At 59.6% G+C, this 57671-nt stretch carries 52 protein-coding genes and 3 riboswitches (1 of these 55 running past the window's edge); of the genes, 38 read left to right on the top strand and 14 right to left on the bottom strand.

Going from position 1 to position 57671, the window contains the following annotated elements:
• On the top strand, nt 1–507 hold the final stretch of the coding sequence (locus PTZ19_RS16700) for a glycoside hydrolase family 31 protein (protein WP_276356215.1). It extends 1017 nt beyond the left edge of the window; only the last 507 of its 1524 coding nucleotides appear in the window; its start codon lies beyond the left edge, outside the window; the stop codon is at nt 505–507.
• Nucleotides 508–591: 84 nt separating this feature from the next.
• Here PTZ19_RS16700 and PTZ19_RS16695 read toward each other — a convergent pair whose 3' ends face one another.
• On the bottom strand, nt 592–1467 hold the full coding sequence (locus PTZ19_RS16695) for an AraC family transcriptional regulator (RefSeq protein ID WP_276356214.1): 876 nt from the start codon (nt 1465–1467) through the stop codon (nt 592–594).
• 195 nt (nt 1468–1662) lie between these two features.
• On the opposite strand from PTZ19_RS16695, the gene PTZ19_RS16690 reads away from it, so the two are divergent.
• Together PTZ19_RS16690 and PTZ19_RS16685 are read left to right on the top strand one after the other, a co-directional pair.
• Nucleotides 1663–2814 (top strand): Gfo/Idh/MocA family protein, encoded by a 1152-nt coding sequence (locus PTZ19_RS16690; RefSeq protein ID WP_276356213.1) that lies wholly within the window; start codon nt 1663–1665, stop codon nt 2812–2814.
• A gap of 16 nt (nt 2815–2830) precedes the next feature.
• Nucleotides 2831–3913, top strand: a complete 1083-nt coding sequence (locus PTZ19_RS16685; RefSeq protein WP_276356212.1) for a Gfo/Idh/MocA family protein — start codon at nt 2831–2833, stop codon at nt 3911–3913.
• Here the strand turns inward: PTZ19_RS16685 and PTZ19_RS16680 are convergent.
• Both PTZ19_RS16680 and PTZ19_RS16675 read right to left on the bottom strand, forming a co-directional pair.
• Nucleotides 3863–4111, bottom strand: coding sequence for a helix-turn-helix domain-containing protein (locus PTZ19_RS16680; RefSeq protein WP_276356211.1), 249 nt, complete (start codon nt 4109–4111; stop codon nt 3863–3865). The genes PTZ19_RS16685 and PTZ19_RS16680 overlap by 51 nt on opposite strands.
• Before the next feature lie 386 nt (nt 4112–4497).
• The gene (locus PTZ19_RS16675; protein WP_276356210.1) at nt 4498–5523 is read right to left on the bottom strand and encodes a DUF3231 family protein; all 1026 of its coding nucleotides are present in this window, start codon (nt 5521–5523) and stop codon (nt 4498–4500) included.
• A 116-nt stretch (nt 5524–5639) separates the two neighbouring features.
• Here PTZ19_RS16675 and PTZ19_RS16670 point away from each other — a divergent pair, with 116 nt between their 5' ends.
• Entirely contained in the window at nt 5640–5822 is a 183-nt protein-coding gene (locus tag PTZ19_RS16670) for a response regulator (protein ID WP_276356209.1), read from the top strand.
• Here the strand turns inward: PTZ19_RS16670 and PTZ19_RS16665 are convergent.
• A complete protein-coding gene (locus tag PTZ19_RS16665; RefSeq protein WP_276356208.1) occupies nt 5819–8464 on the bottom strand; it encodes an SLC13 family permease in 2646 nt (881 codons plus the stop codon). The genes PTZ19_RS16670 and PTZ19_RS16665 overlap by 4 nt on opposite strands.
• Before the next feature lie 34 nt (nt 8465–8498).
• The gene (locus tag PTZ19_RS16660; RefSeq protein ID WP_276356207.1) at nt 8499–12827 is read right to left on the bottom strand and encodes a LamG-like jellyroll fold domain-containing protein; all 4329 of its coding nucleotides are present in this window, start codon (nt 12825–12827) and stop codon (nt 8499–8501) included.
• Between the two features lie 161 nt (nt 12828–12988).
• Between PTZ19_RS16660 and PTZ19_RS16655 the strand changes: the two genes are divergently transcribed.
• The gene (locus tag PTZ19_RS16655; protein WP_276356206.1) at nt 12989–15586 is read left to right on the top strand and encodes a winged helix-turn-helix domain-containing protein; all 2598 of its coding nucleotides are present in this window, start codon (nt 12989–12991) and stop codon (nt 15584–15586) included.
• Between the two features lie 136 nt (nt 15587–15722).
• On the opposite strand, the gene PTZ19_RS16650 is transcribed toward PTZ19_RS16655, so the two are convergent.
• The gene (locus PTZ19_RS16650; RefSeq protein ID WP_276356205.1) at nt 15723–16988 is read right to left on the bottom strand and encodes a hypothetical protein; all 1266 of its coding nucleotides are present in this window, start codon (nt 16986–16988) and stop codon (nt 15723–15725) included.
• A gap of 194 nt (nt 16989–17182) precedes the next feature.
• Nucleotides 17183–18037 carry an aldo/keto reductase gene (locus PTZ19_RS16645; protein ID WP_276356204.1) on the bottom strand — a complete coding sequence of 285 codons (855 nt, stop codon included), beginning with the start codon at nt 18035–18037 and terminating at the stop codon, nt 17183–17185.
• Between the two features lie 240 nt (nt 18038–18277).
• On the opposite strand from PTZ19_RS16645, the gene PTZ19_RS16640 reads away from it, so the two are divergent.
• From PTZ19_RS16640 to PTZ19_RS16605, 8 genes are all read left to right on the top strand, one after another.
• Nucleotides 18278–19405, top strand: a complete 1128-nt coding sequence (locus PTZ19_RS16640; protein ID WP_276356203.1) for a Gfo/Idh/MocA family protein — start codon at nt 18278–18280, stop codon at nt 19403–19405.
• Nucleotides 19402–20481, top strand: coding sequence for a Gfo/Idh/MocA family protein (locus PTZ19_RS16635; RefSeq protein WP_276356202.1), 1080 nt, complete (start codon nt 19402–19404; stop codon nt 20479–20481). Before PTZ19_RS16640 ends, PTZ19_RS16635 begins: the two co-directional genes overlap by 4 nt.
• Nucleotides 20482–20496: 15 nt before the next feature.
• The gene (locus PTZ19_RS16630; protein ID WP_276356288.1) at nt 20497–21348 is read left to right on the top strand and encodes a sugar phosphate isomerase/epimerase family protein; all 852 of its coding nucleotides are present in this window, start codon (nt 20497–20499) and stop codon (nt 21346–21348) included.
• A gap of 35 nt (nt 21349–21383) precedes the next feature.
• Nucleotides 21384–22229, top strand: a complete 846-nt coding sequence (locus PTZ19_RS16625; RefSeq protein WP_276356201.1) for a helix-turn-helix transcriptional regulator — start codon at nt 21384–21386, stop codon at nt 22227–22229.
• Between the two features lie 169 nt (nt 22230–22398).
• Nucleotides 22399–22487: riboswitch (cyclic di-GMP riboswitch) on the top strand.
• A 150-nt stretch (nt 22488–22637) separates the two neighbouring features.
• Entirely contained in the window at nt 22638–23072 is a 435-nt protein-coding gene (locus PTZ19_RS16620; protein ID WP_276356200.1) for a class I SAM-dependent methyltransferase, read from the top strand.
• Between the two features lie 117 nt (nt 23073–23189).
• On the top strand, nt 23190–23618 hold the full coding sequence (locus PTZ19_RS16615) for a MarR family winged helix-turn-helix transcriptional regulator (protein WP_276356199.1): 429 nt from the start codon (nt 23190–23192) through the stop codon (nt 23616–23618).
• Nucleotides 23619–23673: 55 nt separating this feature from the next.
• Entirely contained in the window at nt 23674–24942 is a 1269-nt protein-coding gene (locus tag PTZ19_RS16610; protein WP_276356198.1) for an MFS transporter, read from the top strand.
• A gap of 678 nt (nt 24943–25620) precedes the next feature.
• Complete coding sequence (locus PTZ19_RS16605; RefSeq protein ID WP_276356197.1) at nt 25621–27192, top strand: methyl-accepting chemotaxis protein; 1572 nt, start codon at nt 25621–25623, stop codon at nt 27190–27192.
• Nucleotides 27193–27215: 23 nt separating this feature from the next.
• Here the strand turns inward: PTZ19_RS16605 and PTZ19_RS16600 are convergent, their stop codons facing one another.
• Complete coding sequence (locus tag PTZ19_RS16600; protein ID WP_276356196.1) at nt 27216–28118, bottom strand: aldo/keto reductase; 903 nt, start codon at nt 28116–28118, stop codon at nt 27216–27218.
• 183 nt (nt 28119–28301) lie between these two features.
• Here PTZ19_RS16600 and PTZ19_RS16595 point away from each other — a divergent pair, with 183 nt between their 5' ends.
• The 19 genes from PTZ19_RS16595 (at nt 28302) to PTZ19_RS16505 (ending at nt 45405) form a co-directional block, all read left to right on the top strand.
• Nucleotides 28302–29228, top strand: coding sequence for a carbohydrate ABC transporter permease (locus tag PTZ19_RS16595; RefSeq protein WP_276356195.1), 927 nt, complete (start codon nt 28302–28304; stop codon nt 29226–29228).
• A 19-nt stretch (nt 29229–29247) separates the two neighbouring features.
• Complete coding sequence (locus PTZ19_RS16590; RefSeq protein ID WP_276356194.1) at nt 29248–30078, top strand: carbohydrate ABC transporter permease; 831 nt, start codon at nt 29248–29250, stop codon at nt 30076–30078.
• A gap of 117 nt (nt 30079–30195) precedes the next feature.
• Complete coding sequence (locus PTZ19_RS16585; protein ID WP_276356193.1) at nt 30196–31221, top strand: ABC transporter substrate-binding protein; 1026 nt, start codon at nt 30196–30198, stop codon at nt 31219–31221.
• A gap of 53 nt (nt 31222–31274) precedes the next feature.
• On the top strand, nt 31275–31553 hold the full coding sequence (locus PTZ19_RS16580) for a hypothetical protein (RefSeq protein WP_276356192.1): 279 nt from the start codon (nt 31275–31277) through the stop codon (nt 31551–31553).
• Between the two features lie 74 nt (nt 31554–31627).
• Nucleotides 31628–33301: a sensor histidine kinase gene (locus PTZ19_RS16575; RefSeq protein ID WP_276356191.1), complete on the top strand. Its 1674-nt coding sequence runs from the start codon at nt 31628–31630 to the stop codon at nt 33299–33301.
• A complete protein-coding gene (locus PTZ19_RS16570; protein ID WP_276356190.1) occupies nt 33298–34839 on the top strand; it encodes a response regulator in 1542 nt (513 codons plus the stop codon). Before PTZ19_RS16575 ends, PTZ19_RS16570 begins: the two co-directional genes overlap by 4 nt.
• 86 nt (nt 34840–34925) lie before the next feature.
• A complete protein-coding gene (locus tag PTZ19_RS16565; RefSeq protein WP_276356189.1) occupies nt 34926–35468 on the top strand; it encodes a hypothetical protein in 543 nt (180 codons plus the stop codon).
• Nucleotides 35469–35738: 270 nt separating this feature from the next.
• Nucleotides 35739–36722: an aldo/keto reductase gene (locus tag PTZ19_RS16560; protein WP_276356188.1), complete on the top strand. Its 984-nt coding sequence runs from the start codon at nt 35739–35741 to the stop codon at nt 36720–36722.
• A 228-nt stretch (nt 36723–36950) separates the two neighbouring features.
• Complete coding sequence (locus PTZ19_RS16555; RefSeq protein WP_276356187.1) at nt 36951–37286, top strand: DUF1801 domain-containing protein; 336 nt, start codon at nt 36951–36953, stop codon at nt 37284–37286.
• 22 nt (nt 37287–37308) lie between these two features.
• On the top strand, nt 37309–37656 hold the full coding sequence (locus tag PTZ19_RS16550) for an ArsR/SmtB family transcription factor (protein WP_276356186.1): 348 nt from the start codon (nt 37309–37311) through the stop codon (nt 37654–37656).
• Entirely contained in the window at nt 37653–38153 is a 501-nt protein-coding gene (locus tag PTZ19_RS16545) for an SRPBCC family protein (protein WP_339329337.1), read from the top strand. The genes PTZ19_RS16550 and PTZ19_RS16545 overlap by 4 nt, the downstream gene beginning before the upstream one ends.
• Nucleotides 38154–38266: 113 nt before the next feature.
• Complete coding sequence (locus PTZ19_RS16540; protein WP_276356185.1) at nt 38267–39709, top strand: nicotinate phosphoribosyltransferase; 1443 nt, start codon at nt 38267–38269, stop codon at nt 39707–39709.
• Nucleotides 39710–39736: 27 nt separating this feature from the next.
• A complete protein-coding gene (locus PTZ19_RS16535) occupies nt 39737–40006 on the top strand; it encodes a globin domain-containing protein (RefSeq protein ID WP_339329338.1) in 270 nt (89 codons plus the stop codon).
• Nucleotides 40007–40188: 182 nt separating this feature from the next.
• Nucleotides 40189–40512, top strand: a complete 324-nt coding sequence (locus PTZ19_RS16530) for a cupin domain-containing protein (protein ID WP_276356184.1) — start codon at nt 40189–40191, stop codon at nt 40510–40512.
• Between the two features lie 16 nt (nt 40513–40528).
• On the top strand, nt 40529–40903 hold the full coding sequence (locus tag PTZ19_RS16525; RefSeq protein ID WP_276356183.1) for a DUF488 domain-containing protein: 375 nt from the start codon (nt 40529–40531) through the stop codon (nt 40901–40903).
• Nucleotides 40904–41001: 98 nt separating this feature from the next.
• Nucleotides 41002–42399 (top strand): MDR family MFS transporter, encoded by a 1398-nt coding sequence (locus PTZ19_RS16520; protein ID WP_276356182.1) that lies wholly within the window; start codon nt 41002–41004, stop codon nt 42397–42399.
• 171 nt (nt 42400–42570) lie between these two features.
• Nucleotides 42571–43614 carry a LacI family DNA-binding transcriptional regulator gene (locus PTZ19_RS16515; RefSeq protein ID WP_276356181.1) on the top strand — a complete coding sequence of 348 codons (1044 nt, stop codon included), beginning with the start codon at nt 42571–42573 and terminating at the stop codon, nt 43612–43614.
• Nucleotides 43611–44273, top strand: a complete 663-nt coding sequence (locus tag PTZ19_RS16510; RefSeq protein WP_276356180.1) for a ThuA domain-containing protein — start codon at nt 43611–43613, stop codon at nt 44271–44273. The genes PTZ19_RS16515 and PTZ19_RS16510 overlap by 4 nt, the downstream gene beginning before the upstream one ends.
• Nucleotides 44274–44304: 31 nt before the next feature.
• Entirely contained in the window at nt 44305–45405 is a 1101-nt protein-coding gene (locus PTZ19_RS16505) for a Gfo/Idh/MocA family protein (RefSeq protein ID WP_276356179.1), read from the top strand.
• A gap of 66 nt (nt 45406–45471) precedes the next feature.
• Here the strand turns inward: PTZ19_RS16505 and PTZ19_RS16500 are convergent, their stop codons facing one another.
• The 3 genes from PTZ19_RS16500 to PTZ19_RS16490 all read right to left on the bottom strand — a co-directional run bounded on the left by PTZ19_RS16500 (nt 45472) and on the right by PTZ19_RS16490 (nt 48257).
• Complete coding sequence (locus PTZ19_RS16500; RefSeq protein WP_276356178.1) at nt 45472–46419, bottom strand: hypothetical protein; 948 nt, start codon at nt 46417–46419, stop codon at nt 45472–45474.
• A 21-nt stretch (nt 46420–46440) separates the two neighbouring features.
• Nucleotides 46441–47100: a hypothetical protein gene (locus PTZ19_RS16495; RefSeq protein ID WP_276356177.1), complete on the bottom strand. Its 660-nt coding sequence runs from the start codon at nt 47098–47100 to the stop codon at nt 46441–46443.
• Nucleotides 47101–47198: 98 nt separating this feature from the next.
• Nucleotides 47199–48257, bottom strand: coding sequence for an HD-GYP domain-containing protein (locus PTZ19_RS16490; RefSeq protein ID WP_276356176.1), 1059 nt, complete (start codon nt 48255–48257; stop codon nt 47199–47201).
• A gap of 159 nt (nt 48258–48416) precedes the next feature.
• A riboswitch (cyclic di-GMP riboswitch) is annotated at nt 48417–48520 on the bottom strand.
• Between the two features lie 169 nt (nt 48521–48689).
• Nucleotides 48690–48728: riboswitch (PreQ1 riboswitch) on the top strand.
• A gap of 148 nt (nt 48729–48876) precedes the next feature.
• Between PTZ19_RS16490 and queF the strand changes: the two genes are divergently transcribed.
• The 5 genes from queF (at nt 48877) to PTZ19_RS16465 (ending at nt 52043) form a co-directional block, all read left to right on the top strand.
• The gene (gene queF, locus PTZ19_RS16485; protein WP_276356175.1) at nt 48877–49380 is read left to right on the top strand and encodes a preQ(1) synthase; all 504 of its coding nucleotides are present in this window, start codon (nt 48877–48879) and stop codon (nt 49378–49380) included.
• Between the two features lie 25 nt (nt 49381–49405).
• Nucleotides 49406–49939 (top strand): VUT family protein, encoded by a 534-nt coding sequence (locus PTZ19_RS16480; protein WP_276356285.1) that lies wholly within the window; start codon nt 49406–49408, stop codon nt 49937–49939.
• Between the two features lie 141 nt (nt 49940–50080).
• Nucleotides 50081–50452, top strand: a complete 372-nt coding sequence (locus tag PTZ19_RS16475) for a GntR family transcriptional regulator (protein ID WP_276356174.1) — start codon at nt 50081–50083, stop codon at nt 50450–50452.
• Nucleotides 50449–51351: an ABC transporter ATP-binding protein gene (locus PTZ19_RS16470; protein ID WP_276356173.1), complete on the top strand. Its 903-nt coding sequence runs from the start codon at nt 50449–50451 to the stop codon at nt 51349–51351. The genes PTZ19_RS16475 and PTZ19_RS16470 overlap by 4 nt, the downstream gene beginning before the upstream one ends.
• Nucleotides 51348–52043, top strand: coding sequence for a hypothetical protein (locus tag PTZ19_RS16465; RefSeq protein ID WP_276356172.1), 696 nt, complete (start codon nt 51348–51350; stop codon nt 52041–52043). Before PTZ19_RS16470 ends, PTZ19_RS16465 begins: the two co-directional genes overlap by 4 nt.
• Before the next feature lie 111 nt (nt 52044–52154).
• On the opposite strand, the gene PTZ19_RS16460 is transcribed toward PTZ19_RS16465, so the two are convergent.
• Complete coding sequence (locus PTZ19_RS16460; protein ID WP_276356171.1) at nt 52155–53471, bottom strand: WD40/YVTN/BNR-like repeat-containing protein; 1317 nt, start codon at nt 53469–53471, stop codon at nt 52155–52157.
• A gap of 196 nt (nt 53472–53667) precedes the next feature.
• On the opposite strand from PTZ19_RS16460, the gene PTZ19_RS16455 reads away from it, so the two are divergent.
• A complete protein-coding gene (locus tag PTZ19_RS16455) occupies nt 53668–54915 on the top strand; it encodes an MFS transporter (protein ID WP_276356170.1) in 1248 nt (415 codons plus the stop codon).
• A gap of 447 nt (nt 54916–55362) precedes the next feature.
• Here the strand turns inward: PTZ19_RS16455 and PTZ19_RS16450 are convergent, their stop codons facing one another.
• Both PTZ19_RS16450 and PTZ19_RS16445 read right to left on the bottom strand, forming a co-directional pair.
• Nucleotides 55363–55713: an ArsR/SmtB family transcription factor gene (locus PTZ19_RS16450; RefSeq protein WP_276356169.1), complete on the bottom strand. Its 351-nt coding sequence runs from the start codon at nt 55711–55713 to the stop codon at nt 55363–55365.
• A gap of 570 nt (nt 55714–56283) precedes the next feature.
• Nucleotides 56284–57447 carry an ROK family transcriptional regulator gene (locus PTZ19_RS16445; RefSeq protein ID WP_276356168.1) on the bottom strand — a complete coding sequence of 388 codons (1164 nt, stop codon included), beginning with the start codon at nt 57445–57447 and terminating at the stop codon, nt 56284–56286.
• Nucleotides 57448–57671 lie beyond the last annotated feature (224 nt).

Below are 57671 nucleotides of genomic sequence, written 5' to 3'. Positions count from 1 at the left end.
CAAGGCTTGCTCGGCTATGCGTATACGTGCCCCGACATGATCGGCGGAGGAGAATATTCGAGCTTCATGGCGGAGAGATTGGACCCGGAATTGTTCGTCCGATCCGCCCAATGCTCGGCTTTGTTCCCCATGATGCAATTCTCCGCCGCTCCATGGCGCATTCTGGATGAAGAGCATCTTCGCTATTGCGTGGAGGCGGCCAAGCTTCATAGGCGATTCGGCGCCGAAATTCTGGAACTGGCCAAACATGCCGCCGTTACCGGAGAGCCGATCCTTCGCCATATGGCCTACGAGTTTCCCGATGAAGGCATGGAGACCGTCAAGGATCAATTCATGCTGGGCAGTACGCTGCTTGTAGCCCCTGTCGTTGTGAAGGGTGCGCGAGCCCGAAAGGTGGCTTTCCCGGCCGGCACTTGGGTGGGGGACGACGGCAGCGTCGTGGCAGGACCCGCGAGCGTGGCAATCGAAGTTCCGCTCAGCAGGCTGCCATACTATAGGAAACAATAACGAAAGGCGAGGAGGAACGTAACCCAAGCCAAGGCGCGGGGGCGTCCTTTTTAGGACTACGGGGGCGGACTGTGGACCCGCGTCTTACGGCCCCGCCCATTTTTTGCGATATTGATGCGGCGCGATGCCCATATGGGATTTGAACAGCTTGCAGAAATACGAGGCATTCGTCAGGCCGACGGCTTCGGCGATCCAGGAGACGGGCTTGTCGGTCGTCGTCAGCAGCCGGACCGCTTGGTGGATTCGGCGGGCGGCCATGTACTCCGTGATGCTGACCCCGGTCGCTTCCTTGAACAGGTGGGACAGATGGTAAGGGGAGAGATGAAGAGACCGGGCCATCTCCTCCAAACGGAAAGGCGACGCGTAATGGGCTTCGATCCAGCTTAAAATAGGCTCGACCTGGCGGCTTTTTCGGCGGGTATGATACGCCTTCGCGTCCGGGCCGAGACGCTCCCACGCCGCCTTCAGGAAGCGAATGAGGCCGACGAGAAACAAGGATATTTCCTCCAGCATGTCCGCGCCCGTTAAAGTCGGCAACTGCTCGTTCATGCCGCGAAACAGGCTGTCCAATTGGGGGTGCCCGTCGATGTCGTAGAGACAGGGATAAGGGAGTTGACCGAAAGACAAGAACCGGTAAAACGAATGCAGAGACGGCCAAGGCTCGAAATAGGACTCGAACATGGTCGGTTCGAAGATGGCCAGACTGCGTTCGAAACTTTGGCCGTCCTCGTACTCCAGTTTCAGATGATGCAGTTGATAGGGTTGAAACATGCAAAACATCCCCGGCCGGATTTCGTAGCGGGTATTGTTCACGATCATGGTGCCTTTGCCTTGGTGAATCCAGAGCAGTTCGATGCCCAAGTGGGAGTGGAACGTTTCCCGATGCTCGTAGTTGACGCTCTTGCGCTGATAAGCGAATTCCAAAGGGTTCTCGCCGTGATTCCTTCTGACGAACGGCATGCGACCGTCCTCCCTCGCGCCTATCCTCCGACGACGCATTCGAAGATACCCTCACTATAACGAATCGATCTTCCTCGTACAAGCTAAAAACCGCAATACAGCGTTATTTTCTCCCCCATACCGAGTCACTTTCGCCAAGCCGATTCCTCTAAAATTCGGGTAGATTCCGAATCTCGCAAATGGAGGGACCGACGTATGCTGAAAGTCGCCGTTATCGGCTCGGGCGCGATCTCGCGCGCCCATATCGAAAGCTATTTGCGGTTCAGGGACCGCTGCACGATCGCGGCAATTTGCGACATTTATCCGGAGAAGGCGGAAGAGCTGAGAAAGCAGTACGGACTGGACGCCCGAATCCTGAAGGATTACGCCGAGCTTCTGCGGGAGGACATCGACCTCGTGTCGGTCTGCACGCCGCCGTATACCCATGCCGACATTACCGTCGACGCGCTGAACGCCGGCAAGCATGTCGTCGTCGAGAAGCCGATGGCCTCTTCCCTGGAAGAGTGCGACCGGATGAACGCGGCGGCAGCAGCCTCGGGCAAAATCCTCTCGGTCGTCAGCCAAAATCGGTTCGGCGACGGCATTCAGAAGCTGAAGCGGGCGCTGGACTCCGGACTGGCCGGACGCATCGTGCATGCCCAGGTCGATTCGTACTGGTGGCGCGGGTACGTCTACTACGACCTGTGGTGGCGGGGAACGTGGGAGAAGGAGGGCGGAGGCTGCACGCTGAATCACGCCGTCCATCATATCGACATGCTCCAATGGCTGATGGGGATGCCCGAGCAGGTGACGGCGGTGATGAGCAACACGGCTCACGACAATGCCGAGGTCGAGGATTTATCCATCGCGATCCTGAAATATCCCCGGGCGCTGGCGCAAATCACGAGCTCGGTCGTGAATCACGGCCAGGAGCAGCAGCTGATCTTCCAGGGCGAGAAGGCTCGCGTCTCGATGCCGTGGAAGGCGGTGGCTTCCGTGTCCAAGGAGAACGGCTTCCCGGAAGAGAACGCGGCTCTGGAGCAAGAGTTGACGGAGCTGGCGGACAAGGTTCCGCCGTTGCGGTACACCGGGCATGCCGGCCAGCTCGACGACGTGCTGACGGCGATCGAGAACGGCACCGGCAAGGTGTTGGTCACGGGGCAGGAAGGCCGGCGAACGCTGGAGTTGATCACGGCGATTTACCAGGCGGCCAGCACCGGTATGACGGTGAGCCTGCCGCTGCAATCGGACAGCCCATTCTATACGCGCGAAGGCATTTTGAAAAACGCCCCGCGGTTTTATGAAAAGAAAAACGCGCTGATCGGTTTCGCGTCCAACGAAATCACCGTCAGCGGCGAGCCATCGTAAGGGGAGGACGAACGGGATGAACCGAAACGGCGGCATGAATTACGCGCCGAAAGGCAAGCCCCGACCGGTGGTCGGCCCGGGGGACTTCACGATTGCGGCGGTCGCGCTCGATCACGGCCACATTTACGGCATGGTGAACGGCTTGCTGGAAGCGGGCGCCACGTTAAAATGGGTGTATGACCGCGATCCGGCCAAGGCGGAGGCTTTCGCCCGCACCTACCCTCAGGTCCGAATCGCCTCCTCGGAGGAGGAAATTCTGCAAGACCCGCAGGTCCGGCTCATCGCGGGAGCCGCCGTTACGTCCCAGCGCTGCGCGTTGGGGCTGCGCGCGATGGCGGCGGGGAAAGATTATTTCACCGATAAAGCGCCCTTTACCACGTTTGAGCAGCTGGAGGCGGCCCGAGCGATGGTACGGGAGACCGGCCGAAAGTACATGGTCTACTACAGCGAACGGATCCATGTGGAAGCGGCGGTTTACGCCGGACAGCTCATCGGGCAGGGCGCGATCGGACGCGTGCTCCAGGTGACGGGCTTCGGTCCGCACCGGCTGAACGCCAAGTCCCGGCCGGCATGGTTCTTCCAGCGGGAGCATTACGGAGGCATCCTGTGCGATATCGGCAGCCACCAGATCGAGCAGTTTCTTTATTATGCCGGCTGCAAGAAGGCGGAGGTGCTGCACAGCAAAGTCGCGAACTACAACAACCCGGAGTATCCGGAGCTGGAAGACTTCGGCGATGCGACCTTGCTGGGCGATAACGGGGCCACGCACTATTTCCGCGTCGATTGGTTCACGCCGGACGGGCTGGGGACTTGGGGGGACGGACGGAACCTCATTTTAGGGACGGAAGGCTACATCGAACTGAGGAAGTATATCGACGTCGCCCGCGAACGGACCGGCAACCACGTATACCTGGTCAACCGGGAAGGAGAATACCACTTCCAGGTGGACGGGCAGGTCGGGTATCCGTTCTTCGGGGAGTTGATCCTGGACTGTCTCAATCGGACCGAGAACGCGATGACGCAGGAGCATGCGTTCATGGCGGCCGAGTTATGCTTGAAGGCGCAGCAAATGGCGGTCCGAATCGAAGCGGAGCGGTAAATGGACCTGCACCATGAGGGAATCCCTCATGGTGCGTTTCTTTTCTCGGGACAATCTCCGATAGTCGTTCGGGCTTGTCCCCATCAGCTTGCGGAACATCCTGCGAACATGCGTCAAGTCGCGATACCCCGTGCTTTTCGCGGCGTTTTGGATTTTGTCGTCCGTATCTACCTGGATCGACGCCGTCCAGAACAGCAAATTCGCGATCTCCTGAATTATAGGTCCCGATAAAAACCGAACCGCAATCGGCGATCCCGAAGAATCGTCAATTGCGGTTTCTTTTCTACGACCGACCCATTCGCATACCAGGTCGAAAAACACGGACACCATCAGGCTAAGGGACACAGAGGACGTTATCGGGGGCATTCCTCAACCTATCGTATTCTAACGGACGCGATTGCACTAATTCAGCAAAAATACCGCTGATTAGCCGCGAAGTGATGCGCTTAAGGTCCGTGTTGTCCGTTACGATTTGAAAAACGTTGAAATTGCTCCAATAACGGCTGTGGTGTCCGTAACGATCGGCATAAGGGCAAATCTTCTGTATGTCAATTAGTCAACCGTAGTTTTTTTAAAAGTCCGTTTCAGGACTTCATCAATTGCTTCCGGTCGGTCGTCAACGGCGGTTGTTCCAACCATCTTCGTTCCACCACGGCATCGAACGTGTCTTTTCCGTACGCCATGATTTGAGCGATCAGCCTGGAGTAATTGGCGGCGAGATCCGCCCGCATGGCGAGGGAGAGCGCGTGGGCGATCAAGACGATGTCCACCGAATTCAAAGTATGGATCATGGCCAAGATCAGCTTTTCCGAGAATGGGGAAGCGGTGGAATCCGTTACGACCATGTTGACGCTCATGACGCCGAGTAAGTCCTCCTCCTGCAGCAAGGTGTTGAAGAGGTCGATCTGATGCTCGCTTATTTTTTTGCCCTGAAGCGCCAAATCCCGCAAATTTTTGTCTTCCAGGACTTGCGCGAAGCCCAACATCAGGGTGACGGAAAAGTAGTTCCGCTCGATGTTGAAGAAGATTTCGGTCAGCTCGACCGCGCTGAGTCGGCGCTTCCGTCCCCAAATCCCGTCCAGGAACGATTCTTTCTGCACGTATTCGACTTGCTCTGGATAATTCATGAACGGCGGTCGGTCGTAAAGTCCTTTTTCCAGCAGCATCCGAACGGCTTTGCCGAACATTTCGGTGCATTCGCGCAGGCACTCGTTGAAAAAATCGAGTACGTCCAGTCTGACGGTACTGGAAGCGATAAACGAATAACTGATCATCGACAGCCGGTTCATCATGTAGACGAAGCTTAAGCTGAACGAATCGAGGAAAAGCGGCGGAGCGGCTAAATTCACGTCATTTTCCGAAAATCCCGCCGGGACCGGGAAATTTTCCGCTTGGAAAAAGGCCTTCATTTTGTCGACCCGCTTACGCGATAGATCCAAGGCCTCTTGCGCGAGCGGAACGATCTCCGCGTCTTGGAGATGATGCACGAAATAGGTCAGGAAACAGACCGCCATCGTTTCTTGGAGATAGGCGCTCCAAAGTCCTCCGATTTCCGCGCAGGTCCAATCGATGTTGACGGCTTTCGTTTCCGGTTTCGGGCCAACGGACAAGGCAATCACCTTCTTACGCGGATTCTTACGCGGTTTCTTCCGCTGTATAGGATGCCCTTTCGTTCTTCGGATATCCAAGCATCGCTCCTGACACGCTTTTAACGGGCACCCCTTCCATGATTCGGGGGGAGCTGTCCTGCCGGGTCGCGCACGAATGCTCGAACGGGCGGGACGCGCTGGCGCGGCTGGAGAGCCATTCGGCCGATCTCGTGCTCAGCGACGTCAAAGTTTGCGCTGCCGCTCAAGGTCCCCGTTTCCATCGATCGGCGGGTTCAAGACGACGGGCCGGCAGCGCTTAACGAATCAAACCGAGCCAGCTCCAGAACGGCACGCTGACGAGCACGGCGGCGAAAACCGCCGCGGCGTAGAAGACCGCCGTCCATTGGCCTTGCCGATGGGTGAACGATTTTTCTTCGGCGCTGTAGTACGCGGTTAAATACGTCGGCGATTGGTAGGAGAAGAAGAACGGATCCGTCGCGAGCAGGATGACGAACACGAGCACCCAGGGATGGATGCCTGCCTTTCCGGCCAGCGGAAGGAACGAAATGACCAGCAGGATGACGGCGGCGTCGTCCCGGACCAGCAGCGTCACCAGGAACGAGACGGCCATCGCGGCGACGAGAAACAGAGCCGGAGACGACAGGAAGGGCGCCATCTTGCTTCCCAGGAACGTGGACAGGGCATCGATGACGCCGAGCTGGCCGGCAACGGCCGCGAAGCTGAACGCGACCCCGATGAACAGCAGGAACGTCCAGTCGATGCCCGTTTTGAGCGTTTTGGCGTCCAGCACGCCGCTCACGACCAGCGCCGCGAAACCGAGCAGCATCACCCAGGCGTTGTCGATTCCGTGCAGCGGCTGCAGGATCAGCAGGACGATGGAGCCCGCGGTCGCAGCCAGCGTAAGCTTTTCCTCGCGCGTCCATTTGCCCAAAATCCGCAGCTGTTCCTCCAACGTTTTTTCCGAGACCGTTTTGCCGGATTCGGACGGTTTGAAGAACAGGAAGATCAGCAGCAGCATCGTCGCGCCGAACACGAGGAAGGCGGGCAGAGCGTACCAGAACCACCGGAACCAGGACATAGGTTCGGCGATACCGGCCAGCCCATAGGCCATCACGTTCGTGTACGAGCCGGTAAGGACGAACGGAGCCGTAAATCCGTAGAACACCATCGCGGTCAAGCCGAATCCGGCGGCTCCCCGGCCGCGTTCCGGAAACCCCATCGATTCCGCCAGCATCCGGGCGACCGGAACGCCGAGGGAGACTTTGGCGGAGGAGGACGGGATGAGCGGGTTCAGCAGCGCGCCTCCGGCGGCGATACCCAGCAGCTGGCCCCGGTAATGCCGGGGAACGCGTTGCAGCGTTCGGAGCGCGAGGCGGTACAGCAGGCCGGATTTGGCCACGGCCGCGCCGACCGCGAGGATGAACAGCATGTAGAGCCAAGTCGGCGATGCGAACCCGGACAGGGCGGTTTCCGGCGGCACGAGGCCCCGGACGACCCAGTACGCCGCCATCCCCAGCGCGACCACGAAATCGGGGATAATGCCCGAGATCCACAGGACGACGGCGGCCAGCCCCGTCCCGACGAATTCCATGGCCGGCCGGGACAGCCCGCCGAACGGAGCGGCGAAATGGAAATACGCCAGGAAGAGCAAGGAGAGGACGATGGCCGCTGCTCCTGCGTACCGTTCGCGACCTCTCCATCTGCCGACTCTTTCGGCTCTTCTCCGATTCCGTCTTTCCGCGGCCTGCCGTTTCGCCAATCGGTAGGACCGCTCATCGCGGAATTCCGTTTCGAATGGGGAGACCGCGTCGGCTCCGGACAAAGCTTCGGCGATCTGCAAATAGTCGAGGGCTTTTTTCTCCATCCGAAGGGCATGACACCAGTCCGCCGCCCATTCGTACAAGGAAACGAGCCGTTCGCGGGCGAACCGTTCACGGCCGGCATCCAGCGCGGTCTCCAGCTTACGCAAGCCGTTCTTCCGCGCTTGGGCGATCCCGTGCCGAACGTAACGATCGAACACCGGAGAGCGCTCCAGGAGAAGCTCGTCCGGGCAACGGTCCAGTTCGGGGAAGACGGCGTCTTCCATGCGCTTGTCCATGGTGCCGAGGAGAATCGCCCGTTCCACGGCGTCCAAGGCGGCATCCCATCGGCCGGTTTCCGCATGCAGCAGGACCGCGAGATCGGCTTTCCCGGCGTCCCGGTAATGATCGGAAGCGCGGCGAAGCCATTCCTGTTTGCGTTCGTATCCGAACTTTGCCGTGAACCGTTCGGCTAACGTGCCTCTCCATTCCGCCTTGACCGCGACTCGATCGCGGCTAACCGTTTTTTCCTCGAAGAAGTCCGCCATCAGCGGGAACTCGCGGAGTGCCCGTTCCAGCGAACCGATGCCCTGGGCGGATTCCAGCCAGCCGGCATCCGCGGCCGGAAGCAGCGAAGCATGCAGGACGCAGTCGGCGAGCGGTTCGGGCAGCTTCTCCAAGCGGTCGGCGGCGAGACGGCTCTTGGAGGCTTTGTTTTCCTGCAGGCTGCGGTTCGTCCGGACGAGTCTGCCGGACAATAGCCGAATGAAGTAGGAGGAGGCGGCGGGATTCTCGGCGATGAGCGATTGGAAAGCCTCCCGGTTCAACTCGTAGAGCGCGGTATCGGCCGCGGCGACCGCCGTGGCGGAGCGGGGTTCCCCCGTGAGCAGCGCCATCTCCCCGAAGGAATCGCCGGCTTTCAGCGCCGCCAGCAATTGTCCGTTTCCCTCGCCGGCCCCTTCGCCGCCCCCCGAGAACAGTTCGACCTCGCCGTCCTGGACGACGTACATGGATTCTCCGAGGTCTCCCTGGCGAAACAGCACGGCGCCCGCGGGTAGTCGCACCGTTTCCCATTTGCCCAACGCCCGGGCGATGTCCAGGTTGGACCAGCCTTCGAACAACCCCGCTTTTTTCAGCTCCATGATGCCTTAACTCCGTTCGATTGAGGATTCCGGTTTAGCTTTCGCGCAATTCATCCAGCAGCCGGTAGAGAAGGGCGGCTGCCTCCGCCCTAGTGGCCGGACGTTCCGGATGGAATGCGCCGTCAGGATCGCCGCTCATGAGACCGGCCGCCGCCGCGGAATGGACGGAGTTTCTGGCCCATGAGGGCAGCGCATCCTCATCCCGGAATTCGGTGCTGCCGCCGCTCGCTTCCATGGAATACGCCCGCAGCGCGTTCGCCGCGATGACGGCCATTTCCGCCCGGGTGATCGGACGGTTAGCGTCGAAGCGAGATAGCCGCCCATTGGCTAGCGCGTCGCCGCGCATAAGCCCGGCCTGCGTCACGGCGGTTACGTCGGTTCGGGCCCAAGCGGGGATGCCGTCTTGGTCCAGGTAATCCGCCGGCTTCGAAGACGACACCGCCAGTCCCAGCGTTCGGGAGAGCATTCTCGCGAACTGGGCCCGGGTGACCGCCGTATCCGGGTGGAATTCGCCGTCCGGGAACCCGCTGAGAACGTCCATGCCGATGAGCCGTTCCGCGTAAGTCTGCGCCCAGTGTCCGCGTAAGTCGGCGAACGCGGTGTGCCGTGCGCCGAAGACGGCGAACTTCGTGAAATGGTCGACCTGAACGGTTACCGTCCCGTCCGGATGAACCGAACCGCCTTCGTAAATCCACCGTTTCAGAGAGTCGTTATAATAAAATACCGCCGGAACATCGCCTTCCGGAACCTGACGATCGCCGAATCGGAAGGTCATTCCGATCGGCGTTCGGAACGTGCGGCCGGTCGTGCTGGCCAGTTCCAGCACCCGGCTTAAGGCCGCGTGGTCCGGGAAGGCAGGAGCCTGGGCTTCGGGTACGACCGCAACGCCGATGGTGCCGTCCGATTCGACGGCTCCCGCCGGAACCGTGATCGTCATCAAGCTGCCAAGGCTCCATTCCGACCGTTGGCCGACAAATACGTTAAAGGAGCCGGAAGTCGGATCTTCTTCATCGTCCGGCGTCGGATCCGTTGACGAAGATTCCGTCGTCGATGGTTCCGGGGACGGTATCGGATCCGGTGCCGGGCCGGAAGAAGGCTCAGGCGACGGGTCAGGCGACGGCGAAGGCTCAGGTATCGGGTCAGGCGATGGCCCCGGCGACGGCTCAGGCGACGGCTCAGGCGACGGGTCAGGCGACGGGTCAGGCAACGGTTCCGGTGCGGGATCCGCGAAGTCGAAGGCGAATGGTACGGACGTGACCGGCACGGTTGCCCCCGATATATAAGTTGGATCTACCGTGACGCTCGCATTTTCGATGTCGTTCGCATCCGCATGCGAATTCGCGCGGCCGGTGAAAGCGATCGTGAGCTGGCTGTCGCTGTCTCTCTTGACGCGGATGCCGAGTCCGGCGGGCAGGTTGTTCACCGTAACGCCGCCGTCCATATCCGCGGCGAACGTGCCGTTCTCCAGCGTCACCGTCAATGAGCCGGCGATGGAGCCGTCATTGGCGGAGGATTCGGTCAGCACGGAGCTGCCGAGCGACAACGCGGGCAGCTTGGGCACGATGGCGATCGTAAACGTCTGAACGGCGGACGTATCCTTGCCGCCGTTGTCCGTGCCACCGTCGTCTTGAAGCGCAACGGATACCACGGCTTGGCCGGTCACTCCAGGCGCGGGCGCATAATGCAGATTGCCGTCTGTGTCGATGGAAGGTTGCTCCTCGAACAGCTCCGGATGGTCGCTGCTGACCGTGAACGTTACCACCTGGGCAGCCTCATCGGCAGGTCCCGCCGAGATGTCCGTCGCCCAGCGGCTCACGATTTGCTCGGGGGCGTCGATGGCGACTTGCTGGTTCGCCCCCTTCGTGAAGGAAGGGGCGTCGTTCACCGGCTTAACGGCAAGGGGATAGGCCCGGGAAACGGACTTCGCGTCTTCCTGCGCTCCGTTACCGGAGTCGATAACGGTCAGCGTGACGGCGTCCGCCCCGTTGAAATCGCCGTTCGGCTCATACGTCAGATTCCGAAGCGCCGCGTTCAGATCTTGGGGAGACCCCGTATAGGCGACATGGCCGGTACCGTTCTCCCCGCCTGCTAGCGTCAGCCCGCCCGTGCCGGACAAGCGGACGCTGCCGTGCGGAGCCGAAAGATCGGCCGTAAGCGCAGCGTCCCCCTCGTCGCTGTCTCCGATTTCGTCGAGCGGAACGGCAACGAAGCCGTCCTCCTCCAATATTTGCTCCTCCGGCAGCGGATCGTCCCCCATGGGAGGTCTCAGCGCCGCTTCATACGAGCCGGTAATCGTGCCGTTGTTGTTGCCTCCGGCTCGGTCCGTGACGGTGGTGCCAGTGATATTTTCCATGTTCAGGTACAGTTGAAGATTGGCTTCGGTCCCCGTTCGTTTGCGGTTATAGTAGTCTGCGATTTCTTTAGGCGTTAACTGCTTGTTCCAGTACCGGACCTCATCCACTTCGGCTTGGCCGAACCGGCTCAGGCTCGAATCCCGCCCGATGGAGAGGGCGATGGGCTTGGTGGTATGGGACGTTTTTAACCCTGGCCAAAACAGATGATTGGCGATTTGTTTGCCATCCATATAGAGGCTATAAGAGATGTATTGGGTATCCCAGTCTTCATAGGCGTACGTGATGGCGTATTGATGCCAATTGGTAATGTCGGCAGGCTGGAAAGCGTCCTCGATCGCCATTTCCACGATCTCGGAAGAATTGTAATAATATACGCTCAACGTTTTTTTGCCCTTGTTGGGATGAAGGACGAACCCGTTCGGACCGCGGGAAGAGAGGAGAAATCCGTCTTCGCTCCATGTCGGCGTCAGGGAACGGGCCCACAGCTCGGCCGTAAAGGCGTCGTGGTTCGACAAACCCGATACGGTGATCGATGTGTCGGTTCCGTTCAAGCGCAGGGCATGGTTGCTGCCGATGAACGGCCGCGTATTGCGTTCGCCGACCGTGATCTTGAACGCGTCCGTTGCGGTATCCGCGCCGTCCAATGCCTGGCCGCCGTCATCCTTCAAGACGACGGTCACGTTAGCGCTGCCGGTGATGTCGGATTTCGGCTCGAATGTCAGCGTGCCGTTTCCGTCGATGGTCGGTTGCTCCAAGAACAGCTCCGGATTGTCATTGCTCGCCGTGAAGCTCACACCCTGGGTCTCGCCGGCACCGGCCGTGATACCGGTTGCCCAGGCGGGGAACGTTTGGGGACCGGATCCCTCATTCACCTCGATATCGGCGCCTTTAGTAAAAGAGGGAGCATCATTGATGCCGGTAACGGTGATCGGCCATTGATAAAATCCGGCGGCGGGGGCGGGGTCGTCCGCGCTGCCCGCATCGGTAACCTCGACGGTTAACGCGTCCGTCCCGTAGTAATCCGCATTCGGTTCATAGGAGAGAGTCTCCAGCGCCGCGTTCAAATCTTCCAACGTTCCGGACCAGCTCATTTCGGAGCTTCCGTTCTCCCCGCCCATGGGAGTCAGGTTGTCCGTCGAATCCAGCCGGAGGATTCCATGGTTGACGGTGAGATGCAGGGTGTACGGGGAGAATGGGACGAAATCCGCATCCATTACCTCCAGGCTTGGAAGCGGGTGTTTCCCCTTATCCTCGTAGAAGGAGAGCAACGGGGGAGCCTCCCTCGTTGCGGAGTAGACGGCTCCGGTAACGGTGGCGGGATCCAGGGGATCGAAGTCCCAATGGTGAACCAAGCCGGACTCCGACCCGCTCAGCCTGACATCCTTGTATTTCGCGATGTCGGAAGCCGAACGGGCGTAGTTCCAGATCCGCACTTCGTCGAACTCCGCTTGGCCGTAATGGGACGGGGAACCCGGGTCTTTACCTACCCACAGGGCGGAATAACTGACGCCGTGGCGGCTTTCTCCCGTGGAAGGGGCTGTCGCCACGAGGTTCCCGTCCAAATATAGCGCGCCAGGGCGTCCGAAATCGAACGCGAAGGCGTAATGGTGCCATTCCATGATATCGTCGACGTGAAAGCTGGCGCCGAATTTCGCGAGACGCCCGCTTCCGTTGTAGACGTAGACGTCTACGTCCGTCGTGCCTTTCACCGGGGATAAGACGACCCCATTCTCCGCTCGGGCCGACAACAGGAAGCCGCTGTCGTTCCATACCGGCGTATCGGACTTCGCCCACAGTTCGACCGTGAAGTCGGCGGCGAACTGTACGCTCGGGGCATATGCGGCCGCGTCGGTTCCGTTAAGCTGCACGGTTCCATCCGGCTTCGCGGCAATGATGGGCGCGTCATTCGCGGCCGCGGCCGCGAAGGGGATCCCCGCGAAGGATGAGAGAGACAATAGGAAAGCGAGAATCAGCGCGGAGGCCGTTTTGGACCGTTTGACGATATTCATGAGCGTTAACCTCCTTCGAACCTTACCGATCAAGCCCCCATTTTAAAGCATTCCGATCCGGGAAACGATTAACGAAAGTTAACTTTTTTCGTTGTTTTTTTGACGGAAAAAGACGAAGATGGAGGAAGAAACGAGAATTTTCCCGGAACGACGGAGGTTCGATGAGCACCTTACTCGATCACACCCTGCTGCTGACCAAAATCACCGTTCCCTTGGCGAAAGGCCGAGCCGTTAGAAGACCGAGGCTGATCCGGTCGATCGAGACAAGTCTGCGGGGCAAATTGACCGCGGTCTGCGCGCCGGCGGGATCCGGCAAAACGACCGTGCTGAGCCAGTGGGCGCGGGAATCCGGCCGGCCCGCGGCCTGGGTATCGCTGGACGAGACGGACAACGACCCCGGAAAATTTTGGCGTTATGCCGTGCACGCTTTGGCGGGCGCCATGCCCTCCGGCTCGCTGACGCGGGTCCTGCCGCTTGCCCATGCCTTGGCCGGCATCTCCGTACATACGTTTCTGGACGCGCTGCTGAACGAATTGTTGGCTTTCGGGCAACCGATCGATTTGATTTTCGACGACTACCAGGTCATCCGCGAAGCGCGCATCCATCAAGGAATGGAATATTTCATCGAATATTTGCCTCCGAACGTTCACGTCTTGATCGCAAGCAGAAGCGAGCTGCCTTTGCCGGCGGGCAGATGGACGGCTAGGGGGGAATTGTCGGAAATCGGGGCGCCGCAGCTGAACTTCACCTTGGAGGAAACGGAGCAATTCTGCGCGAAAACGGACGGCATCCCGCTGCAGCCCCGCCTCCTGAACCGCCTGCACGCGTACACGGAAGGCTGGGTCACGGGTCTGCAGCTGGCCTTGGTCTCGCTGCCTGCCTATCCGAATCCGGAGCGGTTCATCGAAGACTTCAAGGGCCACCGCAGCCTGTCGGGCTTCCTGTTCGAGGAGGTATTCGGCAAGCTGCCCCGCGACATCCAAAGCTTTTTGCTGGACACCGCGGTTTTGGACCGGATGGACGCCAGCCTCGGCGACGAAGTTTCGGGCCGGACGGACAGCCGGGATATGCTCGGGAAACTCGCGGCTTACAATCTTTTTCTTATCCCGCTGGACGACGCGGACGAGTGGTTCCGGTACCATCATCTATTCGGCCAATTTCTCCGGGCGATGCTCGCGCGGGAAAATCCGGAGCGGCGATTCGAGCTCCATCGTCGGGCCAGCCGGTCTTTGGCCGATCGCGGCCTGATGGGGGAAGCGATCGACCACGCCATCGAAGCGCGGGATTTCGCTTACGCGGAAACGTTGCTGGAACGGCATATCCCCACCGCGTTCATGCAAGGGGAATACCCGACGCTGCTTCGCTGGTTCGAAGCGCTGCCGGAGGATGACGGGCGTTCCCCGGACTTGACGCTTCTATACGCGTACCTGTTGTCCGCGGGCGGCATACCGGAGCGCGCGATGCGGGAACTGGACCGCGTGCGGCGCCGGTACGAATCGGAGCGGGACGAGGAGACGCGCGCCCGGCTTCAGAGCGGCATGCTGTTCGTCCAGTCCAATCTGCTGTTTTTCAGCGGCGATTTCGAACGTTGGCACGTGTTCGCGGCAAGCCATGCGGATCGGAAGCTGCCGTCGAATCGGACGTTTTACAGCTTCAACTACAACCTGACCGAGCCGTTCGTCCGGAGAACGGCGTTGGGACTGAAGGGGGTCTTGAACCCCCATACCGAGGCGATCGGCCTCAGCTTCGTTCGGGTCGTGGAAAGCCAGGGGTGGCAGGAATCCTACATCAATTTGTACGTGAGGCAGTCCCTGTGCGAAGGGTATTACGAGTGGAACCGGCTGGAAGACTGCAAGGCGAACCTGGCGGCGATCGAGCAGACGGTGAATCTCGGCAAAGTGCCGGGACTGCTCTTCCCCATGCGGTTGATGCAAGCCCGGCTTTACCTTCTCGAAGGAAAAGCCCACCTCGCCCATGTGACGGTCGACGAAGCGGCGGAATACGCCGGCACGCTGGCGGAACCGCATTGGTCGCAATTCTTGCGGGCGTTCAAAGCGCTGATTTACTTGTCGGAGGATGAGACGGCCCCGGCCAGAAAGCTGATTTCGTCGCTACGGATTTCGGAGAAGGACAAGCCTACGCTCAGCCGGGAAATCGAGTATTTGGCGCTCGTTCGCCTGCTGATCAAACAGAAGAAGCATACGCCGGCGCTCCGCCTGCTCGAATTGCTCAAATTGCAGTCGCGCAGGGAAAACCTGCTGAGCAGCCTTGCTGAAATTTCCATTCTCCAGGCGACCGCGGAATACCGGAGGGGCCACCGGTCGGCTGCGCTGCGCTTCCTGCATGAAGCTCTAACCATCGGGGAAGCGAACGGATACGTCCGGAGTTTCCTGGACGAAGGCAAAGGCATGGAGGACTTGCTCCGGAGTTACCTGGCCCAGAGAAAACGCGAAGCGGGCGCGCCGTTGTGGGAAGGCGTATCGGAAGCGTACGTGCAACGCCTGATCGGAGTGTTTCCGCAGTCGGGCGCTGACGCCGCAGCTCCGCCGGACGCCTCATTGGTCGAGCCGTTAAGCGAGAGCGAGACGGCCATGCTTGAGATGGTCCGCGCGGGTTCTTCCAACGGAGAGATCGCGCGCGAGCTCGCTTTGTCGGAGGGGACGGTTAAAGTATATTTGTCCCGTCTGTACGCGAAGCTCGGCGTCTCTTCCCGGACGCAGGCGGTGAGCAAAGCCAAAGAGCTTCGGATATTGGAATAGGCGTTCATTCGACATGATGATTCGGAATTCTTCGCCTGCGCTTTCAGGCATGCTAACCATGAAAAGGAAAAGGCTTTGCATGCTGCAAGAGGTGGAACGCAGCATGCAAAGCCTTTTTGGCCGTTTAGGCCGTGCGCTATTTTTTGACGCCCGGCCTCTTCACCCATTCATCCGCGCCGAGTCCATGGAAGCGGTACCAGACGGTGCCGTCGGGAGCGGTCCATTTTTCGAAAGCCGTGACGGTTTGCGGTTTGTAGAAGCCCTTCGCATGAACCCGGAACGGGCTGTTCGGGTAGTCGTAATATTCGTCCGTTTGGGTTAGTTGAACTTTCTCTGCTGTCGGTACCGTGCCGACCGGCCGTTCGAGCAGGGCTTGCTGCGGATTGACCCACACGTCCCCGCGATCCGGCGTGTGAATATGCACCCAATCCTCTGAAGCTTCAAAGGCCTCGTAGGAGCCCGCCTTCAGCGGTTCCTTGCCGACTTGCGGGTTCCCCGCAGGGAAGGGATAGGTTTCGGTGATGATTTTCGTCGGGGCGAGCATCGGCTCGCTGTACGTTTTGGCGTCCGTTTTCAGCTCAAGCTTCTCGTTCAGGACGCGATAGTCGGTCCAAACCGGATGCTGCGGAACGATCCAGCGGTCGCCTTGAGGCAGCCGGATTTTCAGCCAATGCACCTCTCCGGGGCCGATACCGGCCGTCCACCGGGCGAGCGATTGCACGACCTGCGGCTCCGCGCTTTCCGCTTGATCCTGGATGGCGAACGGGTACGGATAAGCCGTTTCTGGCCCCGTCAGCTTGACCGTGCCCAGGAAAGGCTTCTCCTGCACGAGCTCCGGAGCCTTCGGGTTCCGCAGCCATTGAGGGCCGTCGGCGGTATCCGCGCGATACCACTTTTCACCTGACATCATGATCAGGCTCATGGCGTCGGTGAAATGGACCGGTTGAAACTCGAACGCGGCCGTGACATGGATCATCTGCGGTTCGATCGTTCGATCGGAAGCGAGTCGGCCGTCGGGCCGGTCATATAAAGTCTCCGCCGCGATCAGCGTCAGGGTCCGGTCCTCGGCTTCGTATTTCCCGCTTGTCATCGTCTCCGCGTCCAAACGGATCCATTTGTCCCCGATCCAAGTTTCGACTTTCAGCCATTGGATGTCGTATTCCCAGTCGAAATCGCGGTTCGTGCCGGTATCCGCTCCGACCACCTTCACGAACTGACCGGCCGACAAAGCGGCAAAAGGCTTCGACGATGCGGACGGCGCGGCGTACAAATCCGTCTTCTGCAGGAGATATACGTACGCAGGTACTCGCGACATGGCGGCGGTCGACTTCGGCCCCGCGATCGCTCCGCCGCAAAGAATCAGCATGACCAGCGAAACGGCGATCAAACGCTGCTTGTTCAATCCCTTCCCTCCCCCGGAACACTACCTCTCAATAGTGACGCCCAGAAAAAGGAAATGTTGCGATTGCTGCCGGCCGGTAGAGGGAGAAACTCCCCCTGCAACATCCCCTGCGTTCCACGGATAAACAAAAGAGCCGCCCCGCAGGTCCACCAGACCCACGGGCAGCTCTTCGTCTTATCCGGAATGCCGCCGAATCAGAAGTTGAAGTTATCCGGATCGGCGCCCACGCGCTCGTTGCGGTTCAACTCGTCGATCGCCTTCATGTCCTCCGCGCTCAGCTCGAAATCGAAAATGCTCGCGTTCTCGACGATGCGCGGCTCGCGGATCGATTTCGGGATCGTCACGATGCCGCTTTGCAGGTCCCAGCGGAGCACGATTTGCGCGGGCGTTTTACCGTACTTGCCGGCGATGGACCGGATGACCGGATCTTCCAGCACGCGGCCTTGGCCCAGCGGGGACCAGGCTTCGATTTGAATCCCTTTGCCGCGCGTATACTCGCGAAGCTCGGCCTGGGACAAATACGGGTGAAGCTCGACTTGGTCGACGGCCGGGACCACCTTGGCTTCCGCCAGGACATCCTCCAGATGATGCTTATGGAAATTGCTGACCCCGATCGCCCGGACTTTGCCGGACTCGTAGATGTTCTCGAGCGCTTTCCACGTCTCGACGTATTTCCCCTTAACCGGCCAATGGACCAGGTACAAGTCCAAATATTCGAGACCGAGTTTCTTCAGGCTGACGTCGAACGCGTCCAGCGTCGTCTGGTAGCCTTGGTCGGAGTTCCAGACTTTGGAGGTGACGAAGAGGTCCTCCCGGGAGACGCCGTACTCGCGGATCGACTCGGCGATCGCTTGTCCGACGCCTTCCTCGTTCTTGTAGACGGCGGCGGTGTCGATGCTGCGGTAGCCGTGCTTGATCGCGGCTTTGACGGAATCGATCACTTCGCGGCCTTCCTGTACTTTGAACACCCCGAGACCGAACCAGGGCATTTGGACGCCGTTGTTCAGGGTGACGCGATCTTGCAGACGGGCGGGTACGGATGGATTCATGGGATGCTGCAGCTCCTCTCGCGGCGGATTTTCAAAAATGCCTGTTGCTTGCGCGCCCCCATTATAAACCAACCGGAGGTTCCATTCCAAACCGCGGCTTTTCTGTGCAATGAGAGTCAAATTTTAGACGGAATGAGGTAAGTGCAATCAAGATCAAATCCCGGTCGATCGGCTACAATGGGAGCAACGACATGCGGGCCGCCGAAATCTGCGCAGCCCGCGGCGGAAGGGAGACGCGAAATGGAACCGGTTCGCATTGGCGTCATCGGACTTGGCAACATGGGTTTAGGACACGCGAAGTATTTGAGCAAGGGAGAAGTGGAAGGCGCCGTACTGACGGCGGTTTGCGACGGCGTGCCGGAGCGGCTCAGCCGGGTCGCCGGCGAATGCGGCCCCGGAGTGGCCGCCTACGAAAGCGCATCCGACCTGCTCTCGTCGGGCAAGGTGGACGGCGTGCTGATCTGCACGCCGCATTACAGCCATCCTGCGCTGGCGATCGAAGCGTTCCGGCACGGGCTGCACGTGCTGGTCGAGAAGCCCGCGGGCGTCTACACGCGCCAAGTGCGCGAAATGAACGAAGCGGCGGCCGCCTCGGGCCGCGTCTACGGCATCATGTACAACCAGAGGACCAATCCGATGTACTGCAAGCTGCGGGACTTGATCCAATCGGGCGAGCTGGGCGAGATCCGGCGGCTCAACTGGATCATCACGGATTGGTACCGGCCGCAATTTTACTATAATTCGGGGGGCTGGCGGGCGACTTGGGCCGGCGAAGGCGGCGGCGTTCTGCTCAACCAGGCGCCCCACCAGCTGGACCTGTGGCAATGGACGACCGGCATGATGCCGACGCGGATCCGCGCCTTCTGCGCCTTCGGGAAACACCGCGACATCGAAGTGGAGAACGAAGTGACGGCTTTCGCCGAATACGCGAACGGGGCTACCGCCGTGTTCATTACTTCCACTTGCGAAACACCTGGCACGAACCGCTTCGAGGTGACGGGCGACCGCGGCAAAATCGTCATCGAAGGGGGCCGGATGTCCTTCTGGCAACTGGACGTGCCGGAGTCGGAGTTCAACCGCACGACCCGCGAGGGCTTCGCCCATCCCGGCAAACGGCTGGTCGAGATCGAGCTCGAGCCCGGGGAAGGGGAACAGCATGCCGGCATCACGCGGGATTGGGTCCGGGCGATCCGGGAAGGCACGCCGCTCCTGGCCCCGGGCGAAGAGGGCATCCACGGGCTGACGCTGTCCAACGCCATGCTGCTGTCGACGTGGACGGACGATTGGGTGGAGCTGCCGCTGGACGAAGAACGGTTCCATCGCATGCTTGAGCATCGAATCCGGAACTCCAGGGCGGCGAAGGCATGAGCCGGAAAGACGGCATGAACTACGCCCCCCAAGGGAAGCCGAGTCCCGTCGTGAGCCCGGGAGAGTTCGCGTTCGCGGCGGTCAATCTGGACCATGGGCATATTTACGGCATGACGAACGGCTTGATCGAAGCGGGAGCGACGGTCAAATGGGTGTACGACCCCGATCCGCAGAAGGTGTCGGGTTTCCTCAAGGCGTACCCGGCCGCCCGGCCGGCCGAATCGCTGGAACAGGTGCTGCAGGATCCCGAAATCCGCCTCGTGGCGGCGGCGGCGATCCCGAACGAGCGGGGGCCGCTCGGCGTCCGGGTCATGGAGCACGGCAAAGATTATTTCACGGACAAGACGCCGTTCACGACCCTGTCCCAACTCGCGGCGGCGAGAGAAGCGTGCGATAGGACCGGACGGCGATATTTCGTCTACTATAGCGAGCGGCTGCACGTGGAAAGCGCGATCCACGCGGGCCATCTGGTCCATAGCGGCGCCATCGGGCGCGTCGTGCAGGTGCTTGGCCTCGGGCCGCACCGGCTGAACGCCCCGTCCCGGCCGGCTTGGTTTTTCGAAAAGGAACGATACGGCGGCATTCTTTGCGACATCGGGAGCCATCAGATCGAGCAGTTTCTATTCTACGCGGGTTGCCGGGATGCCCGGGTGCTGCACAGCAAGGTCGGCAATTTCCGCAACCCGCAATATCCGGAGCTAGAGGACTACGGGGATGCGACGCTGCTGGGAGAGGGCGGGGCGACGATGTATTTCCGCGTGGACTGGCTGACGCCGGACGGACTCTCCACTTGGGGGGACGGAAGGACGGTCATCCTGGGCACGGAAGGTTATATCGAGCTGCGGAAATACGTGGATATCGCGCGGGAGCCGGAAGGCGACCAGTTGTACCTGGTGAACGGCGAGGGAGAGACGCGCCTTGCGCTGCGCGGCCAAGTCGGGTATCCGTTCTTCGGGGATCTGATCCTGGACGTGTTGAACCGGACGGAGCGGGCCATGACGCAGGCGCACATTTTCAAGGCGGCCGAATTATGCCTGCTGGCCCAGGAACAGGCGATTCGAATCGAAGGAGCGTGAACGAACATGGGAGAGATCAAGCTGTCCGTATTCACGGTGGCGACCCCCGACATGGGGCCGGGCGAATTGGCGGCGGCCGCGCGGAAGGCGGGACTTCACGGCATCGAGTGGCGTTGCCAGGACGTGCCGGAGAACCGGAGGAACGAAGCGCCGTCTTTCTGGGGCAACAACCGCTGTTCGATTCCGACGCGATGGGAGGAGGCCGACCTGGCGGCTTTCCGCGAAGCCGCGGCCGGCAGCGGAATGGAGTCGATCGCCGTCGTGCCTTATTTGAAACCCGGAGACTTTGAAGCGCTGGAACGCGTGCTCAAAGCGGCCCGGTATCTGGGGGCGAAAATGATCCGCCTGGGCGTGCACGGCTATGACCGCTCGCGGCCGTTTCCCGAGTTGTTCGCCGATCAGAAGACGTATCTGAAGCGGGCGGAGGAGCTCTGCGGGTCGTATGGCGTGAAAGGCATCATCGAGATCCATCACGGCACCATCGCGGCCAGCGCGTCCGCCGCCTATCGGCTGGTCGAGGATCGCGACCCGGATCGGATCGGCGTCTTGTTCGATCCCGGCAACATGGTGTACGAAGGGTACGAGAATCACCGGATGGGCCTGGAGCTGCTGGGACCTTATCTCGCGCACGTGCACGTGAAAAACGCCCAATGGACCCGATCCGGCGAGACGCGGGAAGACGGCTTCGACCGCTGGTTATGCGGTTGGGCGGGGTTGACCCGTGGCATCGTCGACTGGCCGCAGGTCGTCGCCGATCTGAAAGCCGTCGGTTATAATGGGTACATCGGCGTCGAGGATTTCAGCGGCGAGTTTGAGTCCGGGGAGATGCTCGCGAACTTCTCGGCCGTCATGAATCGGCTGCTGTAACGGAACGGCAGGGAACCGGGAGGGGAGATGGCGGGATGGCGTCGGTCCGGGGAACGGATTATTTGGACTTCGGCTATCGGAACGGCGGACCGGTCGAGGAGATTTTCCACACCCACTCCCGGTACGAAATCTATTATTTTCACGAGGGAATCTGCAATTATTTGATCGGGGACCGGATCTACAGCCTGTCGCCCGGCGACCTCATTCTCATGAACGGCATGACCTTGCACCGGCCGAAGGTCGACAAGCGCCGCCCGTATATCCGGACCGTCATCCATTTTCATCCTTCGGCGGTGAAGCCGTTCTTGGAACTTCCGCAGGCCGTTCCGATCCTGGAGCCTTTCCGGACGCTGGCCAATTTCCGGCTCTCTTTGGAAGGGCGGGAGCGGGAGCAAGTCGAACGGCTTCTGCACGCGATGCACGAACGGAAGCATGCGGGCGGTCCGGCTGCGAACAGCCGGGTGCTTCTGGCCTTCGCCGATCTGCTTCACGTCATCTACGAGTTGTGCCTGCAGCCTTTGGGCAGCCGGCAGGAGTTCTCTTCGGAAAAGGAGCGCACGGTCCAGCAGATCGTCACGTACGTGGAAGAACGGTACATGGAGGATCTCGACATGGACCGCCTGCAGGACGATCTGCACGTCAGCAAATATTATTTATCCCGGTTGTTCAAGGAAGTGACGGGGGTCACGATATTCGAATTCCTCTACCGGCGGCGGATCAACGAGGCGAAAATCCTGTTTCTGCTCGACCCCGCGCTTTCCGTGACCGAAGTTTGCTTCCGGACCGGCTTTAAGCATTTGGCCCATTTCAGCCGATTGTTCAAGAAACAGGTCGGGCTTACGCCCGAAAAATACCGCCGAAGCATGCGGGAACAGGCCTGAAGAAACGCGGGCCGAACGATTGCGGCTGCCGATTTTCGGCAGCCTGTTGCTTGTTTTTGAACGCCATGGATCCAAGATGGTCAGAAAATGTTTAGGTTTTGACGTTAAAATATTCCTTGTTAAAACCCACTATTTTACAGTATATTAATTGTGTACTCCAACCGAATAGGATCGATAAAGGCAAACCCACTGAAAAGTGGCGACGCAAAGCTATAGGGGCTAATGCGGAATCATCCGCAATGCCAGCCAGTTGCCGACGGAAGACTCCGTCTATCTTTTCATGGGATGACGGGGTTTTTTATTTGTTCAAAATTACAATAATTACCATATTTCTCTGTTGAACGGATGATGAAAGGAGGTGAAAAACGTAGCTACAAAGAGCATTCATTCTTACACCGGAGGGGTATTATGGGCTTCGTGCCGAAGCACGGAAAAGAGTTCGAACGTCAGGAACGGCCATCGAGGAGATTCAACGATTACAAGGGGGAATTGGAGGAGGTTAACGTCAAAAACGGCGCTTTCGTGCTGGATGCCGGGTGCGGATCGGGCGTCGTCAGCCGATACTTGGCCGAACGGTTTCCGGCTTCCTGGGTGATCGCTTGCGACGAGAACGCCGCTCTTATTGAAACGGCGCGGAATTCAGCCCAAAAGATTCCGAATCTTTTTTATGAGGAGCAGGATCTCCGTCGATTGAAGTACCCGGATGGGCATTTCGATCTCATCGTGTCCCGTCATGTTCTCTATCGCCGGGATCCGGATAGCCTGAAACGAATCCTCTCCGAGTTCGCGAGAATCCTTACGCCCGACGGCAAACTTGTCGTTATCGAAACGGACGGCGGGTAAGGAGCCCGGAGACACCGCCGGTCAAGGCGGCGTCTTCTTTTTTCTAAATTATGGTTGACAGCTGCGTTGCGATCCGTTATATTTTCGTTGTACATACAAAATAAAAAGGTGATCCCTATGGCGGACGAGAGCTTTCTGCATAATTGCTTGTTCTTCACGGCGAACCGTTTAAGCCGGGCCATTACGAAAATCGCGGAAGAAGAGTTCGCGGAGACCGGCCTGTCGCCTATGTACGGATACTTGATCCGGCTGGCGATCGGGACGCCCGGCATCTCCCAGAAAGAATTGGCCGAGAAGCTGTCCGTCGCCCCGTCCACGCTTACCCGGTTCGTCGACAAACTGGAAGCGCGGAAATTGGTCGAACGCCGGGTGTCGGGGAAAACCGTGCAGGTGTACCCGACCGACAAGGCGAGGGGAATGGAAGAAGCGATCCGCCGGGCCTCGCGCAAGCTGCATGACCGGTATGATGCCATTCTGGGCGAAGAATCGTCCACGGCCTTAACGGAAACCGTCTTGAAGGCAAGCCGCCGATTGGAGCAGAGTTGAATCTGCTCTCCGCCTTTAATTTTGTATGTACAACTAACGGTTGGGGGAATATGGCATGCGCACGAATGGGAAAACCAAGTGGCATTACGGTTGGGTCGTCGTCGCGGTGACGTTCGCGACGATGCTGGTATCCGCGGGGATCCGATCCATGCCGAGCATTCTGATGCTGCCTTTCGAAGAGGAATTCGGATGGAGCCGGGGAGGGATCTCCAGCGTCGTGTCCGTCGGGATTTTCCTGTACGGCCTAACGGGCCCGTTCTCGGCATCCCTGCTGCAGAAGTTCGGAGTCCGCCGCGTCACCGTGATTTCCTTGGCCGTATTGGGTGCCAGCCTGGCGCTGACGCCGTTCATGAAATCCTTATGGCAATTCGATTTGTTGTGGGGCCTTGTTTCCGGTCTGGCTACCGGGATGATGGCGAACGTGCTCGGCGTTACGATCGCGGGTAACTGGTTTTCCGAGCGCAGGGGGCTCGTTGTCGGGATGCTGACGGCCAGCGCGGCGACCGGGCAACTGCTCTTCCTGCCGCTGCTGGCGAAGATCATTTCGGTCGCGGGCTGGCGATATTCCATTTATGTCGCCGCTGCCGCGGTCGCGATCGTGCTGGCTGCCGTGGCGATCTGGATGCGGAACCACCCATCGGACATCGGCGCGGCCCCATACGGCTCCGATCAACCGGTCCAACCCGTCGAGTTCAAAGGAAATTTATTCCTGACTCCGTTGAAAGCATTGCTATCGGCGACAAGGAATTCCACGTTCTGGCTGCTCTCGGGAACGTTCTTCTTCTGCGGGGTTTCCACCAACGGCTTGATCGGCACGCATCTGATCCCCGCCTGCGGCGATTACGGCATCACGGAAGTGGTGGCGGCCGGCCTGCTCGCGTTCATGGGGCTGTTCGACCTCGTCGGCACCACGATGTCGGGCTGGCTGTCCGACCGATTCGACAGCCGCAAGCTTCTGTTCTGGTATTACGGTTTGAGAGGGGTATCTCTGATTTTCCTGCCCTATGCCCTGAATGCCGGTCCTTCGATGTTGGTCGTGTTCTCGGTATTCTACGGCCTTGATTGGCTCGCGACGGTGCCTCCCACGGTCAAGCTGTCGATCCGGGTATTCGGTAAGGAAAAGGCGGGCATGATTTTCGGCTGGTTTGTCGTCGCGCATCAAGTCGGGGCCTCCATGGCGGCATACGCGGCGGGCGTTACGAGGGAATGGCTCGGCAGTTACAGCGTGCCGTTCGTAGTTGCCGGCCTGACGTGCCTGCTCGCCGCCTTGATGGCGCTGAGGATCGCCAAAGCTCGAGCGGCCGCTCCCGCCGTACAGGCATGAGGAACCGCGGAAACAACGTCGTGCGCCATTCCGGCGCGAAGCGTTGCCGGGTCTCCCTGGCGCGCGCAGGAGAACCTTCCCTGGCGTTGCTGCGGGAAAGCGGCGAATCTCTGCCGTACGATTGTAATGAGGTCGTTAGCTGAAATCTCAAGTCCCGGTCTCCGGGACTTTTTTCTGCGATTGATCGTTTTCGCATACAAGGTCGTGGGGATCGGTCGCGATCAGGCTAAGGGACACGGCGGACGTTATCGGGGGTTTTCCTCGACCTATCGTATCCTAACGGACACAGATGCACTTATGGAGTAAAAAATCTGCCGGTTAACCGCGATGCGGAACGGTTAAAGTCTGTGGTGTCCGTTACGATTTGAAAAACATCGAATTTGCTCAAATAACGGCCGTGGTGTCCGTCATGATCGGCAGAGGGCGATTCATCCGTCTATCTATGGGTCAGCCGCAGTTTTTCGGCCGCCAAATTCCTTAACGCGGCACCACAGAGGCGAATCCGAGAAGCTCCGATCGCCCCGCCCTCCTCCCCGCAATAAGATTTGCGGAAACGCGCAATAAATTTTCGGTTACATGGGAAGCGCTCTCGTCTTATGATGAGCATAGTTCGACATAACTAGACAAAAATTTCGTTTATACGACAAAAGTCCCACGCGCGAAAGGGAGAGTCCGCCCATGAAAATGTCAACGTTGCTGAAGGTAACCGGCGTTTCCTTTGTCGTCTTGGCCGTTCTCGTCATGGCTTGCGTTTGGCGTCTGCAATCCGAATACCAACACCTGCGGCGCGCGGTCGACGAACAGGCCGAATTCAAGCAGCTCGGCATCGATTTGGCGGACGCCTCGGATTATTTGACGGATCAGGCCCGAAGATACGTGCAGTACGGCGAGAAAGTCTATTTGGATAACTACAACCGGGAAGTGAACGAGACGAAAACGCGCGACCATGTCGTGGAGAAACTCCAGGATCTCGGCGCTCCCCGAGACGAACTCGACCTGATCCAATTGTCCAAGAACAATTCCGACGCGCTGATCGCCACGGAAACCGCTGCCTTCCAAGCGGTTGCCGACAATGACTTCGAAACCGCGCGAAAGCTCATGTTCGACGAGAACTACGACAAAAACAAGAAGGTCATCATGGACCCGATCCGCCAGTTTCAACAGCTCATGAACGACCGGGCGCAGCGGGAAACGGATCAAGCCGAAGCCCGATTCGCCCTCTATCTGCGGCTGACGATCATCCTCATGGCCATCGTCGCGGCCAGCATGCTCGCGTCCGTCGCCTTGCTATTCAAGAAACTGAAACCCCTTCATCTCGTGGTGGAGAAACTGCGCGAATTGGCCGACAACCGAGGCGACTTGACGATGAGATTGGCGATCGCGGGCAAAGACGAGGTGGCCGAACTGGCCGGCAGTTTCAACCGAATGCTGGACAACTACCAGAGCTTCGTCCGCAACATTTTCCGGTCCGTCCATAACGTGTCCGCGGCCGTCCAAGAAATCTCCGCGACCACGGAAGAAATCTCGGGCGGCAGCCAGTCCCAGGCGGCGGCCGCCCTGCACATGAACGATATGCTGAAACAATTGGCGGCCGGAATCGACAACGTGTCTTCCGGCGCGGAACAAGCTTCGGAGCTGTCCGTCAAGGCAACCCGGGAAGCGGTGGACGGCGGCAAAGTGATCCAAGGCTCGATCGGCGCTATGGAGAAGCTCAGCCGTCAGATGGAATTGCTGAAGAGGGACTCCGGACAAGTCGGCGAAATCATCGAAGTGATCGACGAAATCGCGGAACAGACGAATTTGCTGGCGCTTAACGCGGCCATCGAGGCCGCGCGGGCGGGGGAGCAAGGGCGCGGCTTCGCGGTCGTCGCCGACGAAGTGCGCAAGCTGGCCGAACGCAGCGGCGAAGCCACCAAGCAAATCACGGCGATTATTAAAGGGATGCAGGAGAACATGCTTCAGAGCGCCAAGGCGGTAGACGACGGAGTCGCCGCTTCCAGGCAATCCGGGGAAGCCTTCGAGAACATCGTGGGCATGGTGAACGAATCCGCGCGCAAAGCGTCCGAGATCGCGGCGGCCGCCGAGCAGCAAACCGTGCAGTCGGCCCACGTGCTGAAGGCGGTGGAGTCGATCGCGGCGGCCAGCGAGCAATCCGCGGCCGCGACGGAAGAGACGGCGGCGACGACGCAATCGCTCGCCCAGATGGCGGAGGAACTCAGCCTCTCCGTCAGCGCGTTTAAAATCGATTAGTCCGAGTCCCGGCCCCCGCCGATTCAGCGGTGATCCGCGTACAAGTTCGCTTTGCTGATCGCCCGGACGGCCGCGATCTCCGTTTCGGAGAGCGGCGGCAGCTCGGCGGCGTCCAAGTTGTGTTCGAGCTGTTCCAGCGAGCTGGCGCCCGGGATGACCGCGGCCACGGCCGGATGCGACAGCGAATAACGGATGGCCAATTGCGCCAAACTCCGCTCCGGCGTCACTAAACTCCGGAGCTTTTCCCGTATTTCGACCAGTTCATCCACGCCGTAATCCAGGTAGCCTTTCTCCACCGTCCGCCCTTCGGCCAACCGTCCGCTGGCGACCGGACCGCGCGCGATGACGCCGATGCCGCGCTCCTGCAGCAGCGGCAGCACCGTTTCCTCCGCCCGGCGGTCCAAGATGCCGTATGGGTTCATCACGCTGACGATGGACGACCGCTTGGCGTATTCCCGGATTACGTTCGGCCGGATGGAGGAAATCCCGTAATGGCGGATCAGCCCTTCTTGCTTGAGCTGCTCGAACGCCTCGATCGTCTCGTCGATCGGATCGTCGATCGTTCCCCCGTGCAGCTGATAGAGGTCGATATAATCGGTTTGCAGCCGGCGCAGGCTGTCCCGGACCGCCGACAGGATGTATGCCTTGGAAGGATCCCATACCCAGCCCTCCTGCCCGGGAATCCGCCGGTTGCCCACCTTCGTCGCGAGGATCACGCGATCCCGCCGTCCCCGGATCGCTTTGCCCACCAGTTCCTCGTTACGCCCCGCGTCATACAGGTCCGCCGTATCCAGCAGGTTGACTCCGCGGTCCAGCGCCCGGTGGATGATCGACGCCGCCCGGCTCTCCTCCGTCCCGAGCGACATGCAGCCGAGGCCGATTTCCCCGACGAGGAGGTCCGAGCCTCCCAGCTTGTTTATGTTCACGTTCCCGCACTTCCTTTCGCCTTCCGTTTCCATTACCGTACATCAGAATCGGACGATTTTACAAATAAGAGCGGTGATTGTTCTATTCCTTCCGCCTTCCTCCGGGTCCATAATGACACCGAGGCCTTAAGCGGGGAGCGTTTGACGCCGAGCCGTCAAACTCCCGATCGAAGGAGGATGGAGATGGAGACCGTGTTGAAAGGCGCGGAGAGCAAACGAAGACGAGCCTACTCCCTGGAACGGCTGGAGAGGCGGGCCGGCATCTTATTCGCGCTTCCGGCGCTGGTCGGATTCCTGCTGTTTATTTTGCTTCCGATGGTTTGCGTGTTCCTGCTCAGCCTGTACAAAGTGGACCTGATGACGAACACGTTCGAATTCAAGCATTTCCAATACTATGACAAAATGCTGCACGACCCCGATTTCTGGAAGAGCGTGCGGAACACGTTGGTGTACCTCGTGATCTACGTGCCGGTCACGCTGGCGCTGGGGCTCGGGATGGCGCTCGTGCTGAACGCCAAAATGAAAGCCCGCGGCGTGATCCGGACGTTCTTCATCATTCCGTACATCACCACCTACGTGGCCACGCTCGTCGTCTGGAACGTGTTCCTGCACCCGACCGAAGGCCCCGTGAACACCTTGCTCATGAGCCTCGGCGTCGAGAAGCCGCCGCAATACATGGTGGACACGCACTGGGCTTTGCCCATCCTGGCTTTGATCGGCTCCTGGAAAGACGTCGGCTACCACTGCATCCTGTTTCTGGCGGCCCTGCAGGGCGTATCCAAGGACTACCTGGAAGCGGCCGAAATCGACGGGGCGGGACGCTTCCGGCGGTTCCGGCACATTACGTTCCCCTTGATCTCGCCGACTTCGTTCTTCCTGCTGCTGATCACGATGATCGGCGGGCTGCAGGCGTTCTATCAAATGGCGCTGCTGACCAAAGGGGGGCCTGCGTTCAGCACGACCACCATGACCTATCATATTTACCGGTCCGCGTTCGAATTCTACAACTTCTCGTACGCCTCCGCGGTCGGCATGTTCCTGTTCCTGATGACGCTGGTGCTGATCGGGGTCAACTGGTTCGGACAGAAAAAATGGGTCTTCTATCAATGAGAGAAAGGAGGAGCGTACCGTGCCGCTCAGTTCCAATGCCCGATTGACGATCCGCTCCGCGATCTTCCTGCTGGTCGGGCTGATCTTCATCACGCCGCTGCTTTGGATGTTATCGACTTCGCTGAAATTCGAAAACCAGGTATTCGAGCGGCCTTTCGTGTTTCTTCATGTCCATTCGGTGAACTGGAGCAACTATTCGCACATTCTGACCGAGACCGATTTTCCGGTCTGGCTCTGGAACTCCGTATTCGTCGTGGTCGTCTCGGTCGCGTTCCGCCTCCTGCTGGCGGCGCTCGGCGGGTACGCCTTCGGTTACCTGAAATTCCGCGGGTCGGACGCCATATTCTTCTGTTTCCTTGTTACGCTGTTCATTCCCTATCAGCTGACGCTGCTGCCGCAATTCATCTCGTTCCGGTTCATCGGACTCTTGGACACGCATTGGGCGCTCATCATTCCCAATATCGTCGACGTCCTGTCCATTTTCCTGATGCGGCAATTTTTCCTCTCGTTCCCGAAGGAACTGATCCACGCCGCCTACATGGAAGGCTCGGGCATCTTCCGCTCCTTCGCGCGGGTGGCGATGCCGCTGGCCCGGACGCCCGTCCTGACGCTCGGTTTGCTCAGCTTTTTCATGATTTGGGACCAATATTACCAGCCGTTGATCTTCCTGCATTCCAAAGAACTGTATACAATACCGATGGGACTCCAAAGCTTCCAGACGCAGTTCGGCAAGCAATACGCGATGCAGATGGCGCTGGCCTGCCTGGCGATCATCCCGGTGCTGGGCGTGTTCCTGGCGCTGCAGAAGCAGTTCATCGAGAGCATCGTGTCTTCGGGACTCAAGGGCTGAATCCGCCAAAACCCGTACGATTTTACAAAGAAAAAAAGCGTTTCGTCCATGGGAGAGAATCCGCTCCCGGTTCATAATGAAACCGGTAACGACACAACCATTGGGGAGGTTTCAAAATTGTTCAAAAAATGGGGGCTTCTCGCAACCTCGGCCGTCATGGCGTTCGCGCTGGCGGGCTGCGGGGGAAAAAGCGGCAGCGAGTCCGGCGGCGGTTCCGCCTCCTCGCCCGCGTCGTCCGCGTCGTCTTCGGCGCCGGCTTCGGATGCCGGTTCCGGGGAAACGGTCACGCTCAAGTTCCTGAACATTTCCGAATACCTGGATTCCGCCGAGTTCAAGGCGTTCCTCGAGCGCTTCGAGGCGAAATACCCGAACATCAAGGTCGATCCGATCTCCGTCCCGCACGAGCAGTACATCAACAAGCGCAACATTATGCTGGCGAGCGGCGAGCAAGTGGACTTGCTCTGGGGCAACGGGGTCGAACAGTTCGACGCGATCAACAAAGGCTTCCTGATGCCGCTGGACGACGCGGCCAAAGAAGCCGGCATCGACATGAGCAAGGACTTCGGCGACTTCAAGCCGGATAAGGACGGGAAGTACTACCGCTTCCCGATCCAGCAGAACAACTGGATGCTGTACTACAACAAGAAAGCGTTCGACGACGCGGGCGTTCCGTATCCGGATCCGAAAGTGCCGATGACGTGGGACGAGATGGCCGACGTCGCGCAGAAGATCACGAACACGAGCGGCAAAGACAAAGTGTACGGCATGTTCTACAACAACTGGGGCATGTACTTCTACGGCTACGGCAGCCAGCTCAACAACGGCAAATTCTATACCGACGACGGCAAAGCCAACATCAACGCGCCCGAGTTCAAGCGCAGCCTGGAATGGATGAACGACGTCATGAACGTCAAGAAAGCGGCGATGCCGATCGCGGAATTCATCCAGAACAACACCGACTTCCTCTCCTATTGGAACGGCGGATACGGCATGGTCGTCGGCGCCCAATGGTATGCCCAGCTGGCGGCGACCAAGAAGGACAAGTTCCCGCGCGACTGGAAAGCGGGCATCGCCCCGATGCCGGTTCCGAAGGAAATGGCCGGCAAGCACATGAACTGGTCCAGCATCGACTCGCTCGCGTGATTTTGGCGCAAGAATACGTTTCCGATTATACGTTGAGCACGGGCGCCCTGCCCATGTATACTAAGGTCAACAAGGACAAGTATTACGAGGATCTCGCGAACGCGCTCAAGGACGACGGCATCACCCTGGAGCAGGTGACGTATCTGTTCGGCGGCGACCCGAACGTCATCAACGTGGAGGAGAAGCCCGTGCTGGGCGCGCCGCAGGAATACGAGTCGACGTTCCTCGACATCATCAGCCAGTATTACACCGGCGCGAAGACGGTGGACGAAGTGCTGAACGAAGTCAAGGAGAAGGTCGACGCGGCGATCGAAGAGCAGAAAAACCAATAAGCGCGAGTATGGCCGGCTAAGCCCATCGACCCGATGGGCCTAGCTTTTTCTATTCGGAAGGGGACGGGACGCCGATGAAATGGATCGTCAAGCGGTACACGGGGCCGAAATCCGTGCAGCGGAGAATCATTGTCCTGCTCGTGGCCATTTTCATTCCGCTGAACCTGATCCTGTACGCCGCCTACCATCTGACCGAGCGCACCATGGTGAACAAGGTGAACGAGATCAACCGGATCAAGTCGGAGCAGACCTCTTCCCGCGTACGCGATTTGTTCCAGCGCGCGTTCATGTCGACCAACAATTTCATCGGCGACCAGGCGTTCATCTCGGCCCTTCAAAATAAAGACCCCTACAGCATCGAGAAAAACTCGACTTACCTGCAGGCGATCGAACGGCTGCAGTACACGTTCTTCCTGAACGAGAAATACGCGGTCGTGGTGCAGGACAACTACGGGGGCGTGTTCGAATCCAATCCGTCCCGTCTGGGATGGAAGAAGGGCGAGCTGAAAAGGGATATTTTGAAAGCGGTTCATTGGGACGGCCACGATTTCTTCGACAGCTACCAATGGAACGTGCTGAGCCCGGGCAGTCCCCGCGAGACGGTCATCGTGCTGAGCCGCTGGATTTTCAGCCCCGTGACGGCGAACAAGCGGGGGATCGTCTCCCTGGTCATCCCGCTGGCCAATTTGTCGGACGTGCTCAAAAGCGACACCGGCTCGTACGAGATCCGGGACGAGAACGGCCGGTTGATTTACGCGAACAACTCCTCCGGATCCGCGTCCGGGAAGCCGGCGCCGGGACTTCAGGCGTTTCCGCTCACCCCCGCGCCCTGGACGATCTACCAGACGGACTCGACGGAAGTGATCCGCAGCGAGCTTCGGTACTTCCAGCTCACGTTGTTCGGCGCCATTGTCGTCATTCTGGTCATTTTCATCGCCTCCTCCACCTTCGTCATGCGCACGGTCGGCCGCGTGTTCCACCAAATCCGCCTGATGTCCAAGCGCTTGGCGAATCCGTCGATCGATCTGTCCGCGCCCGTGCATGCGGATAAGCATTTGGCGGAGTTGTCGGAGCTGCTTCAGCAGCTCATGCACAACCTCGAAATTTCCCGGAGCAACCTGGAGTGGGCGGCGGCGGAGAAACGGAACTTGGAGATGCAGATGCTGCAGCAGCAGATGAATCCCCATTTTCTGCTCAACACGCTGAATACGATCCGCTTTCTGGCCGAGCGGTCCAACCAGCCGAAGATCGGCTCGCTCGTGTTGTCGCTGTCCTATTTGCTGCGCCAGCAGCTTTACCGGAAGGAAGGGTATTGGTCGCTGCGGGAGGAGCGGGATTACCTGCTGCAGTACGTGGAAATTCAGCGGGCCCGGTTCGGAGAGAATATCGCGGTCCGGATGGATTTCGAGGAGGGGCTGCTGGATTTGCCCATTCTCCGTATGCTGGTGCAGCCGCTGGTCGAGAATTGCTTCGAGCACGGGTTCAGCGGAAAGGCGAGCGGAACGATCCGCATCACCGCCGAGCGATACCGGGAGGGCGTCCGGCTGACCGTGGCGGACGACGGGATCGGGTTCGGCCTCGCCGCGCAGCCGTCCGGCGGGACCCGGAAGTCGATCGGCCTGGGCAACATCCGCGAACGCTTGCGGTTGCACTACGGCGAAGAAGCCGCTTTGGAGATTTCCGGAGCGGTTCCCTCCGGCACCGCCGTCATCCTGTACATCCCCGAGCTGAAAGGTGAAGCCGCATGAACGTGATGGTCGTAGACGACGAATACGGAATCCGCAGCCACCTGGCGTCCATGATCCGCGGGTTCGGCGATCTCAACGTCCGCGAGGCCGCGAACGGGCTAGAGGCGCTGGCGCAGATGGAGGAATCCCCCGCGGAAATCGTCCTGACGGACATCCGGATGCCGGTGATGGACGGCATGGAGCTGCTCCGCCGGAGCCGCGCGCGGTTTCCGGAAACCTGGTTCATCGTGCTCAGCAACTTCGCCGAATTCGAGTTGGCGCAGCAGGCCCTCGTATACGGCGCCCGGAACTATTTGCTGAAGGCGACGATTACCCCGGACCAGGTGGAGGAAGAAGTCCGCCGGGCCGTCCTCCATCATGAGAAATCGAAAGATTCGGCCGCCGGGCTCAATCCGAACGAATGGCTGATGGTCCAGAACTCGCTGTTCTCCGAGCGGCTGGAAGGGCACGTCCAGAATGCCGAGCTGCTGCGCCGAGCCGAACGGTTTCATGTTCCCGTCTTCCTGGAGGGGAGATTCGACGCGCCCTCCAAGTTCGCGGCGATGGAAATCGAGCGGTTCTCCGATTGGACGCGAAGCAAATTCGGCGGGCAGGCGGATCTGGCCGTGTACGCGCTGTCCAACGTTCTGAGGGAGACGGTGAAGCGCTGGAACGGGAGCAACGAGCTGTTCCACTTGGGGCAGAACCGGTTCGTCCTGCTGGATTTGGGCGAGACGGACGACGCCGGGCACGCCCGCAAGATCGCCGAGGCGCGGGAGGCGGCGCAGCATTACCTGGGTCTTGCGGCGTCGTTCCTGATCCACTGCGATTTCGCCGGACTGGACGGCTTCTTCGAACGGGTGCTCGCGGCCCGCGGGCAGATGGACCTTTTCTTCTACGAGACGGACGCGTGCGTCATGGATGCCCGGGAGGCGCGGAATCCCGCGGCGGACCTGGACCTGTTCTCGTTTTTCGAATCCGTGGAGGGCGGCGGGGACGGTGGGTTGCAGGCGTCCGGCCTTCCCGGTCTCGTCGAGACTTATTTCGAGCTGCTGCGGAATTTGCGCCGGCCGTCTTCCTCCGCCCAGAGCGACGTCCGGACGCTGATCCGGTTCATCGAGAAGGGCGGATATGCCGTGCCGTCGGCCTTGAAATCGGACATCGACCGGTTGTCAGCTTGCCGGCTGTCGGACTTTAAGGAGCCGTTCGCCAGATGGCTGAGGGAAATGGGCGGCGTGTCCCGGCAGCGCGAGGAAATCGCCAAGGCGCTGGCGTTCATCCACGAACGGTATGCGGAGAAAATCACGCTCGAGGACATTTGCGGCCACGTGAACTTGAGCCGCTCGCACCTGTCCAAGCTGTTCAAGGACCGGCAAGGCGTTTCGGTCATGGAGTATTTGGAGGCTTTCCGGCTGCGGCAAGCCCGGCTGCTTCTGCGCACGACCAGACGTCCGATCGCCGAGATCGCGGAGCGGGTCGGCGTCGACGACGTGTTCTACTTCAGCAAATTGTACAAGAAGCATTTCGGGATCAATCCGAGCAAGGATCGGGAAATTTGAGCCGAAGCTCAACCTCTTCCGTCTCCTCTACGTCTAATCCGTATCCTAACTGAACAGGATGACAGCTTAGAAAGGATGATGGAGCGATGAAAAGAACGTTGCTGCTTGCCGCCGCGATGGGCGTGCTGCTGGCCGGATGCGGCGCGCAAGCCCAAACGCCGCAGCCCTCTTCGCCCGGCGCGCAGGCGGTTGAAACGCAGACGGCTTCGGCAGCCCCCGACTTGTTCACGACGGGAGAAGGAGGAGATGCCGCATGGTGGCAGGCGCATTCGCAAGACGCCCGGACGGAGGACGAGCGGACGGCCGCAGGGTTCGTGCTCGCCGTGCTGAATCGGGATATCGGAGCCGTCGCGGAGCGTGCCGCGGGCATTGACGCGTACTTCGAACCCGCGAAGCCGGAGCTGAAAAGCCGCTTGGCCCCGCTGGACATTTCCAGCCCCCAGGTGCGGGAGGCGATCTTCGCGTCAGCCGCGGCGGACGATGCCGGCACGACTTACGCGTTCAAGCTCGTAGGCGGGACTTCTGCCGATTCGTTCCAGGGCATCGAAGGGGCGCTGCAGTTCCACGTGAACGGCGCCGCCCATCTGGTCGACGATTTGCCCGAGCCGGTCTTCGATTCGAAGCCGTGACGCACGGACGCGGCTTCCTGCGTTCGCTAGGATGGGAGGCGGCGGGAAGATCCCGTCCACCCGGAGGAAGCCGGACGAGAAGAGAACCGTACAATGTACGGTTCTTTTTTTTCGGCGATTCGCCAAGCGGAGTCCCGCCGGCCGCTCCACTCATCCCACGTTCCATCCGCGTTGGACATAACTTTGCGCGCGGACGGAAAAATACGGTATGTTTGGGGGAGAGGATTCGGCAGCATGAAAACATCGATTTCGGGAAAGGCGGGATGGCAGATGGAAAAACGCAAGTTGGGCGGAAAATTGGAAGTGTCCGCGCTCGGACTCGGCTGCATGGGGATGTCCGACTTTTACGCCGGAAGGGATGAGGAGGAGGCCGTCCGCACCGTCCGCCGGGCGCTCGAGCTCGGCGTGACGTTCTTCGATACGGCGGACATGTACGGCGTGGGCCGCAACGAAGAGCTCGTCGGCCGCGCGCTGAAAGGCAGGCGGCAGGAAGCGGTCATCGCCACGAAATTCGGCAACGTCAGAAGCGAGGACGGCAAGTTTCTCGGTATCAATGGCCGCCCCGAATACGTGAAGAGCGCCTGCGAAGCGAGCCTGCGCCGCTTGGGCGTGGATTGCATCGATCTGTATTACCAGCACCGGGTCGACCCGAATACGCCGATCGAGGAGACCGTCGGCGCGATGGCGGAACTGGTGAGCGAAGGCAAGGTCCGGTATTTAGGTCTCTCCGAAGCCGCGCCGGCCACGATCCGGAGGGCCCATGCGGTGCATCCGATCACGGCGCTGCAGACGGAATATTCCCTCTGGAGCCGGGACGTGGAAGACGAGATTTTGCCGGCGTGCCGGGAACTGGGCATCGGCTTCGTGCCGTACAGCCCGCTCGGGCGGGGATTCCTGACCGGGCAGATCCGGCGCTTCGAGGACCTGGCCGAAGACGATTACCGCCGGAACTCCCCGCGCTTCCAAGGGGAGAACTTCGCGAAAAACCTCGAGCTGGTCCGGCGGATCGAGGAAATCGCCCAGGAGAAAGGCTGCACCCCGTCCCAGTTGGCGCTGGCTTGGCTGCTGGCCCAAGGGGACGATATCGCGCCGATTCCCGGAACGAAGCGGAGAACGCTGCTGGAGGAGAACGTCCGGGCCGCGGGCGTGAAGCTCACGAAGGAAGAGACGGCGCGGATCGAAGAAGCGGCGCCCAAAGGCGCGGCGGTCGGAACCCGCTATCCGGAGGCCGGCATGAAAGGCGTCAATCTGTAACATCCACTCAGGAAAATAGTGCCGGTTTCCCTTCTCCTCATGGAGGAAATCGACGGCACACCCGGATCCCCGCCGACAGCGTTCGGCGGGGTTTTGCGCGCGGCAGCTTGATCCGCCGGATTCCGGGTACCGAAACCAAATCAAAATATTCCTTGACAAGAATATTCCGGAAGATGTATATTGAAATCAAAAGCCGCGCGCACGATCCAATGAGGAGGGAAATGCAAAGTGAATCAGGAAGTTACCGCCTACATCGAAAATTTGCCCAATTGGCAGGGTGGGATCAGTTCGACCTTGCGGGACATGGTTCGGGAGACGATTCCGAACGTCGAAGAACGCATCCAGTACAAGAAACCGCATTTTCTAAAAAACGGACATTACGCGGCGGTCATTTCGCCTTCGAAGGACGCCATCTCGTTCATGATCATGAATGCGGGCGGCATCGACTTTCCGAAGGGATTCGAAGGTCCCGCCGAACGGAAGTGGATCAAATTGCGGGAAGGCGACACTCCGGACCTCGCCCTGCTGTCGGGGCTTCTGAAGCAAGCCTCCGGCACGCTGTAACCGAAACCGCGGGGGTGGGCCGATGAATCCGACAACCTTGAACGCGCTTGCGGAACCCAATCGTTTGCTGATCATCGAACTGTTGCGCGAAGGTCCGCTTTCGGTCGGGGAAATCGCGGAACGGCTGCACCTTCGGCAACCCCAGGCATCCAAGCATCTGAAGTTTTTGAGCGAAGCCGGTCTTGTCGAAGTACGGGCGGAAGCCAACCGGCGAATTTACCGACTGCGGCCGGAACCTTTAATGGAAATGGACGAATGGCTGGAATCGTTTCGCGGCATGTGGGAGGAACGGTTTGACCGTCTATCCGATTATCTCCTATATTTGAAGAAAACCGGTTCGTCCCTAAAGCCCAAGGAGGAATTCAAATGAGCAGCCGGCAAGGACTTTTATTGAAACGCGAGTTTAACGCGCCTCGAGAACTGGTATTTAAGGTGTGGACCGATCCGGCGCATTTCGGCAATTGGTGGGGGCCCAAAGGTTTCTCGCTCGAAGTGGCCAAGATGGACGTCCGTCCGGGCGGCATGTTCCTCGGCTGCCAGAAGTCCCCGGACGGGCAGCACGCCATGTGGGGCAAGTTCGTTTACCGGGAAGTGCAGGCGCCGGAGAAAGTGGTATGGGTCCAATCCTTCTCCGATGAAGAGGGGAATACCGTTCGCGCCCCGTTCAATCCGAACTGGCCGCTTGAGATTCTCAATATCCTCACGCTCGAAGAAAACGGGGGAAAGACGGTGCTGACGCTGCAAGGCGGGCCACTCAATGCCTCTGCCGCCGAACAGGAAGCATACGAAGCGATGGCGCCGATGCTGGCGCAAGGGTTCGAAGGCACGTTCGAGCAACTGGCCAACTACCTGGCAAGTCAACATTAAGCCGATACCGTTCGGCGAGACGGAAGCTTCGGGGGAATTCCTCCGAGGCTTTTTCGTCTGCAGTATGAAAAGCGTCGACCTTTGACGATATTGGATGCAAGAGGTGATGCCGCATGTACGAGGAGAAAATGACTCTCCATACCGATAAATACCAGATCAACATGATGTACGCGCATTGGGTGAACGGGACGCTGGGCCGGAAAGCCGCGTTCGAGGCGTATTTCCGCAAGCTGCCGTTCGGTAACGGATACGCCGTTTTCGCGGGGTTGGACCGGATGATCGACTACATCCTCGGATTGCGGTTCACCGAGGAAGACATCGAATATCTCCGGCAGCAGGAAGAGCGCTATGACGAAGGGTTCTACGACGAACTGCGGGCGTTCCGGTTCAGCGGCGACATTCGCTCGGCGGCGGAAGGGACTTTGGTGTTTCCGGGCGAGCCGCTGTTCCGGGTGGAAGCGCGGATATTCGAAGCCCAGCTGGTCGAGACGGCCTTGCTCAATTTCATGAATTATCAAACGCTGGTGGCGACCAAAGCGTCCCGCATTAAACGGGTGGCTCCGGACGACGTTCTCCTGGAGTTCGGGACGAGACGGGCGCAGGAGGCGGATGCCGCGGTGTGGGGGGCGAGGGCGGCCTATTTGGCGGGCTTTCACGCGACCTCGAACATGAGGGCCGGGGCGTTGTTCGGCATTCCCGTCAAGGGGACGCATGCGCATTCCTGGGTGCAGGACCACGACAGCGAGGAGGAAGCGTTCCTCCGCTACGCCCAGGCGTTACCCGACCACGTATCTTTATTGGTCGACACTTACGATACGCTGCGAAGCGGCGTGCCCAACGCGATTCGGACCGCCAAACGGCTGGAGGCGGCAGGCAAACGGCTGGAATCGATCCGCATCGACAGCGGCGACTTGGCCTACACTTCCAAGAAAGCCCGCGAGATGCTGGACGATGCCGGTCTTAAAGACGTTAAAATCATCGCGTCGAACGATTTGGACGAGAACATCATTCTGGATTTGAAAGCCCAGAACGCGCAGATCGACATCTGGGGCGTCGGCACGCAGCTCATCACCGCGGCGGATCAGCCTTATCTCGGCGGCGTCTACAAGTTGGTAGCCCGGGAGGCGGACGATGGCGCTCTCGTGCCCGTCATCAAAATTTCCGGCAACCCGGAGAAAGTATCCAATCCCGGCGTCAAGGACGTCTATCGGATCGTGGACAAGCGGACAGGGAAAGCGGCGGCCGATTACGTCGCGCTCCGGGGAGAGGAACTTCCGGCCGGCAAGCCGCTGGAGCTGGTCGATCCCGCGCATCCCTATTGGAATAAAACCGTCGAGGACTACGAGGCGATTCCGCTTTTGCGGCCGGTATTCGAGCGGGGAGCATGCGTGTACGCCCGGCCCGGGCTGGACGAAATCCGCCGAAGCCACGCGGAGCAGACGGGGCTGTTCTGGCCGGAGTACTTGCGCAAGCTGAACCCCGAAGTGTACCGGGTGTACTTAAGCCCGGCCGCCTGGCAGCTGCGGGTGGAATTGATCCGGAAGTATCAGGGATGAACCGGGCGGTATTTCCCGCGCGGCCGGATTGCGATCTCCATCACAAACCGGGCGAAGCAGTATTTGTTTCTGACTCCGTTCACCGGAGGCCCTTCGCTGTACACGGACCGTTACGGCTTCGGGAACATGCGGATCATCCACGAACGTTTTCCGATTACGCCGGAGCGTGCGGAGGCTTGGCTGTCATGCATGCGTGAGGCGATGGACGAAATCGGCTTGGAAGGAAATCCGCGGACGATGATGTTCCGGATGCTGACGAATGCCGCACGTCGATTCGTGATCGCGGAGGAAGCCTGACCACATGGGGGAGCAGCATGAAATGGGGTTCTACGCCGATCCGGGAGGAAGTCTATTGCGGCTCGCGGTTCTCAGATCCCGAAACAGGGGGATTTGCCGAATGTCCGGAACGCGCGGATCCATATCGTTCTTCTCTCCTTCCCGTACGAATCTCCCCCATTATAAAGGAGGCGCAATACGCGATGAAACGAGCGAAGCTGGACGATTTCCGACAATTCGACGATAGCCGGTTCACGAAGAAAACGATCTTCCACGGGGAAGGCGGAGCTTTTTTCGTATTGAATTTCCTCCCCGGCCAATCCATCCCGCCCCACAAGCATCCCGGTTCGCGGGTGACTTTGTGGGTGCGGGAAGGAAGCGGAACGATCCGGGTAGACGGCGAAGAGCAGGACATTCAGGCGGGCGACGCGGTACAATGCGAAGGGGACGAGGAGATGTCGATCCGCAATCCGGGCGCGTCGCCTATGTGCGTTGTCGTATGCCTGGCCGCCGTCCCCGGAAGTTGAAGGGAGAGGAAACGGAATGGGCGAAACCGGGAATTTCCGGATCAAGCGGATTTACGAACCGGCCGAGGAATCCGACGGCGTCCGTGTGCTGGTGGACCGCCTGTGGCCGAGGGGGATCTCCAAAGAGCGGGCGAGGCTGGACGAATGGATGAAGGACGTTGCGCCCAGCTCCGCTTTGTGCGCCTGGTTCGGGCATGACCCGGAACGATTCGGGGAATTCCGGAGCCGATACGAGGCCGAGCTGGCTGAGGTACGGGTCCGTCCTTGCATAGGGCGATTGAACGCGTGGGCAGAGAACGGTCCGGTGACGCTGCTCTACGGAGCGCGGGACGAGCGGCATAATCAAGCGGTCGTCCTGTTGGAATACCTGACGGGACAAGCCGCTTATTGACAAGTCTTGGGACCTTTCCGATAATGGGTAAGCATACATAAAGGTATGAAATGTATGTCTTCCGCCAAAACAACCTATTCGGAAAGAAGGCAACTTCCTTGTCTAATCGCACCAACGTCAACATGGTCACCATCGGCCTTCTGGCCGCCTTGTTCATCGGGGCGCTGGACGTCACCGTCGTGGCCACGGCCATGCCCGAAATCACGAAAGAACTGCAAGGCTTAAGCCTTATCAGCTGGGTGTTCTCGATCTATACGCTGACGACCTGCGTCACGACCCCGATATTCGGCAAGCTGGCCGACCTGTTCGGACGGAAAATCGTGTTCGTGATCGGCACGGTGGTGTTCGTCCTCGGTTCGGTTCTATGCGGCTTGGCCCACTCGATGACCGCCCTGATCTGGTTCCGGGCGCTTCAAGGGATCGGGGCCGGCGCGCTGAACACGGTGTGCTTCACGATCGTTGGCGATATTTTCCCCGGCGAGAAACGCGCCAAAATGATGGGCGTGTTCGGCTCCGTGTGGTCGGTAGCCGGGCTGCTGGGTCCTCTCGTCGGCGGCTATTTCGTCGATTACGTGACCTGGCGCTGGATCTTCTTCATCAACGTGCCGATCGGCATCATTGCGCTGGTCCTGGTCATCGGCTTCCTGCACGAGAGCTTCGAGCGGAAGAAGAAAAAGATTGACTACCTCGGCGCGCTTACGTTTACGATCGCGCTGACGTCGCTGTTGTACGCGCTGCTAAGCGGCGGCGAGCAGCATCCGTGGAATTCCGGGACGATTATCGGGCTTTTCGTCGCCGCCGCCGTGTTCATCCTCCTGTTCCTGTGGGTCGAGAAGAAGGCCGCGGAGCCGATGATGCCGCTGTCCATTTTCAAAATCAAAGTAATGAACGTGGTCAACGTCACCGGCTTCCTGGCGTTCAGCGTGACGACGGGCATTACGATTTATGCGCCGATCTGGATCCAGTCGGTGCTCGGCCATACCGCGACCGGCTCCGGCTACACCGTCATGCCGATGTCGATCGCTTGGCCGATCGCCTCGGTAATCGTGGGACGCATCATGTACCGGGTGGGCATCAAGGCATCCGTCGTGTTCGGCGGGGTCGTCGTCGTCGCGGCCGGCGCTTGGCTGGCCGCATTGAACGTGGATTCTCCCTTCGCGTATTGGATCGGAATCATGATCGTCTTCGGCTTCGGCATGGGCTTCCTCTCGACGCCGTCCAACGTCATCGTGCAATCGGTCGTCGGCTGGGAAATGCGGGGCGTCGCCAATGCGGCGAACGCGCTCATGCGGTCGCTCGGACAGACGGTTGGCGTCGCGGTGTTCGGCACGATTTTCAACCATTACGTCACTTCGGATACGCCGACGGTGACGGAGCTAACGTCGGGCATGCACGGCGTGTTCCTGCTGCTGCTTGCCATTACGGCCGCCAATCTGCTCTCCGTGTTGTTCTTGCCGTCCCATGGCAAGATCATGGCCCAGCAGAAAGCGCATTGATCGGAGTTCAAGGCAAGGCGGGTCTTCGGACCCGCCTTTTTTTAGTTTCGCACATTGACTTGAAGTCAGGCCGATGAGATAATGTACGCGCGTACATTTTGTATAGGGGCACCGCCAAAAGGAATCGGAATAAGCAACAGGCCTTTGCGTCACTTTTGGGGGGAATATGACATGGCGACACGCAAAGAAGTGGCCGATCTCGCGGGCGTTTCCGAAGCGACCGTGTCCCGGGTGCTGAACGGCGTCGGCCCGATCCGGGAGTCAACCCGCGATCGCGTCTTGGACGCCGCCGAGCGGCTGGGCTATCATCTGAACGCGGTCGCATCCAGCTTCGCGCGGGGCCGCAGCGGGAACCTCGGCGTCGTGCTGCCGCACGTGCCCAAGGTCCACCTGTTCTCGACGTACTACTTCTCGGAGATCTTAAGCGGCATCGGGCAGACGGTGCATGAACGCGGATACGGATTGCTGCTGCTGTTCCGCAACCCGGCTGAAGAATACGACTACGTGTCGCTCTTCCGAACCCGGCGCATCGATGCCGCGGTCATCCTCGGCGCAAGTTCGCTGCCCGCCGAGGTTGCGGGCATCCGCAAAGCCGCGGAGGAGGGGCTGCCCTGCTGCGTGATGGATCAGCATTTTCCGGAATTCTCGATCGGGAAAATCGCCGCGGACCACGTGGAAGGGGCCTATCGGGCCGTCCGGCATCTGCTGGGCAAAGGATACCGCAGCATCGGCTTTCTGAACGGGGCGCCCCAATATTCCAACAGCGCGGATCGGCTGACGGGATATCGGAAGGCGCTTCAAGAAGCAGGCATCGAACCGGATGACTCCTTGGTGTACCCCGGCAATTACAGCTGGACGAGCGGGAACGCGGCGGCGGAGCGTGTCCATGCCGATTTCGACCGGCTTGACGCCTTGTTCGTCGCCAATGACCGGATGGCCATCGGGCTGATGAAAGGCCTCCGCGACCGGGGATGCGCGCTGCCGGACGATCTCGCCATCGCCGCTTACGACGATTCCGACGCGGCGCGAATGAGCGAGCCGCCGCTGACTTCGGTGCGCGTGCCTTTCTACGAAATGGGAAGACTGGCCGCGGAGAAAGTGCTGGATCAAGCAACGAAGACGCCGACGGGAGACGCGGAGCCGTTCTCGGAGCAGCTGACTCCGACGCTCGTGATCCGGCAATCCTGCGGAGAACGGAAAGGGGAATCGCTATGAAACAAGCATTGATCGTTTGGGGAGGCTGGGACGGACACCAGCCGGAGGAAGTCGCGGGCATTTTCCGGGGGCTTCTGGAGAAAGAAGGCTTCCGAGCCGAAGTATCGGACCAGTTGGAGGAGTTCGCGGATGCCGATAAACTGAAGACGCTCGACCTGATCGTGCCGGTCTGGACGATGGGCAAAATCGAACCGCAGCTGGCGACCAACGTGTCGGAAGCGGTACAGAGCGGCGTCGGCTTGGCCGGCTGCCACGGCGGCATGTGCGACTCCTTCCGCGAGAACGTGGAATGGCAGTTCATGACGGGGGGCCAATGGGTCGCGCATCCCGGCAACGACGGCGTGGAGTATACCGTGAACATCACGGCCAATTCCAGCCCCCTCGTGGAAGGAATCGAGGATTTCCCCGTCAAGAGCGAGCAATATTACATGCACGTCGACCCTGCCGTGGAGGTGCTGGCCACCACGCGGTTCCCGACCGTGCCGGGTCCCCACTCCCTGAACAAACCCGTCGACATGCCGGTCGTGTGGACGAAGCGTTGGGGAGTCGGCCGGGTGTTCTATAATTCGCTGGGCCACCAGGCGGATATCGTCCGGATGCCGCCGGTATTGGAACTGATGAGGCGCGGGTTCCTCTGGGCCGCGCAAGGCAAAGGCTGATCGCAAGACTAGCATAAGGGGGAACGCAAGCATGGAGAAATTGAAGGTCGGCATTATCGGAACGGGCAACATCAGCGGGATTTATTTGCAGAACGGCAAGCGGTTCGATTCCATGGAAGTCGTCGCTTGCGCCGACATCGACGTGGAGCGGGCGAAAGAGAAAGCGGAGGAGCACGGCATCCGCGGCTGCACGGTCGATGAGCTGCTGGCCGATCCGGAGGTTCAGATGGTGATCAACCTGACGATCCCGCAGGCGCACGCGGCGGTCGGCATGAAAGCGCTGGAAGCCGGCAAGCACGTCTACGGGGAGAAGCCCCTTGCCGTTACCCGCGAGGAAGGCCTGCAGTTGCTGGCGCTCGCCGAGAAGAAAGGCTTGCGCGTCGGCAGCGCTCCGGACACGTTCCTGGGAGGCGGCATCCAGACTTGCGTGAAGCTGATCGAGGACGGCTGGATCGGCACGCCGATCGGCGCGACGGCTTTCATGATGAGTTCCGGGCCGGAAAGCTGGCATCCTTCTCCGGAGTTCTTCTACGAGAAGGGCGGCGGCCCGATGTTCGATATGGGCCCGTATTACTTGACCGCGATGATCGCCCTGCTCGGGCCGATCGCCCGCGTCACGGGCTCGGCTCGGATCACGCATCCCGAGCGTAAGATCACCAGCAAGCCGAAATTCGGCAAAGTGCTGCAGGTAGAGACGCCGACCCACATCGCCGGCGTGATCGACTTCGCCTCCGGCCCGGTCGGGATGCTGCTCACCTCGTTCGACGTCGCGGGCGGCTCCACGCTGCCGCGCATCGAAATTTACGGCAGCCAAGGCACGCTCGTCGTACCGGACCCGAACACGTTCGGCGGACCGGTGTCCGTGAAGAGAGCCGGCTCGTCGGAATGGTCGCAAATCCCGCTGACCCACGCCAAAACGGAAAACGCCCGCGGCGTCGGAGCGGCCGACATGGCCAAAGCGATCCTAAGCGGCCGCAAACATCGGGCGAACGGGGCCATGGCCTATCACGTGCTGGAAGCGATGCACGGGTTCCATGACGCGTCCGAGCAAGGCAAGCATTACTTGATGCAAAGCACGTGCGACAAGCCGGCGCCGCTGCCGCTCGGCTTGGCCGATTACGCGCTGGATTAAGCCGATTCGTCCTTCATCAAGAAAGCTCCTCCGATCCCGCAAGGGTTCGCGAGGAGCTTTTGCTTTTTATCGAGCGCCGTTGTCCGACTTTTCCGTACATCGGCCCGCTATTCCAGCAAAACTGCCGCCGTTGTCCGACTTTTCCGTACATCGGCCCGCTATTCCAGCAAAACCGCCGCCGTTGTCCGACTTTTCCGTACATCGGCCCGCTATTCCAGCAAAACCGCCGCCGTTGTCCGACTTTTCCGTACATCGGCCCGCTATTCCAGCAAAACCGCCGCCGTTGTCCGACTTTTCCGTACATCGGCCCGCTATTCCAGCAAAACCGCCGCCGTTGTCCGACTTTTCCGTACATCGGCCCGCTATTCCAGCAAAACCGCCGCCGTTGTCCGACTTTTCCGTACATCGGCCCGCTATTCCAGCAAAACCGCCGCCGTTGTCCGACTTTTCCGTACATCGGCCCGCTATTCCAGCAAAACCGCCGCCGTTGTCCGACTTTTCCGTACATCGGCCCGCTATTCCAGCAAAACCGCCGCCGTTGTCCGACTTTTCCGTACATCGGCCCGCTATTCCAGCAAAACCGCCGCCGTTGTCCGACTTTTCCGTACATCGGCCCGCTATTCCAGCAAAACCGCCGCCGTTGTCCGACTTTTCCGTACATCGGCCCGCTATTCCAGCAAAACCGCCGCCGTTGTCCGACTTTTCCGTACATCGGCCCGCTATTCCAGCAAAACCGCCGCCGTTGTCCGACTTTTCCGTACATCGGCCCGCTATTCCAGCAAAACCGCCGCCGTTGTCCGACTTTTCCGTACATCGGCCCGCTATTTCAGCAAAACCGCCGCCGTTGTCCGACTTTTCCGTACATCGGCCCGCTATTCCAGCAAAACCGCCGCCGTTATCCGACTTTTCCGTACATCGGCCCGCTATTTCAGCAAAACCGCCGCCGTTGTCCGACTTTTCCGTACATCGGCCCGGTGCAAAGCTCCGGAGTTTCAAAATGACGTTGCTTGCCATGAGGCCGTTTCGCTGAGACTGTTACATCAGTCTGTATACCTCATCAGCGACACGGAAACGGTAAAATCGCTTTTCACTGCCACCTTCCATATGAAGCAATTGTTTGTCGAGTAGCTTTCGTATCCACTCCCGCGTTGCATCCTCCTTTAATCCGATCCACCGGCATGCATCCGACATCGAAAAAGCCCCGATATTTACGAGACCGCAACGGAGAATCTCCCTTTCATACACGGACATCTCCATCCATTTGCCGTCCCGTCCGTTTCCCCATCTCCCCAAAGCTTCATACACGGAGCGGGCGCAGGCTTCCGGTTTTTTGTCCAGTTCGTCCCAACTGAACGGCATATACTTCAGATTCAGCTTCATGATGGAACGAATGCGCATTTGCTCGAAAGAGTGACGCTCCCGCGTGATCTTCTCGGCATGCACGACGTAACCTTCCGCCTCAAACGCGATTCCCAACTTACGATGAAACACGTCCACGTAAATCTTCACGCCCGTTTCGCTCACCAGCTCATACTCCAATTCCATATCCTCGAACGTGCCGAAGACGCGCCACAACGCCTCGCACAATTTCTTGGTACCTGTCAGATCGCGGTCCAGCATCTCCCGGCGCATGCCGGTCGCTTCCGCCTTCTGGCGCGCCAAAAACGCCTCGAACGCTTCCTCAAAGTGGTTCATCGTCCCATCCCCTCCTTGAAAATAAAAAACGCCGCCTGCCCCGGAGATCCGGGAACAAACGGCGGGTGCTTCACGCACGAAAACGTTGCGGTTACGGATCAGCCGACGATCTCCTGGATCCGGACGGCGTCCGATTTGCACAAATCGAGGAATTCGTCGCCGACGGAAATGAGCGGGCTGGCCGGATAGTTCGGATTGATCAGCAGGATTTTCCCGCTTCTGCCGTCGGACAGCAGCACTTCGCTGCCGATTTGCGCGTTCATCAATCCGTTCAGGAACGTCATGCCGATCCGGGAGTCGAAGCGGCCGCGGATGATCGACTCGTGGATTTCCTTGACCACTTCGTAGAAGGTGTAGGCGGGCCTGTACGGCCGTTCGGACGTCATCGCGACGTATACGTCCGCCAAAGCGACGATTTTGCTGAGCGGATCGATGTCTTCGCTTTTCAGCCGATGGGGGTATCCGCTGCCGTCCTCCCGTTCGTGGTGCTGCAGGGCGACGAGCGCGACGCGGGAGTCCACCCCGGATTCCTTCAGGATTTCATGCCCTAAGACGGTGTGTTCTTTCATGATTTCCCACTCGCTGGGATGGAACGCGCCGGGCTTGTTCAACAAATAGGAAGGGAGCTTGGCCGACCCGATGTCGTAGAGGCTGGCGGCGGTGGTCAGCAGGGAAAGCTCCTTGTCGTCCAGCCTAAGCCATTTGCCCAGCGCGGCGGACATAAAGACGACCCCGATCGTTTGCTTGTAACGATAGTCGGAAGCGGATTTCAAATCCGCGAACAGCTGGAACAAATTGCGTTTGCGCGCGGCCTCCATGATCAGGGGCAGCACCTGGCTTTCCAGGTCCGAGACCGGCACTTTGCCGTCCGATAGCGCCAGCTTTTCCAAATCGTAAAGGCGGGATTCCGTCTTCCGTACCAGCTCCCGTTCATCCGCCGGCCCGCCCAAAGCCGCGGCTGCGGGAGCCGTTTCCGGGGCGGCTGCCGCAGCCGGCTGCACGTGGATATCGTACGGATCGATTTTGAAATTTTCCAGCTTCTCGATATGTTGGGGCCCGATGATCGTGTCTTCCGGGATCAACAGCACCCCTCTGCCGTCCATAATCGGATGAAGGGTGAGCATTCCAATGAGATCTTCATACCGGTTAACCTGCATGGCTACCTCCTCGAATCGTTGCGGACTGCCAATCAACCGATAAAGCGTCGGAGCGGAGAGAAAACGCTTCCTTTTTGACGGTCGGCCAAACGCAGATAAGCATCCTTCTTCGCTGGAAGATTGGATGCCGGGGTCTGGTCGCCAAACGCGATCCCATGCTTCGGCAACCCAGCCGCCATAGGGAGAACCGCGGCCCGATCGCCGCCCCCCGTAGGCCTGAAGTTTTGCGTCCTTGCCTTTCGGCAAGTTTGCCTTTATCGTTTGGTCAAATTATAAGTAATATTGGCAGATCTGTCCAGAGACCTATCTCTTTCCGTCGATCTATGTCTCTATTCCCAGGTTGGAAACCGCGAAGGCTAGCCAATCCGCCTGGGCTGTGGTATTCTATCCGTTGACAACCGAAGAAGAAAATCCGGCTTGCCGATCGGACGGCCGGGAGAGGTTCGCGAACTCCCTCTATAAAAAACTAAGATCGGATCGCATTCCGCCGCGGCCGCTTTTTTGGCGCCGTCTGCCGGATTTGCGCATCTTTGTTTTTAGTTGGTTACGAAGCGAATCTCGTTCTTCTTTCTCGTTGCCAGGCGCAATTCGCCGCGAGAAACAAGGAGGAGATTTTTTTATGGCGCATGCCGGAAGAAGCCCGGAAGAATTGAAGGACATTTCGCAACTCGGCAGCCAAGGAACCCGTTATCCGTCGCAGTATGCTCCCGAGGTGCTGGAGACGTTCGACAACAAGCATCCGGGCCGGGACTATTTCGTCAAATTCAATTGCCCGGAATTTACCAGCCTATGCCCGATGACGGGGCAGCCCGATTTCGCCACGCTTTACATTTCCTATATTCCGGACGTGAAAATGGTCGAGAGCAAGTCGCTCAAGCTCTACTTGTTCAGCTTCCGCAACCACGGGGACTTCCATGAGGACTGCGTGAACGTCATCATGAACGACCTGATCGCGCTCATGAACCCCCGCTATATCGAGGTTTGGGGCAAATTCACGCCGCGGGGCGGCATTTCCATCGACCCGTACTGCAATTACGGCCGTCCCGGTACGAAGTACGAAGCCATGGCGGAGCACCGCCTGCTGAACCACGATTTGTATCCCGAGAAAGTGGATAACCGGTAAAGGAGGAACGAAAGCGATGAAACCGCTGATGATCGTACTTTATTTGCTCGCCATCGTGCTCGCCAACGTGATCACGGCCAGCAACGATCCGATCGTATGGGGCAAGCTGATTATCCCCGCGGGCTCGTTCCTGATCGGAGCGACTTTCATTCTCCGGGATTTGGTGCAAAACGCGATCGGCCGGAAAAGAACGTATGCGGCCATCGCCGCCGCGATGGTCCTCTCCGCGGCCTCTTCTTACGCGCTGGGCGACACGCTGTGGATCACGGCGGCGTCCGCGCTCACGTTCCTCTGCTCGGAGACGGCGGACACGGAAATCTATACCCGTCTCCGGCTGCCGATGTCCGTCAAGGTGCTGTACAGCGGAATCGTGGGCGGGGTCCTCGACAGCGTCATTTTCGTCGTCATCGGCCTGTCGCCTCTTGGCGCCGGCTTCCTGCCCTGGAGCCTCGTCGGTTACGCCGTCGCGGGGCAAATCGCGGTCAAGGTGGCCATGCAGGGCATCGGCGCGCTCGCGGTCCACTTCGTGCCGCAGACCCGGTCGGCCAAAGCGTCATAACCATCGCAAGCGTAGTTCAAGGCCTTCTTCCGAGCGTCGGGAGAAGGTTTTTTTATTTTCCAAAATGCCCCTTGACTTTCCAGACGGTCACATCTATAGTTAGTTACATAAGTAATGAACCAGTTAGGTGGTGAACCACGGATGCTAAACTCGATGGACGACAGCCGCCCGATCTTCGTGCAGATCGCGGAGAAAATCGAAGACGACATCATCGAAGGCGAACTTCCGGAAGAAACGCAGGTACCGTCCACGAATCAATTCGCGGCGCTGTACCGGATCAACCCGGCGACGGCGGCCAAAGGAGTGAATCTTCTGGTGGACGAAGGTATTTTGTATAAAAAGAGGGGTGTCGGCATGTTCGTGAAAGAGGGGGCCCGCGTGCAGCTGAGGGAGAAGCGGAAATCGCAATTCTACGAGCAATACGTCGTAGCCATGGTTCGCGAAGCGGCGAAGTTGGGAATAACGACAGACCAATTGACCGAAATGATCCGGAAAGGGGAGCAAGCGGAATGAGCCAAGTCGTATACGCGAAAGGGCTGACCAAATCGTACGGCGGCTTCGACGCGGTCAAGGACGTCAGCTTCGCGCTCGAGGAGAATCGGATTTACGGCTTGCTGGGCCGGAACGGGGCAGGCAAGACGACGATCATGAACATGATCACCGCCCAGACTTTCCCGACGAGGGGGGAGCTGAAGGTGTTCGGCGAGGAGCCCTTCGAGAACGGGCGCGTGCTCAGCCGGGTATGCATCGTGAAGGAGAGCCAGAAGTATCCCGACTATTTTAGCGTCCGAGACGTGCTGGAGACGGCCGCCATGCTGTTTCCGAACTGGGACCGGGCATTCGCGGCGTCTCTCGTGGAGGAATTCAGGCTGCCGGTCAAGCGGAAAATGAAAAAGCTGTCCCGCGGCATGCTCTCTTCCGTCGGGATCGTGGTCGGGCTGGCATCCCGCGCGCCGCTGACCATCTTCGACGAGCCGTATCTCGGTCTGGATGCGGTGGCGAGGAAGATTTTCTACGACCGGTTAATGGAAGATTATACGGAACACCCGCGCACGGTCGTCTTGTCCACGCACCTGATCGATGAAGCGAGCCCGCTGCTGGAACACCTCCTCGTCATCGACGGCGGCCGGATCTTGCTGGACGAAGACGCGGACGAGTTGCGCGGCCGGGCATACTCCGTGGCGGGAACGGCGTCCAAAGTGGAGGCGTTCGCGTCCGGCCGCGAGGACCAGGTGATCGCGCGGGAAACGTTCGGGTCCCTGGCCTCCGCGACGCTGCTGGGCGTGATGGACGAAGGGACGCGCCGGCAGGCGGGATCGCTGAATCTGGAGCTGGCTTCCGTGTCCGTGCAGCAGCTCATCGTCCATTTAACCCAGGAAAATACGCAAAGAAAGGCGGCGAATGACCGATGAACCGAACGCTTGGCATTTTCCGGATGCATTGGCGCGATAAATTCTCCGTGTTGGTCCTGCCTTGGGTGATTTGCGGCTTCAGCTTCGTCGTCAACCTCATCGTCGGCGCGGGGGTGCGGCCGGAGGAAGGCATTTATACGGGCGGGCTGTCCTCGATCTACGTCTACGTGTTCGTCGCGGGGATCGTGATTCTGGCCCAAACGTTCCCGTTCGCGCTGGGGATGGGCGTTCGCCGGACGGATTACTTCTGGGGGACGTTGGCGGCGACGGCCAGTTCGAGCGCGATCACGACGGTCGTATTGATCCTGCTGTCCGAGGCGGAAGCCGGGTGGCTGAACGGGTGGGGCGTGGGCCTGCATTTCTTCCACCTGCCGTTTGTCCATGAAGGACCCGCGTGGCTGCAAGCCGCGACGCATTTCACGCTGCTCATGACTTTGATTCTGATCGGCTTCTTCATCTCCGCCGTATATCGCAGATTCGGCAAGTTCGGCTTATATGCCTTCGGACTCGTCGCGCTTCTCGTCTTCATCGTGGGACCGCTTCTCTTGACTTATTTTGAGCGGTGGGACGATATCGGCCGGTGGGTGGAAGCGAACTTCCATACGCTCAACGATTTGACGCCGTGGCTGCTGCTGGTTGCCGTGCTGCTCGGACTGGGCTCTTACGGCATGCTGCGAAAGGCGACGATTTGATCGGAACCGAAAGGGCGGAGGAGAATGACGGATCCGTCGGTTTAAAAAAGGGAGAGGCCTATGCATGCGGCATAGGCCTCTTGCATATTCGGTTCGGGCGCCGTCGTTTCCTCAACCTTTCGGCTTATCGAACGTGTGCGTCAACGTCCAATGCTTGCCGCCGTCCGACGTGACGTACATGCGGGACGGTTCGACGGAGTCGGCGTTGATCCACCAGACGTGATCGGCATCCGTCGCCGCGATTTGCTGCGGGGCGTAACCGGGATACTGGGGCGTCAGGTTCTTCCATGTTTTGCCCCCGTCGGTCGTTTTGCCAAGGGTATTCGGGTTGTCGCAGGCTTGGCATTGTCCGCCCAGGAACGCGACGCGCGTATTCACGACGTATAGGGTGCCGGGCGACGAGCCGCCGTTCCGGGGGACTTTGTTCTCGTCCATCGCGAACCCGGGAGCCGGACCCGAGCCTGCGCCCGAGTTGGCGACGACGGGCTGCCACGTCTTGCCGCCGTCGGTCGTGTGAAACAGGGAGTAGGACCGCTGCGACATGCCGGCGTTGCCGACCAGCTCCACCCAGGCATCGTTCTTGCCGGCGGATCGGATGATCGCGTCCGTCGGCAGCACGATCGAATCCCGGGTAAATACGGTCTTCCACGATTGGCCGCCGTCCGTCGTTCTGAGGATCGAAAAGCCCTTCGTTCCGTTCGTGACGGCCCATCCGTTCGCGGCGTCATGGAAGTAGGCTTCCCCGGCCAGCTTGCCTGGAGTCGGGAGGGCGGTCCACGTTTTGCCGCCGTCGGTTGTCCGGAAGCGGCTGCTGAAAGCTTCTTTGTCCGATACGAAATGGAAGAACCCGTAGCTCGGCACGACGCCGGCATCGGTCCAGGTTTTTCCGCCGTCGGTCGTACGGATCAGCTTCGCGCCTCTTTTGTCGCCGATATCAAGCGTCGCCCAAGCTTTGTTCGCGTTCAGCGCGAAAATTTGGAGCACGCGGAATTGCGGCCGCAGCTGCACGGTCCAATGTTTGCCGCCGTCGGTCGTTCGTGCGATCCACCCGTCCCCGCCCGTCCAGCCCGTCTGCGGGTCGGCCATTCGGACGGCGTATACGGCGCCGGTCGTCCGGGTGTCGCCTTTCAAATCCTTGGAGACGGGTGGCGGGTTGACGGGTACCTCTACCGTCGGGTTGGGCGTGGAGCCGATCGGCTTCGGCGCGGCCGGCGACGAAGCCGCGGGCGGCGACGCGGACGGAGAGGCGGCGGGCGAAGATTCGGCCGGGGCCGATGACGGAGGAGAGGACGAAGCGACGGGCGGCGATCCCGTGCCGGAAGCGTCTCCGGAATGGGAGGTATTGCCGCCGGTGCAGCCGGCCGCGGCCAGCAGAAGCGACAAGCCGAGCAGCCATGCGGTCCAGCGGAAACGCGAAGCGGTGTTCATGGTGAGTTCCCCTTTCCTGCGGATGCGAATTAGACGTGGCATCGCGCAATAAAGTTGATCGGAACGCCGGCTAGTTACTCCCGGGCATCCGTTTATTTTTCCCCAAACGAGGACATTTCAGGAAACGGCGACATCTCGAATCGTCCGTGTTATCATAGGAAACATATTGTTCTTGGGAAACGAAGGGGGAACTTCCATGTCATCATCCGCAACGGAATTGCGCAAAACCGCGCTGGTGACGGCAACCGTCTTGCCCGTGCTGCTGGCCGTCAGTCTCGTGCATCTGCTCAACGATTCCATGCAGGCCGTCGTGCCTGCCATGTTCACCATTTTGGAGGAATCGCTTCATCTCACGTATACCCAAGTCGGCTGGATCCTGTTCGCGCTGAACATGACGTCCTCGGTCATGCAGCCCGTGGTCGGGTCTTACACGGATCGCCGTTCTTCCCCGTACATGCTGCCCGTGGGGATGGGGCTGAGCTTGATCGGGATGCTGGGGATCGCGTATTCTCCGAATTTCTGGTTCGTCCTGCTGTCGGTCGTGTTCATCGGCTTAGGCTCCGCGATTTTCCATCCCGAGGGATCGAGGATCGTATACTTGGCGGCCGGAGGGCGAAGGGGATTCGCGCAGTCGGTCTACCAGGTCGGCGGGAACGCGGGAAGTTCCTTGGCTCCGCTGATGACGGTTTATATTTTCGCGCCGCTCGGACAAACCGGGGCCGTGTGGGGGACGGTGCTAGCGGGCCTCGCGATCGCGGTTCTCCTGGTGCTGGTCCCGTGGTATAAGCGGCAGCTCGCGGCGTGGGACGAAATGAAGGCGGCCCGGCGCTCCGGATCGAAAGCGGGAGCGGGGGCGATGGCCGAGGCCAGCCATCCCCGCGTGAAGTTCGCGATGGGATTGCTGATTTTCCTCGTGTTCGCGCGGTCTTGGTATCATGCTTCGATCAGCAGCTTTTATCAATTCTTTTTGAAAGAACACTACGGGCTGACGACCGAACAAGCGCAGTTTCCGCTGTTCCTGTTCCTGATGTCGGGCGTGGCGGGGACGTTCTTCGGGGGGGTTATGGCCGACCGGATCGGCATGAAAAACATGATCGTCTTGTCGATCGCCGGGGCGGCGCCGCTCGCCTTGCTCTTGCCGCACTTGCCGCTCGCTTGGGTGTATCCCGTCATCACCGTGCTCGGCTTCATCATCCTGTCCGGGTTCTCCGTCACGGTCGTTTACGCGCAGCATCTCATGCCGTCCAAGGTGGGCATGGCGTCCGGGCTGACGACGGGCCTGGCTTTCGGGATGGGCGCGATCGGCGCGGTCGTTCTGGGAAAAGCCGCGGATATGTTCGGGCTGACCGACGTCATGTTCTTCTGCAGCGGACTGCCGATTTTGGGGTTGCTGGCTTATCTGCTGCCGTCCGACCGGGCAAGCGGCAAGGTTCGTCAGGCGTAACGGGTAGATGGGCGGCGTGAATAGGGTTTTCGCGGGTGAACTCGGAGGCGGGAACTCTCGTGAGGCGTGGCTTGTGAGGCCGGAGTTCACACGCGTGCTGTGAAGGGGGTTCTCGCGTGCTGCGCGGGGGAGTTCTCACGCATGCAATGAGGGGGATTCTCGCCTCGCGTTTTGCTCGGAAGAAAATTCGCGCAGATGTGTCATGAGGGTAAATCGCGCGCATGCGCCGAAGAGGGGAGACGGGGAACCGTGTCCTCTCTTTTTTGTTGCGCGAGTCGTGAAAGGGACACCTTGTAACGAGCCGTTTGCATAGCAGGGAGCGGAAATAGGTGATGAGGTCATCTATATGGCGGAAAACGTGGCGTGTGTACAGAAATAGAAGAGGAGATCATCTATTTAGCGGAAATCAGCAGTTAACTTGGTTGAATAAAAACCTCAGGATCGACCTCACTCATCGGTATCGTCGTACATGGTCAATTGGGCCAGCTCGTTGAGGCGGGTTGCCCGTCCGGGAAGTTGGGAGAGGAAAATCTTCAGGTCCGGGTACTCCTCTAAGTTCAGCGAATAGTACACAAACTGACCGCGCTTGGTTTCTCGGATCAGACCGGCGCTCCGAAGCTTGCGCAAATGTTGGCTCGTATTGGGCTGGCTGGCCTGAAGCAGTTTTGTAATGGCCGTAACGCTGAGCTCTCTCTCTTGCAGCAGCGCCAAAATCGCAAGCCGCATCGGTTCGCCCAGGATTTTCAGGAGCTCCGCCATTTCCGTCAATTCCGCTACGATTCCCTCTTGAACCATCATGTTGATCCATCCTGTCCGAACCATTTTCTATCATTATATATTTATTCGATAATATATGACATGAATATTTTACCGCATGAATTGAATTCCCAACCGAGGCTTACTGATATAAAAGGGATGGATGCCGGAACGGAGAAGGATAAGTCGGTGGGACCGACTTAATGGGCTGCGGAGTGCCTGAACGGAGAAGGATAAGTCGGTGGGACCGACTTAATGGGCCGCGTGGGGCCCGAACCGAGAAGGATAAGTCGGTGGGACTGACTTAATGGGCCGCGTGGGGCCCGAACCGAGAAGGATAAGTCGTTGAGACCGACTTAATGGGCTGCGGTGTGCCTGAACGAAGAAGGATAAGTCGGTGGGACCGACTTAATGGGCCGCGGAGTGCCTGAACGAAGAAGGATAAGTCGGTGAGACCGACTTAATGGGCTGCTGAGTGCCTGAATGGAGAAGGATAAGTCGGTGGGACCGACTTAATGGGCCGCGGAGAACCCGAACCGAGAAGGATAAGTCGGTGGGACCGACTTAATGGGCTGCGGAGGACCGGCCGCTTACCCGACTTGCAGCCCTCGCTCAAGCGGATTTCAACCGTTCGAAAAAGCCGGCGATCGCGGTCTGAGCGGCACCCATGACAGCCGAGCGCTGACCGAGTTCCGCGAACAGCAGCTGCACGCTGCGGAGATGGAAGCCCAGCGAGCGCTGGACGACGGTGCGGCGCAGGACGTTTTCGATCCAGGGACGGGCTTGGCTCATGCGGTTCCCGATAATGACGGCATCCGGATTGAACACGTTCACGATGTTGGCGATGCCGATGCCGAGGTATTCCCCGGTTTCCTCGAGCAGCGCCAGCACCTCGGGACGCCCCGACTCCGCTCCGGCCAGGAGGCTCTCCAAATCTTCGAAGCCCAGCTCCGCCGCTTTGTCCAGCAGCGCCTGCTCGGAGGCGTACATTTCCCAACAGCCCCGATTGCCGCAAGAACAGGGCTTTCCGAATGCCTCGACGGACAGGTGGCCCATTTCCCCGGAAAAACCGGAGGCCCCTTTGTAAAGCTCCTTGCGCAAAATGAGCCCGGTCCCGATCCCGATTCCCACGCTGACATACACGAGGTTGTCGATGCTGCGTCCGGCTCCGAAAATCCGCTCGCCCAGCGCGCCGGCGTTCGCTTCGTTATCGATCGCGACCGGAACGCCATAACGCTCGGCCAGGATCCGCCGCAAGGGAACGTCGCGCCATTGCAGGTTCGGAGCGAACAGTACCGTGCCCGATTCGTCCACCAGCCCGGGCACCCCGACGCCGATTCCGGTGATGCCGTACGCGGACGAAGGGGCTTGCCCGATCAGCCCGTCGATGCAGCGGAAAGCTTCCTCGAGCACGGTCTCGGGGTCATGGCGTTTCAAAGCCAATTCCGACTCCGTTACGACGTTACCCCTCAAATCGGTCAACACGCCGCGGATGTAGTTGACGCCGAGGTCCAGGCCGACGGCATGCCCCGCTTCCGCCACGAAATCCAGCATGACGGGCTTCCGTCCGCCGCTGGAGACGCCCGTGCCGATCTCGCGGACGACGGACCCGTCGATCAAATCCTGCACCAGGCTGGACACCGTCGCCTTGTTCAGGCCGGTCCGCTCCGAGATTTGGGCCCGCGACAGCGGGGCCCCGCGCAAGATCGCTTCCAGAACGATAGCGGTATTGATTCGTTTGATGAGCGCTTGGTCGCCGGTAGGCGGGTTCGTCATGATGCGGGAAAGCTCCTTCGGAAATAAGTTATTTTCTATCATAGCATAATCCGTTTGAATTACTTCTATCGAGGTTCAGCTTTTATGGTAAAGCCCGTCAACGACGCATGAACCCGTACTAACGCCCAAGGGAATGGAGTGCGGTAACAATCCGTAATTCAACCGTATGCAGGATGAAATAGCGTACCGCATCCACTAATTCGCTCATACGATCGCAAACGCGA

Source organism: Cohnella caldifontis (genome assembly GCF_029360585.1).
Classification (GTDB): Bacteria; Bacillota; Bacilli; order Paenibacillales; family Paenibacillaceae; genus Cohnella; species Cohnella caldifontis.
Note: the sequence above shows the minus strand (reverse complement) of the source record. Positions and strands in the feature narration are given on the sequence as shown.

What these genes read in the sequence shown, in the direction of transcription:
- PTZ19_RS16695 (WP_276356214.1), bottom strand. Translation starts at nt 1,467, where the DNA reads ATGCCGTTCGTCAGAAGGAATCACGGCGAGAACCCTTTGGAATTCGCT.
- PTZ19_RS16690 (WP_276356213.1), top strand. Translation starts at nt 1,663, where the DNA reads ATGCTGAAAGTCGCCGTTATCGGCTCGGGCGCGATCTCGCGCGCCCAT.
- PTZ19_RS16685 (WP_276356212.1), top strand. Translation starts at nt 2,831, where the DNA reads ATGAACCGAAACGGCGGCATGAATTACGCGCCGAAAGGCAAGCCCCGA.
- PTZ19_RS16670 (WP_276356209.1), top strand. Translation starts at nt 5,640, where the DNA reads ATGATTCGGGGGGAGCTGTCCTGCCGGGTCGCGCACGAATGCTCGAAC.
- PTZ19_RS16665 (WP_276356208.1), bottom strand. Translation starts at nt 8,464, where the DNA reads ATGGAGCTGAAAAAAGCGGGGTTGTTCGAAGGCTGGTCCAACCTGGAC.
- PTZ19_RS16660 (WP_276356207.1), bottom strand. Translation starts at nt 12,827, where the DNA reads ATGAATATCGTCAAACGGTCCAAAACGGCCTCCGCGCTGATTCTCGCT.
- PTZ19_RS16655 (WP_276356206.1), top strand. Translation starts at nt 12,989, where the DNA reads ATGAGCACCTTACTCGATCACACCCTGCTGCTGACCAAAATCACCGTT.
- PTZ19_RS16645 (WP_276356204.1), bottom strand. Translation starts at nt 18,037, where the DNA reads ATGAATCCATCCGTACCCGCCCGTCTGCAAGATCGCGTCACCCTGAAC.
- PTZ19_RS16640 (WP_276356203.1), top strand. Translation starts at nt 18,278, where the DNA reads ATGGAACCGGTTCGCATTGGCGTCATCGGACTTGGCAACATGGGTTTA.
- PTZ19_RS16635 (WP_276356202.1), top strand. Translation starts at nt 19,402, where the DNA reads ATGAGCCGGAAAGACGGCATGAACTACGCCCCCCAAGGGAAGCCGAGT.
- PTZ19_RS16625 (WP_276356201.1), top strand. Translation starts at nt 21,384, where the DNA reads ATGGCGTCGGTCCGGGGAACGGATTATTTGGACTTCGGCTATCGGAAC.
- PTZ19_RS16620 (WP_276356200.1), top strand. Translation starts at nt 22,638, where the DNA reads ATGGGCTTCGTGCCGAAGCACGGAAAAGAGTTCGAACGTCAGGAACGG.
- PTZ19_RS16615 (WP_276356199.1), top strand. Translation starts at nt 23,190, where the DNA reads ATGGCGGACGAGAGCTTTCTGCATAATTGCTTGTTCTTCACGGCGAAC.
- PTZ19_RS16610 (WP_276356198.1), top strand. Translation starts at nt 23,674, where the DNA reads ATGCGCACGAATGGGAAAACCAAGTGGCATTACGGTTGGGTCGTCGTC.
- PTZ19_RS16605 (WP_276356197.1), top strand. Translation starts at nt 25,621, where the DNA reads ATGAAAATGTCAACGTTGCTGAAGGTAACCGGCGTTTCCTTTGTCGTC.
- PTZ19_RS16595 (WP_276356195.1), top strand. Translation starts at nt 28,302, where the DNA reads ATGGAGACCGTGTTGAAAGGCGCGGAGAGCAAACGAAGACGAGCCTAC.
- PTZ19_RS16580 (WP_276356192.1), top strand. Translation starts at nt 31,275, where the DNA reads ATGTATACTAAGGTCAACAAGGACAAGTATTACGAGGATCTCGCGAAC.
- PTZ19_RS16575 (WP_276356191.1), top strand. Translation starts at nt 31,628, where the DNA reads ATGAAATGGATCGTCAAGCGGTACACGGGGCCGAAATCCGTGCAGCGG.
- PTZ19_RS16570 (WP_276356190.1), top strand. Translation starts at nt 33,298, where the DNA reads ATGAACGTGATGGTCGTAGACGACGAATACGGAATCCGCAGCCACCTG.
- PTZ19_RS16565 (WP_276356189.1), top strand. Translation starts at nt 34,926, where the DNA reads ATGAAAAGAACGTTGCTGCTTGCCGCCGCGATGGGCGTGCTGCTGGCC.
- PTZ19_RS16560 (WP_276356188.1), top strand. Translation starts at nt 35,739, where the DNA reads ATGGAAAAACGCAAGTTGGGCGGAAAATTGGAAGTGTCCGCGCTCGGA.
- PTZ19_RS16550 (WP_276356186.1), top strand. Translation starts at nt 37,309, where the DNA reads ATGAATCCGACAACCTTGAACGCGCTTGCGGAACCCAATCGTTTGCTG.
- PTZ19_RS16545 (WP_339329337.1), top strand. Translation starts at nt 37,653, where the DNA reads ATGAGCAGCCGGCAAGGACTTTTATTGAAACGCGAGTTTAACGCGCCT.
- PTZ19_RS16540 (WP_276356185.1), top strand. Translation starts at nt 38,267, where the DNA reads ATGTACGAGGAGAAAATGACTCTCCATACCGATAAATACCAGATCAAC.
- PTZ19_RS16530 (WP_276356184.1), top strand. Translation starts at nt 40,189, where the DNA reads ATGAAACGAGCGAAGCTGGACGATTTCCGACAATTCGACGATAGCCGG.
- PTZ19_RS16525 (WP_276356183.1), top strand. Translation starts at nt 40,529, where the DNA reads ATGGGCGAAACCGGGAATTTCCGGATCAAGCGGATTTACGAACCGGCC.
- PTZ19_RS16515 (WP_276356181.1), top strand. Translation starts at nt 42,571, where the DNA reads ATGGCGACACGCAAAGAAGTGGCCGATCTCGCGGGCGTTTCCGAAGCG.
- PTZ19_RS16510 (WP_276356180.1), top strand. Translation starts at nt 43,611, where the DNA reads ATGAAACAAGCATTGATCGTTTGGGGAGGCTGGGACGGACACCAGCCG.
- PTZ19_RS16505 (WP_276356179.1), top strand. Translation starts at nt 44,305, where the DNA reads ATGGAGAAATTGAAGGTCGGCATTATCGGAACGGGCAACATCAGCGGG.
- PTZ19_RS16500 (WP_276356178.1), bottom strand. Translation starts at nt 46,419, where the DNA reads ATGGCAAGCAACGTCATTTTGAAACTCCGGAGCTTTGCACCGGGCCGA.
- PTZ19_RS16495 (WP_276356177.1), bottom strand. Translation starts at nt 47,100, where the DNA reads ATGAACCACTTTGAGGAAGCGTTCGAGGCGTTTTTGGCGCGCCAGAAG.
- PTZ19_RS16490 (WP_276356176.1), bottom strand. Translation starts at nt 48,257, where the DNA reads ATGCAGGTTAACCGGTATGAAGATCTCATTGGAATGCTCACCCTTCAT.
- queF (WP_276356175.1), top strand. Translation starts at nt 48,877, where the DNA reads ATGGCGCATGCCGGAAGAAGCCCGGAAGAATTGAAGGACATTTCGCAA.
- PTZ19_RS16475 (WP_276356174.1), top strand. Translation starts at nt 50,081, where the DNA reads ATGCTAAACTCGATGGACGACAGCCGCCCGATCTTCGTGCAGATCGCG.
- PTZ19_RS16470 (WP_276356173.1), top strand. Translation starts at nt 50,449, where the DNA reads ATGAGCCAAGTCGTATACGCGAAAGGGCTGACCAAATCGTACGGCGGC.
- PTZ19_RS16465 (WP_276356172.1), top strand. Translation starts at nt 51,348, where the DNA reads ATGAACCGAACGCTTGGCATTTTCCGGATGCATTGGCGCGATAAATTC.
- PTZ19_RS16460 (WP_276356171.1), bottom strand. Translation starts at nt 53,471, where the DNA reads ATGAACACCGCTTCGCGTTTCCGCTGGACCGCATGGCTGCTCGGCTTG.
- PTZ19_RS16455 (WP_276356170.1), top strand. Translation starts at nt 53,668, where the DNA reads ATGTCATCATCCGCAACGGAATTGCGCAAAACCGCGCTGGTGACGGCA.
- PTZ19_RS16450 (WP_276356169.1), bottom strand. Translation starts at nt 55,713, where the DNA reads ATGATGGTTCAAGAGGGAATCGTAGCGGAATTGACGGAAATGGCGGAG.
- PTZ19_RS16445 (WP_276356168.1), bottom strand. Translation starts at nt 57,447, where the DNA reads ATGACGAACCCGCCTACCGGCGACCAAGCGCTCATCAAACGAATCAAT.